At 59.1% G+C, this 56514-nt stretch carries 59 protein-coding genes and 1 other RNA gene (2 of these 60 cut by a window edge); 15 read left to right on the top strand and 45 right to left on the bottom strand.

Going from position 1 to position 56514, the window contains the following annotated elements; translation table 11 throughout:
- The 3 genes from AAGW23_RS16055 to AAGW23_RS16045 form a co-directional block, all read left to right on the top strand.
- On the top strand, positions 1-967 hold the 3' portion of the coding sequence (locus AAGW23_RS16055) for a hybrid sensor histidine kinase/response regulator (RefSeq protein ID WP_342407352.1). The gene continues 1832 nt to the left of window position 1, outside the view; 967 of the gene's 2799 nt are visible here — the last part of the coding sequence; its start codon lies beyond the left edge, outside the window; the stop codon is at positions 965-967.
- A 453-nt stretch (positions 968-1420) separates the two neighbouring features.
- Entirely contained in the window at positions 1421-2371 is a 951-nt protein-coding gene (locus tag AAGW23_RS16050) for a YbhN family protein (protein WP_342407351.1), read from the top strand.
- Positions 2372-2459: 88 nt separating this feature from the next.
- Positions 2460-3206 carry a VC0807 family protein gene (locus tag AAGW23_RS16045; protein ID WP_342407350.1) on the top strand — a complete coding sequence of 249 codons (747 nt, stop codon included), beginning with the start codon at positions 2460-2462 and terminating at the stop codon, positions 3204-3206.
- 9 nt (positions 3207-3215) lie between these two features.
- Here the strand turns inward: AAGW23_RS16045 and AAGW23_RS16040 are convergent, their stop codons facing one another.
- On the bottom strand, positions 3216-4115 hold the full coding sequence (locus AAGW23_RS16040) for an AEC family transporter (protein WP_342407349.1): 900 nt from the start codon (positions 4113-4115) through the stop codon (positions 3216-3218).
- A 130-nt stretch (positions 4116-4245) separates the two neighbouring features.
- Entirely contained in the window at positions 4246-5172 is a 927-nt protein-coding gene (gene rfbD, locus AAGW23_RS16035) for a dTDP-4-dehydrorhamnose reductase (protein ID WP_342407348.1), read from the bottom strand.
- Positions 5173-5549: 377 nt separating this feature from the next.
- On the opposite strand from rfbD, the gene AAGW23_RS16030 reads away from it, so the two are divergent.
- The 3 genes from AAGW23_RS16030 (at position 5550) to AAGW23_RS16020 (ending at position 6731) form a co-directional block, all read left to right on the top strand.
- The gene (locus tag AAGW23_RS16030; protein ID WP_342407347.1) at positions 5550-5948 is read left to right on the top strand and encodes a Rho termination factor N-terminal domain-containing protein; all 399 of its coding nucleotides are present in this window, start codon (positions 5550-5552) and stop codon (positions 5946-5948) included.
- Between the two features lie 11 nt (positions 5949-5959).
- Entirely contained in the window at positions 5960-6091 is a 132-nt protein-coding gene (locus AAGW23_RS16025; protein ID WP_342407346.1) for a hypothetical protein, read from the top strand.
- Between the two features lie 106 nt (positions 6092-6197).
- Complete coding sequence (locus tag AAGW23_RS16020; protein ID WP_342407345.1) at positions 6198-6731, top strand: ferritin-like domain-containing protein; 534 nt, start codon at positions 6198-6200, stop codon at positions 6729-6731.
- A gap of 81 nt (positions 6732-6812) precedes the next feature.
- Here AAGW23_RS16020 and lpxC read toward each other — a convergent pair whose 3' ends face one another.
- The 18 genes from lpxC to rsmI form a co-directional block, all read right to left on the bottom strand.
- Positions 6813-7724, bottom strand: a complete 912-nt coding sequence (gene lpxC, locus AAGW23_RS16015) for a UDP-3-O-acyl-N-acetylglucosamine deacetylase (protein ID WP_102836824.1) — start codon at positions 7722-7724, stop codon at positions 6813-6815.
- A 111-nt stretch (positions 7725-7835) separates the two neighbouring features.
- On the bottom strand, positions 7836-9023 hold the full coding sequence (ftsZ, locus tag AAGW23_RS16010; protein ID WP_342407344.1) for a cell division protein FtsZ: 1188 nt from the start codon (positions 9021-9023) through the stop codon (positions 7836-7838).
- Between the two features lie 47 nt (positions 9024-9070).
- A complete protein-coding gene (gene ftsA / locus AAGW23_RS16005) occupies positions 9071-10318 on the bottom strand; it encodes a cell division protein FtsA (protein ID WP_148925065.1) in 1248 nt (415 codons plus the stop codon).
- 12 nt (positions 10319-10330) lie between these two features.
- Positions 10331-11188: a cell division protein FtsQ/DivIB gene (locus AAGW23_RS16000; RefSeq protein ID WP_342407343.1), complete on the bottom strand. Its 858-nt coding sequence runs from the start codon at positions 11186-11188 to the stop codon at positions 10331-10333.
- A 3-nt stretch (positions 11189-11191) separates the two neighbouring features.
- A complete protein-coding gene (locus AAGW23_RS15995; protein WP_342407342.1) occupies positions 11192-12136 on the bottom strand; it encodes a D-alanine--D-alanine ligase in 945 nt (314 codons plus the stop codon).
- A complete protein-coding gene (gene murC / locus AAGW23_RS15990; RefSeq protein ID WP_342407341.1) occupies positions 12133-13593 on the bottom strand; it encodes a UDP-N-acetylmuramate--L-alanine ligase in 1461 nt (486 codons plus the stop codon). Before murC ends, AAGW23_RS15995 begins: the two co-directional genes overlap by 4 nt.
- Positions 13586-14656, bottom strand: coding sequence for an undecaprenyldiphospho-muramoylpentapeptide beta-N-acetylglucosaminyltransferase (gene murG / locus AAGW23_RS15985; protein ID WP_342407340.1), 1071 nt, complete (start codon positions 14654-14656; stop codon positions 13586-13588). The genes murC and murG overlap by 8 nt, the downstream gene beginning before the upstream one ends.
- Positions 14646-15878, bottom strand: coding sequence for a putative lipid II flippase FtsW (ftsW, locus tag AAGW23_RS15980; RefSeq protein ID WP_342407339.1), 1233 nt, complete (start codon positions 15876-15878; stop codon positions 14646-14648). The genes murG and ftsW overlap by 11 nt, the downstream gene beginning before the upstream one ends.
- Complete coding sequence (gene murD, locus AAGW23_RS15975; RefSeq protein WP_342407338.1) at positions 15878-17221, bottom strand: UDP-N-acetylmuramoyl-L-alanine--D-glutamate ligase; 1344 nt, start codon at positions 17219-17221, stop codon at positions 15878-15880. Before murD ends, ftsW begins: the two co-directional genes overlap by 1 nt.
- A gap of 6 nt (positions 17222-17227) precedes the next feature.
- Entirely contained in the window at positions 17228-18310 is a 1083-nt protein-coding gene (gene mraY / locus AAGW23_RS15970; RefSeq protein ID WP_200636489.1) for a phospho-N-acetylmuramoyl-pentapeptide-transferase, read from the bottom strand.
- Positions 18310-19686, bottom strand: a complete 1377-nt coding sequence (locus AAGW23_RS15965) for a UDP-N-acetylmuramoyl-tripeptide--D-alanyl-D-alanine ligase (RefSeq protein WP_342407337.1) — start codon at positions 19684-19686, stop codon at positions 18310-18312. Before AAGW23_RS15965 ends, mraY begins: the two co-directional genes overlap by 1 nt.
- A complete protein-coding gene (locus tag AAGW23_RS15960) occupies positions 19679-21142 on the bottom strand; it encodes a UDP-N-acetylmuramoyl-L-alanyl-D-glutamate--2,6-diaminopimelate ligase (protein ID WP_342407336.1) in 1464 nt (487 codons plus the stop codon). Before AAGW23_RS15960 ends, AAGW23_RS15965 begins: the two co-directional genes overlap by 8 nt.
- Positions 21142-22872 (bottom strand): penicillin-binding protein 2, encoded by a 1731-nt coding sequence (locus AAGW23_RS15955; RefSeq protein ID WP_342407335.1) that lies wholly within the window; start codon positions 22870-22872, stop codon positions 21142-21144. The genes AAGW23_RS15960 and AAGW23_RS15955 overlap by 1 nt, the downstream gene beginning before the upstream one ends.
- Positions 22869-23138 (bottom strand): cell division protein FtsL, encoded by a 270-nt coding sequence (ftsL, locus tag AAGW23_RS15950; protein WP_200637112.1) that lies wholly within the window; start codon positions 23136-23138, stop codon positions 22869-22871. The genes AAGW23_RS15955 and ftsL overlap by 4 nt, the downstream gene beginning before the upstream one ends.
- Positions 23139-23155: 17 nt before the next feature.
- On the bottom strand, positions 23156-24103 hold the full coding sequence (gene rsmH, locus AAGW23_RS15945) for a 16S rRNA (cytosine(1402)-N(4))-methyltransferase RsmH (RefSeq protein WP_342407334.1): 948 nt from the start codon (positions 24101-24103) through the stop codon (positions 23156-23158).
- A complete protein-coding gene (mraZ, locus tag AAGW23_RS15940) occupies positions 24100-24555 on the bottom strand; it encodes a division/cell wall cluster transcriptional repressor MraZ (RefSeq protein ID WP_200636495.1) in 456 nt (151 codons plus the stop codon). The genes rsmH and mraZ overlap by 4 nt, the downstream gene beginning before the upstream one ends.
- Positions 24556-24846: 291 nt before the next feature.
- An RNA gene (gene rnpB, locus AAGW23_RS15935) (RNase P RNA component class A) lies at positions 24847-25205 on the bottom strand.
- Between the two features lie 95 nt (positions 25206-25300).
- A complete protein-coding gene (rsmI, locus tag AAGW23_RS15930) occupies positions 25301-26206 on the bottom strand; it encodes a 16S rRNA (cytidine(1402)-2'-O)-methyltransferase (protein WP_342407333.1) in 906 nt (301 codons plus the stop codon).
- 91 nt (positions 26207-26297) lie between these two features.
- Between rsmI and AAGW23_RS15925 the strand changes: the two genes are divergently transcribed.
- The 4 genes from AAGW23_RS15925 to AAGW23_RS15910 all read left to right on the top strand — a co-directional run bounded on the left by AAGW23_RS15925 (position 26298) and on the right by AAGW23_RS15910 (position 29705).
- Positions 26298-28064, top strand: a complete 1767-nt coding sequence (locus tag AAGW23_RS15925; RefSeq protein ID WP_342407332.1) for a penicillin-binding protein activator — start codon at positions 26298-26300, stop codon at positions 28062-28064.
- Positions 28061-28429 carry a YraN family protein gene (locus AAGW23_RS15920; RefSeq protein WP_342407331.1) on the top strand — a complete coding sequence of 123 codons (369 nt, stop codon included), beginning with the start codon at positions 28061-28063 and terminating at the stop codon, positions 28427-28429. Before AAGW23_RS15925 ends, AAGW23_RS15920 begins: the two co-directional genes overlap by 4 nt.
- Before the next feature lie 107 nt (positions 28430-28536).
- Positions 28537-29130, top strand: coding sequence for a phosphoheptose isomerase (locus AAGW23_RS15915; RefSeq protein ID WP_148925081.1), 594 nt, complete (start codon positions 28537-28539; stop codon positions 29128-29130).
- Positions 29127-29705, top strand: a complete 579-nt coding sequence (locus AAGW23_RS15910; protein ID WP_342407330.1) for a BON domain-containing protein — start codon at positions 29127-29129, stop codon at positions 29703-29705. Before AAGW23_RS15915 ends, AAGW23_RS15910 begins: the two co-directional genes overlap by 4 nt.
- A 116-nt stretch (positions 29706-29821) precedes the next feature.
- Here the strand turns inward: AAGW23_RS15910 and AAGW23_RS15905 are convergent, their stop codons facing one another.
- The 7 genes from AAGW23_RS15905 to rplM all read right to left on the bottom strand — a co-directional run bounded on the left by AAGW23_RS15905 (position 29822) and on the right by rplM (position 34650).
- On the bottom strand, positions 29822-30235 hold the full coding sequence (locus tag AAGW23_RS15905; protein ID WP_342407329.1) for a ClpXP protease specificity-enhancing factor: 414 nt from the start codon (positions 30233-30235) through the stop codon (positions 29822-29824).
- A 12-nt stretch (positions 30236-30247) separates the two neighbouring features.
- Positions 30248-30865 (bottom strand): glutathione S-transferase N-terminal domain-containing protein, encoded by a 618-nt coding sequence (locus AAGW23_RS15900; RefSeq protein ID WP_342407328.1) that lies wholly within the window; start codon positions 30863-30865, stop codon positions 30248-30250.
- 84 nt (positions 30866-30949) lie between these two features.
- Entirely contained in the window at positions 30950-31759 is an 810-nt protein-coding gene (locus AAGW23_RS15895) for a cytochrome c1 (RefSeq protein WP_148925085.1), read from the bottom strand.
- Positions 31759-32970 (bottom strand): cytochrome b, encoded by a 1212-nt coding sequence (locus tag AAGW23_RS15890; RefSeq protein WP_148925086.1) that lies wholly within the window; start codon positions 32968-32970, stop codon positions 31759-31761. Before AAGW23_RS15890 ends, AAGW23_RS15895 begins: the two co-directional genes overlap by 1 nt.
- On the bottom strand, positions 32970-33563 hold the full coding sequence (gene petA / locus AAGW23_RS15885) for a ubiquinol-cytochrome c reductase iron-sulfur subunit (RefSeq protein WP_148925087.1): 594 nt from the start codon (positions 33561-33563) through the stop codon (positions 32970-32972). Before petA ends, AAGW23_RS15890 begins: the two co-directional genes overlap by 1 nt.
- Positions 33564-33814: 251 nt before the next feature.
- Positions 33815-34207 carry a 30S ribosomal protein S9 gene (gene rpsI, locus AAGW23_RS15880; protein WP_021209313.1) on the bottom strand — a complete coding sequence of 131 codons (393 nt, stop codon included), beginning with the start codon at positions 34205-34207 and terminating at the stop codon, positions 33815-33817.
- Positions 34208-34221: 14 nt separating this feature from the next.
- The gene (gene rplM / locus AAGW23_RS15875; RefSeq protein ID WP_019342644.1) at positions 34222-34650 is read right to left on the bottom strand and encodes a 50S ribosomal protein L13; all 429 of its coding nucleotides are present in this window, start codon (positions 34648-34650) and stop codon (positions 34222-34224) included.
- A 398-nt stretch (positions 34651-35048) separates the two neighbouring features.
- On the opposite strand from rplM, the gene AAGW23_RS15870 reads away from it, so the two are divergent.
- Together AAGW23_RS15870 and AAGW23_RS15865 are read left to right on the top strand one after the other, a co-directional pair.
- Complete coding sequence (locus AAGW23_RS15870) at positions 35049-36086, top strand: NADP(H)-dependent aldo-keto reductase (RefSeq protein ID WP_342407327.1); 1038 nt, start codon at positions 35049-35051, stop codon at positions 36084-36086.
- 90 nt (positions 36087-36176) lie between these two features.
- The gene (locus tag AAGW23_RS15865; RefSeq protein WP_159967253.1) at positions 36177-36869 is read left to right on the top strand and encodes an energy-coupling factor ABC transporter permease; all 693 of its coding nucleotides are present in this window, start codon (positions 36177-36179) and stop codon (positions 36867-36869) included.
- 40 nt (positions 36870-36909) lie between these two features.
- Here the strand turns inward: AAGW23_RS15865 and yacG are convergent, their stop codons facing one another.
- The 5 genes from yacG to pilB all read right to left on the bottom strand — a co-directional run bounded on the left by yacG (position 36910) and on the right by pilB (position 41859).
- Positions 36910-37107 carry a DNA gyrase inhibitor YacG gene (gene yacG, locus AAGW23_RS15860; RefSeq protein WP_148925090.1) on the bottom strand — a complete coding sequence of 66 codons (198 nt, stop codon included), beginning with the start codon at positions 37105-37107 and terminating at the stop codon, positions 36910-36912.
- Complete coding sequence (gene coaE, locus AAGW23_RS15855) at positions 37104-37712, bottom strand: dephospho-CoA kinase (protein WP_342407326.1); 609 nt, start codon at positions 37710-37712, stop codon at positions 37104-37106. Before coaE ends, yacG begins: the two co-directional genes overlap by 4 nt.
- 355 nt (positions 37713-38067) lie before the next feature.
- Entirely contained in the window at positions 38068-38934 is an 867-nt protein-coding gene (locus tag AAGW23_RS15850) for an A24 family peptidase (protein ID WP_342407325.1), read from the bottom strand.
- 2 nt (positions 38935-38936) lie between these two features.
- Complete coding sequence (locus AAGW23_RS15845; protein ID WP_342407324.1) at positions 38937-40154, bottom strand: type II secretion system F family protein; 1218 nt, start codon at positions 40152-40154, stop codon at positions 38937-38939.
- A 1-nt stretch (position 40155) separates the two neighbouring features.
- Positions 40156-41859 (bottom strand): type IV-A pilus assembly ATPase PilB, encoded by a 1704-nt coding sequence (gene pilB / locus AAGW23_RS15840; RefSeq protein WP_342407323.1) that lies wholly within the window; start codon positions 41857-41859, stop codon positions 40156-40158.
- 226 nt (positions 41860-42085) lie between these two features.
- Between pilB and AAGW23_RS15835 the strand changes: the two genes are divergently transcribed.
- Positions 42086-42526 carry a pilin gene (locus AAGW23_RS15835; protein WP_342407322.1) on the top strand — a complete coding sequence of 147 codons (441 nt, stop codon included), beginning with the start codon at positions 42086-42088 and terminating at the stop codon, positions 42524-42526.
- A gap of 549 nt (positions 42527-43075) precedes the next feature.
- The gene (locus AAGW23_RS15830; RefSeq protein ID WP_342407321.1) at positions 43076-43513 is read left to right on the top strand and encodes a YtoQ family protein; all 438 of its coding nucleotides are present in this window, start codon (positions 43076-43078) and stop codon (positions 43511-43513) included.
- A gap of 154 nt (positions 43514-43667) precedes the next feature.
- Here AAGW23_RS15830 and cysN read toward each other — a convergent pair whose 3' ends face one another.
- The 3 genes from cysN to AAGW23_RS15815 all read right to left on the bottom strand — a co-directional run bounded on the left by cysN (position 43668) and on the right by AAGW23_RS15815 (position 47432).
- Positions 43668-45566 carry a sulfate adenylyltransferase subunit CysN gene (gene cysN / locus AAGW23_RS15825; RefSeq protein WP_342407320.1) on the bottom strand — a complete coding sequence of 633 codons (1899 nt, stop codon included), beginning with the start codon at positions 45564-45566 and terminating at the stop codon, positions 43668-43670.
- 12 nt (positions 45567-45578) lie between these two features.
- Positions 45579-46496 carry a sulfate adenylyltransferase subunit CysD gene (gene cysD, locus AAGW23_RS15820; RefSeq protein WP_342407319.1) on the bottom strand — a complete coding sequence of 306 codons (918 nt, stop codon included), beginning with the start codon at positions 46494-46496 and terminating at the stop codon, positions 45579-45581.
- A gap of 177 nt (positions 46497-46673) precedes the next feature.
- On the bottom strand, positions 46674-47432 hold the full coding sequence (locus AAGW23_RS15815) for a Nif3-like dinuclear metal center hexameric protein (protein ID WP_342407318.1): 759 nt from the start codon (positions 47430-47432) through the stop codon (positions 46674-46676).
- A 213-nt stretch (positions 47433-47645) separates the two neighbouring features.
- Between AAGW23_RS15815 and algW the strand changes: the two genes are divergently transcribed.
- Positions 47646-48803: a Do family serine endopeptidase AlgW gene (algW, locus tag AAGW23_RS15810; RefSeq protein WP_342407317.1), complete on the top strand. Its 1158-nt coding sequence runs from the start codon at positions 47646-47648 to the stop codon at positions 48801-48803.
- 264 nt (positions 48804-49067) lie between these two features.
- On the opposite strand, the gene hisC is transcribed toward algW, so the two are convergent.
- From hisC to mlaE, 10 genes are all read right to left on the bottom strand, one after another.
- Positions 49068-50123 carry a histidinol-phosphate transaminase gene (gene hisC, locus AAGW23_RS15805; protein WP_148925105.1) on the bottom strand — a complete coding sequence of 352 codons (1056 nt, stop codon included), beginning with the start codon at positions 50121-50123 and terminating at the stop codon, positions 49068-49070.
- A 127-nt stretch (positions 50124-50250) separates the two neighbouring features.
- Positions 50251-51561: a histidinol dehydrogenase gene (gene hisD / locus AAGW23_RS15800; RefSeq protein WP_159967242.1), complete on the bottom strand. Its 1311-nt coding sequence runs from the start codon at positions 51559-51561 to the stop codon at positions 50251-50253.
- 131 nt (positions 51562-51692) lie between these two features.
- Positions 51693-52322, bottom strand: a complete 630-nt coding sequence (hisG, locus tag AAGW23_RS15795) for an ATP phosphoribosyltransferase (protein WP_159967241.1) — start codon at positions 52320-52322, stop codon at positions 51693-51695.
- Positions 52323-52433: 111 nt separating this feature from the next.
- Positions 52434-53699: a UDP-N-acetylglucosamine 1-carboxyvinyltransferase gene (gene murA, locus AAGW23_RS15790; protein WP_342407316.1), complete on the bottom strand. Its 1266-nt coding sequence runs from the start codon at positions 53697-53699 to the stop codon at positions 52434-52436.
- A 102-nt stretch (positions 53700-53801) separates the two neighbouring features.
- Complete coding sequence (locus AAGW23_RS15785; RefSeq protein WP_073298764.1) at positions 53802-54041, bottom strand: BolA family protein; 240 nt, start codon at positions 54039-54041, stop codon at positions 53802-53804.
- Positions 54042-54140: 99 nt separating this feature from the next.
- Positions 54141-54623 (bottom strand): phosphate-starvation-inducible protein PsiE, encoded by a 483-nt coding sequence (locus AAGW23_RS15780; protein ID WP_342407315.1) that lies wholly within the window; start codon positions 54621-54623, stop codon positions 54141-54143.
- Positions 54623-54949 (bottom strand): STAS domain-containing protein, encoded by a 327-nt coding sequence (locus AAGW23_RS15775; RefSeq protein ID WP_342407314.1) that lies wholly within the window; start codon positions 54947-54949, stop codon positions 54623-54625. Before AAGW23_RS15775 ends, AAGW23_RS15780 begins: the two co-directional genes overlap by 1 nt.
- Complete coding sequence (locus tag AAGW23_RS15770) at positions 54942-55592, bottom strand: ABC transporter substrate-binding protein (RefSeq protein WP_342407313.1); 651 nt, start codon at positions 55590-55592, stop codon at positions 54942-54944. Before AAGW23_RS15770 ends, AAGW23_RS15775 begins: the two co-directional genes overlap by 8 nt.
- 11 nt (positions 55593-55603) lie before the next feature.
- Entirely contained in the window at positions 55604-56062 is a 459-nt protein-coding gene (gene mlaD, locus AAGW23_RS15765) for an outer membrane lipid asymmetry maintenance protein MlaD (protein ID WP_342407312.1), read from the bottom strand.
- Positions 56062-56514, bottom strand: partial view of a lipid asymmetry maintenance ABC transporter permease subunit MlaE gene (mlaE, locus tag AAGW23_RS15760; RefSeq protein WP_342407311.1) — the 3' portion only. Its footprint extends 345 nt past the window's final position; only the last 453 of its 798 coding nucleotides appear in the window; the start codon falls outside the window, past its right edge — the gene reads right to left on this strand; the stop codon is at positions 56062-56064. Before mlaE ends, mlaD begins: the two co-directional genes overlap by 1 nt.

Raw genomic sequence — 56514 nt, 5'->3', positions numbered from 1 at the left:
GATACACCTGATGGATGGAGAGTTCGGCATTCAGACCGGGGGCATCGCCGGCAACACGCTATGGATGAGCCTGCCACTGGCGGCTGAAATTGACGAGCCCGCCAGCGATCTCGACAACCAGCTTAAAGGCGCCCGGCTGCTGGTAGTGGATGACAACGATACTTGCCGCAAAGTCCTAGGCCAGCAGTGCAGCAGCTGGGGCATGGAAGTCAGTGCGGTTGCCTCAGGCAAAGAGGCGCTAGCGCTACTGCGGACCAAGGCGCACTTACGCGACTATTTCGACGTGGTTTTGCTGGATCAGGACATGCCCGGCATGACGGGCATGCAACTGGCGAGCAGAATCAAGGAAGACTTCAGCCTCAATCACGACATCCTGCTGATCATGCTCACGGGCATGAGCAGTGCACCAAGCAAGATCATTGCACGCAACGCCGGCATCAAACGCATCCTGGCCAAGCCCGTCGCCGGCTATACGCTGAAAACCACCTTGGCGGACGAGCTTGCCCGACGCACCAGCGCGATCGTGCAGTCTTCAGCAACTCAAGCCAACGAGCCTCTATCCGTGCCAGAAGATTTCCGCATCCTGGTCGCCGAGGACAACAGCATATCCACCAAAGTGATCCGCGGCATGCTCAGCAAGCTCAACCTCAAACCGGATACCGCCAGCAATGGCGCGGAAGCGCTCGCGCTGATCAAGATGCACCCATACGACTTGGTGTTGATGGACTGTGAGATGCCGGTGATGGACGGCTTTGAGGCCACTACGCAGCTACGCACGTGGGAAACGCTTGAGGCCCGCCCAAGAACGCCGGTGGTGGCGCTGACCGCGCATATACTCAGTGAGCACCGTGAGCGAGCCCGCGACGCCGGAATGGATGGGCACATGTCCAAACCTGTCGAAATGTCTCAGCTGCGCGAGCTGATAGAGCACTGGGCCCGGAGCCGAGCAACCGCTGTGGATCGGTAAGTTCTGGTCTTACCCGCCCCCTGGCGACTACTGATGATCAGCAGGCTTGCGGAATAAGCCGGCATCCGGGACGAATGGATGCCAGAGTCCTGCTCAAAGTGCTGCTGCCAGAGCGTAGCTCAAGCAGTGGAAGAGCATTCACACGGTAATCACTAGCCAGGCAATCGCCAGTGAGTGCCTGTGCGACGAGCTAGGAAATGGGCAGCGATCGGCAGGTCACCAAAAGCGAAATTTCTGGCTGGTCGTTGTGACGACGTACACCTGCTCCGAGTTTTCCATGCGTGGTCTCCAAGCGTAATAGCGGTGCCGTGGCTGGCGCTATTTAGTCAGACAATGAACAAAACGTCCGGCCCGCTGCCGATAAAAGACCGCCCGAATTATTCAGCGACGCAGCATGACCCATTGTCCGAATCTTCGCTTCGAGGCATAAGCCGTCGCCAAGGAGCCCACGTAATGATGAAGAGGAGCGATATCGCCTGGACGCTTGTAGGTATTACGGCGGTAGTCCTGTCCGGCTATCTGCTCTATCAGGAGATCCGTAATCTATCGCTGGCGGAACTGACCGACAGTCTCGACGCCATCAACCAGCGCAGCTGGGTGCTGGCCGGGGTGGCGACGCTAGGCGCTTATGTGGCACTGGCATGGTACGACCGGATCGCCATAGCGCACCTCGGTAAACGCATCTCATGGTGGTTCATTGCACTCTGTTCATTCACGACCTATGCCCTTGCTCATAATGTTGGTGCGTCGGTGTTCTCCGGTGCGGTAGTGCGGTATCGCGCATATCGCAGCAAGGGACTGACACCGCAGGAGATAGGCGTACTGATCGTATTCTGTTCACTGACCTTTTTACTTGGGACGTTACTGGCTAGCGGTTTCGTGTTGATATTCAAACCGGAACTGCTCAACAGGCTCGTGGATGTCGATCCATGGCTATCGATTGCGATAGGCACTTCGCTGCTATGTATTATCGGACTTTATGTGATCGGTGCCTGGCGACACTTCCCGCCGATGCATGTAGGCAAATGGCACATCACCTATCCGCGCCTGCCTATCGTCGGGCGGCAGCTCATTGCCGCGCCTCTCGAGCTCGCGTGCGCTGCGGCGATCATCTACTTTGCTCTGCCGGATGAAGGCAATCCCGGCTACGTGGTCGTAATCGGCGTATTTCTGGCCTCTTTCTCGCTGGCGTTGCTTTCGCATGCACCCGGTGGACTCGGGGTGCTCGAGGTGACCTTCCTCGCTGCAATGCCAGAGCTACCTACGGCTGATGTGCTGGCCGCGCTGATCGTGTTCAGAGGTTTCTACCTGTTGCTGCCGCTTGCCTTGGCTATATTGGTAGTCGCTTTGTTCGAAGCGGGACAGTGGTCGCAACGACGACGCCTTGGTTCGAGGGGCCTCTGAACGAGTCACGAAAGGACACCATTGCCCTATGGCTATGCGCGCTTCGCCGCGCGATCATTCGCCCTCTTACGAGCCGAAATCTAATCAAATGAACAATACCCACACCAACCGACCTAGTTCCGATCAGCCGGCTGCACATAAACCACGCCCGTTGATGGACTTGGCTGTCAGCATCGTCATCCCATCATTGATCCTGATGAAACTCAGCGGGGAAGAACGACTGGGCGCAGATGGCGCCCTGCTGCTGGCACTGGCCTTTCCGCTCGGTTGGGGGCTGTTCGAGCTGGCGAAATACCGCAAGTTCAATTGGATTGCGCTGCTGGGCCTGATAAGCGTGCTGCTTACCGGGGGAATCGGCCTGCTGCAGCTCGATCCACAATGGCTGGCGATCAAGGAAGCTGCGATTCCCGGCATCATTGGGGTTGCCGTGCTGGCGTCTACTCGCACCCGCTTTCCATTGATCCGTACCTTGCTGTACAACCCCAAGGTACTGAATGTTGATAAGGTTCACGAGCAGCTTGAGCGCAACGGGCAAACCGCTCACTTCGAGACGCGACTGCTGCGTGCGACTTACTTTCTCAGCGGCACGTTCTTTTTTTCGTCATTAATGAATTACGTGCTGGCCAAATGGATTGTCAGCAGTCCCGCCGGTAGCGAAGCATTCAATGCTGAACTGGGGCGCATGACCTTACTTAGCTACCCCATGATCGCGATCCCGAGCATGGTGATGATGATGGCAATCTTCTATTACCTATGGAAAACCATTCACGGCCTGACCGGGCTGCGGCTGGAAGACATCATCGCAAATCACGCGCATACGGATAAGCGGACATGACCTACGCAGTCAGCTTGACAGCAGCAGCATCCACAGCGGCAAGCTGATCACGGCCAGCAGCGTCGAGAGGAAGACCGTCGAGCTGACCAGGCGGGTGTCTTCAGGATTGACCACGAAAGCCAGCACGTTGACACCACTTGGGCAGGCGGCCAGTAGTACCAGCACGCTCAGGGCCTCATGACTGAGGCCTGGTAACCATCCGCCGACATACCAGACCAGCGACGGAAACAGCCCCAATTTCACCAGCGCCAGGCCGAACGCCGGTGCGCTGGGTCGCAGCCGATAACGCGACAGACTGATGCCCAATACCATCAACGCACATGGCAATGCGGCCTGGGCGAGCCAGTCGGCAACACGCCAGATCGGCACTGGCAGTTCCCAACCGGATGCATTCAACAGGGCGCCGAGCAACAGACCGACAATCAAAGGGTTGGCCAGATTCTTCAGCAATGCCGGCGCACTGACCTGTTGCCCTGAGCCGAAGGCGTTATAGAAGCTCTGTAGGGAAAACAGGATCAGGCTGTGAAACACAAGAATGGCAAATACGTACACCAGACTCTCCAGCCCCAGCAAAGTTGTCACCAGCGGGATGCCGACCAGCACATTGTTTGAATAAGCGGCCGTCAAGCCGAGGGGGGAAGCTCGTCCGAGCAATCGGTGGGCAAACAGAGAAACCAGTGCGAAAACGGTAACCACCGGCCCAAAGTAGGCCAGCAACAGCGTCGGTGACATCCCATCACTCAGCTGGGCCCGAGCAATACCGGTGAACAGGACCGCCGGCATGAACAGCTTGAAGGTGATGTTGGCGAGTCCGGCTGCCGCTTCCCCCGCCAACCATTTCCGCCAGCCCAGCACGTAGCCAAGTATGATCAAGCCGAAGATTGGCAATATCGCCTGAAACACCACCACGCGGCTTCTCCAGCAAACGTTGCGGCTTCATGCCGCCTCGCAAAAGGCCGCACAGAATACCTGAGAGACGCGTCAGATCACCACATCACGCCTAGCTGCACTACCAGCGCCGGTATTGCGGATCGAGTGCTCACGCCTGGGTATGCTGTGCGGCGTCAGCTGCGACTATAGCCGCAGCCCTGGCCAGCGAGTCGAGCACAATGGAAAGCTCGTCATGCCAGTCCCGGGTGTCGATCCCGAAAGTAGTCTCGAACTTGGAGCAATCGAGCACCGACCAAGCCGGACGGCGCGCGGGAGTGGGGTACTGAGCGGTGGTAATGGGCGATACCTTGGGGCGGGCAGCAAGCATGCCTTTGGCTTCTGCCTGACGAAAGACTTCAACGGCGAAATCGAACCAGGTGCAAGGAGATCGCCCACTGTAGTGATAGAGCCCCCATTTCAGTTCGCCGTGCTGGGCATAACGCTGCGCCAGTTCCAGCAACACATCCGCAATGCTACCCGCCTGAGTGGGGCAACCGACCTGATCGGCGACCACCGATAGCGCGTCACGCTGACAGCCAAGGCGTAGCATGGTCTTAACGAAGTTGTGACCATGCGCCCCATAGACCCAGCTGGTGCGCAAAATGAGATGCTCGTCCAGCACAGTCTGGATGGCCGCTTCGCCCGCCAGCTTGCTAGCACCATAGACCCCCGTAGGTTCGACTTCATCGTTCTCGTTATAAGGCGCTCGGGCATCACCGGAGAACACGTAATCAGTGGAAATATGCAACAGCGGGATAGAGGCCTGACGAGCCGCTTGCGCCAGCCGCTCCGCACCGTCACGGTTGACGCGGTAAGCCTGTTCCCGGTGCGTCTCGGCGTTGTCAACATGCGTGTACGCGGCCGCGTTGATGATAAGCCCGGGATTGAGCCTGCCGACCACATTGGCCACCTGTTCTGCATCGGTGATGTCAAGATAGTCGCGAGTCATCCCGAGCGCTTCGAGACCGTACCCTCCGGCACGGTTTATCAACTCGTGACCAACCTGGCCACCGGCTCCGCATACTAGGATTCGCATCTGGCTAGCGCCTCGTTCAAGGCCTGCCGTAAAGACGGCTGGCATGGATTTGTAACAGAATCGCTAAGCGCGTCACTCTACAACTACCGAGGTAGCGCAGCCCGCGCTTGGTTCAGGCCAAATTAAATGTGTTTTGTTCCGCCCGATTGAGGCGTAGCAGAAATTATTGTCCTCGCGCTGGCATTACATGCCAGCTCGGGCGCGAAAGGATAATTCACCTCTGAGCTCGTCGGACTGCTTGCAGCAGGTGGTAATGCTAACACGAGTGAAACTCGAGGCCTGCCATGCGGACCAATCAGGATAGGCGTCGCGGCTAATTCGCCAAGATGCCATATCCAACAGGGGCCACATCGTCACATCATCAAGGGGACGCCGTCATGCCCAGAGGCGAGAAATCCAAATACACCGATAAACAACAACGGAAAGCCGAACATATCGAAGACAGTTACGAGGAGCGGGGAGTACCAGCTAAAGAAGCGGAAGCCCGAGCATGGGCCACCGTAAACAAGCAGTCCGGCGGCGGTGAACGCAAAGGTGGCTCGGGGCAGGACAAAAGCGAGACCGCCAAGCGAGCCGATCGCAAGGACTCAGCACATCGGGCAGCCGAGTCGCGCTCCGGCAAATCACAAAACAAGGGCTCGGCACGTAGCGACCGATCTCGCAGTACGTCCCTTAGCGACCTTACCCGCGACGAACTGATGGACAAAGCGCGAGAGCGTGACGTGCAGGGCCGCTCCAAGATGCGCAAGGATGATCTGATAAAGGCGCTCAGTTGATGGAGCTTAAAATGCAGGAACCCGACCCTCGGGACGACGGCACACCGAGCCCGGTACCGGAGCCTGAACGCCAGGACCCCGGCGAACCAATCCCTATCGAGGAGCCGGCCAAGCCGGAGTGCCCCAACGACGGGCGCGGTTAAACTTTCTGTGCCCTCGCCTATCACAACTTGTGGCCCCGCGAGACGCCGACAGGCGCGACGGCCAAACGGCGGTGCTTACCGCACGCCCCAGACCCAGGAGACCGTGATGAGTTATGTGCAATTGAGCGACAAACATACTTTGCGTGAGCGCGCGCGCCAGCATGTCGAAAACGGCGCGGTGACAGAAAGCTATTCGGCCGATCGCGATACGGTGATCAATCTGCTCAATGAGGCGCTGGCGACCGAACTGGTCTGCTATCTACGCTACAAGCGCCACTACTACATGGCCACTGGCCTCAAATCGAGCGTTGCCGCCGACGAGTTTCTCGAGCATGCCAACGAAGAACAGGAACATGCTGACCGCTTGGCAGAACGTATCGTGCAGCTTGGTGGCGCCCCGGATTTCAATCCCGACAGCCTCACCGAGCGCGCTCACGCGCAATATGCAGAGGGTAACGGACTGCGCGACATGGTATTCGAGAATCTAGTGGCCGAACGGATAGCAATCGACAGTTATCGAGAAATCGTCCAGTACATCGGCGACAAAGACCCGACAACACGGCGCATTTTCGAGGATATTCTCGCCCAGGAAGAAGAGCACGCCGACGATCTGGCTGGTCTGCTGGACGGCATGAACTGACAAGCCGACTCAGCCAGTAGCACTGCCGTTCAAAAAAAAGGCCACCCGAAGGTGGCCTCAAAAAAGGAAAGAGAGTAAAGCTCAGCCGGCTGCTGCCGGGCGCATGTAGGAGATCGGTGCGGTCTGGGACTCTTCGAATGTAACCATTTCCCACGCATCCTTTTGATCCATCAGGGTACGTAGCAGACGGTTGTTCAAAGCATGTCCGGATTTAAAGCCGCGGAATTCGCCGATCAGGCTGGTGCCCAGCAAGTAAAGATCACCGATTGCATCGAGAATCTTGTGCTTCACGAACTCGTCCTCGTAGCGCAGGCCGTCTTCGTTGAGCACATGGTCTTCATCGACCACGATGGCGTTTTCGACACTTCCACCCAGGGCCAGGTTGTGCGAGCGGAGGAACTCGATGTCACGCATAAAACCAAAGGTTCGAGCACGACTGACTTCCTTGACGAAGGAAGTACTGGAGAAATCCACGCTGGCGGTCTGGGTACGGCCGCGGAACACCGGATGGTCGAAATCGATCTCGAAACTCACCTTGAAGCCTTCGAATGGCAGGAAAGTGGCGCGCTTGTCGCCGTCCTCCACCGAAACCTCGCGGATGATGCGGATGAACTTCTTGGGGGCGTCCTGCTCCTGCAGTCCGGCTGATTGAATCAGGAATACGAAGGGGCCAGCACTACCGTCCATGATCGGCACTTCCGAAGCGGAAAGCTCGACGTAAGCGTTGTCGATGCCTAGTCCAGCCATCGCTGAGAGCAGGTGCTCAACCGTATCGACTTTGACATCACCGCTGACCAGCGTAGTCGACATGGTCGTCTCGCCAACGTTCTCGGCCCGTGCGGCAATCTGCACAGGTGGGTTGAGATCGGTGCGACAGAACACGATTCCTGTGTCCACGGGAGCCGGCTTCAGGGTCAGGTAAACCTTTTCCCCCGAATGCAGGCCGACGCCTGTGGCGCGAATGATGTTCTTCAAGGTGCGTTGTCTGATCATGGCTCGTTTTCGCTAGTGCGCTGTTGCGAATGGTTTCCAACAAAGGTGGCGATCATAGCAGAACCCCACTTTGCTGAATACCAATCACCCCGATAGTCCTGATAAATCCAATCAATCAGCCTGACGGCGCAGGAACGCCGGGATATCCAAATAATCCAGATCTTCCTGAGGATTCATCTTCGCTGCAGTAGCCGCTGCGTGAGCCTGATTACGCATCACGGTCGGACGATCCAGGTCGCGATAGTTCACGGCCGCCTGGTCCTGACGCGCTGCTGGAGCGGGCTGCGACGCCACGGCTGCGGTCTGCAGAGTATTGTCTACGACCTTGACCGGCTTCTCGTTGCGCGGTCCGAGACCAGTCGCTACAACCGTTACGTGTAGCTCATCGAGCATGTCAGGGTCGATCACAGCACCCACCTTAACCGTCGCCTCGTCGGACGCGAACGCCTCGATGATCTCGCCCACCGCAGCGTACTCGCCCAGGGAAAGGTCCAGACCAGCGGTAATATTGACCAGAATGCCACGCGCACCTTGCAGGTTGACGTCTTCCAGCAGTGGGTTGCGGATCGCCGCCTCGGTGGCCTCGCGAGCGCGGTTCGGGCCAGTAGCACAACCGGTCCCCATCATGGCCATGCCCATCTCGCCCATGACTGTCTTGACGTCTGCGAAGTCGACGTTCATCAGGCCCGGACGCTGCATGATGTCAGAGATACCACGCACAGCGCCGGTCAGCACATCATCAGCCTTGGCGAACGCAGAAAGCAGGCTCGCGTCCTTGCCGAGGATGGTCAGCAGCTTTTCGTTGGGGATGGTGATCAGCGAATCGACGCACTCGGACAGCTGACGGATACCTTCGTCGGCGACCTGCATACGGCGGCGCCCTTCGAAAGGGAACGGACGGGTCACCACGGCAACGGTGAGAATGCCCATTTCCTTGGCCACCGAAGCAATGACAGGTGCTGCACCAGTGCCGGTACCACCGCCCATGCCGGTAGTGATGAATACCATGTCGGCGCCTTGCAGCACCTCGGCGATACGCTCACGGTCATCCATCGCAGCCTGACGGCCGATATCGGGATTGGTGCCTGCACCCAAGCCCTTGGTAATGGCGGATCCCAACTGTAGTACGGTCCGCGCTTCGATTTTTTTCAGCGCCTGGGCATCGGTGTTGGCGCAGATGAATTCCACGCCTTCAACGCTGTTGCGCACCATGTGATTGACAGCGTTGCCGCCGCCTCCGCCTACGCCAATGACCTTGATCACTGCACTTTGCGGGGTATGATCTACGAGTTCGAACATTTCCCTCTCTCCTTCCAGCTTTCTAGTTTTAGGTACAGCCGCACTGCTCAGAAATTGCCCTGAATCCAGCTCTTGAGCCGGTCCACGACAGACGTCTTGGGTTCTTCGGCAAAGTTGCCGAGACCGGACATGGAGGTGCCCTCGGTCTGCTTACGCATCCCGTAGAGCAAAAGGCCCACGCCCGTTGAATAGATGGGATTGCGGACCACGTCCGCGAGTCCGTTGACGCTATGCGGTACGCCAAGGCGCACCGGCATGTGGAAGATCTCCTCGGCGAGCTCGACGGCACCTTCCATCTTCGCTGTACCGCCGGTGAGAACGATCCCTGCCGGAACCAGATCCTCGTAGCCGCTGCGACGCAGCTCGGCCTGAATCAATGTAAAGAGCTCGTCATAACGCGGCTCCACGACTTCGGCCAATGCCTGACGCGAGAGTTCCCGCGGCGGCCGATCTCCGACGCTCGGTACCTTTATGGTCTCGCCGGGCCCGGCCAACTTGGCCAGCGCACAGGCGTAACGGATCTTGATCTCCTCCGCGTACTGAGTCGGGGTACGCAGCGCCATGGCGATGTCGTTGGTGACTTGGTCACCAGCGATCGGAATGACGGCGGTATGCCGTATGGCGCCTTCGGTGAAGATGCAAATGTCGGTCGTCCCACCACCGATATCCACCAGGCAGACGCCCAACTCTTTCTCGTCATCAGTCAGCACGGCATGGGCCGAGGCCAGCTGTTCGAGGATGATGTCGTCAACCTCAAGACCGCAACGGCGCACGCACTTTTCTATGTTCTGCGCGGCATTGACCGCACAAGTTACGACGTGAACCTTGGCTTCCAGGCGCACCCCGGACATACCCAGCGGCTCGCGAACGCCTTCTTGGTTATCAATCACATAGTCCTGCGGCAAGGTGTGCAGCACACGCTGATCTGCCGGAATAGCCACGGCCTGGGCGGCGTCAAGCACACGTTCGAGGTCGGCAGTGCTGACCTCACGGTCACGGATGGCGACAATTCCGTGCGAGTTCAGGCTGCGGATATGGTTGCCGGCCAGGCCGACGAATGCCGAGTGGATACGGCAGCCCGCCATCAGCTGTGCCTCTTCAACGGCACGCTGGATCGACTGAACGGTGGATTCGATATTGACCACTACGCCTTTTTTCAAACCACGCGACGGATGCGTGCCGATCCCGACAATCTCCAACTCGCCATCCGGCGTCACTTCGCCGACCAGCGCTACCACCTTCGAGGTGCCGATATCGAGACCGACGATCATCTTGCCGCTTTGCACGCTAGACATGTGTTTCATTCCTCAATTCTTCGCAACGACGGCTTCATCCGTCGTGGTCGGGCTCGGCTCCCGCCACGCAACGGCGAGGCCATTGGCGTAGCGAAGGTCGATCCGCGCAATTTTGTCGCTCTCCTGCGCCAGCTCTTGCTGGTAGATGGCAGTGAAGCGCCGCATTTTTTCGATTATCTGATCCCTTCCCAGCAGCAGCTCGACGCCCTGTCCGGTCGTCACAAACCAGCTGCCCCGTGCCCGCAGTTCCAGGCGAGCGATGGAAAAACCGAGTGGCCGCAGCATCTGGCTGAGCATCTGGTATTGCTGCATCACCCGTTGCTGGGCCCGCTTCGGACCGTATAACTGCGGCAAGTGTTCATACCGAGTCAGGTTGTCGGGCGCGAAGGCCTGACCGTTATTGTTCAGCAGCGATTCGTCGCCCCAGCGGGCAATGGGCAGCTGCTCGTCAAGACGCACCATGACCTCATCCGGCCAGATCCGGCGCGCTTCGACATGGGCTATCCACGGCATCTGTTCAAGGTCGTGACGCAAGGCGTCGAGATCAACCTTGAAGAAGCTGGCTTCGACGAATGGCGCCATGCGTGCTTGTACCGCCTGCTGATCGACATAGGTCAGTTCACCCCGAACGCTCACCTTGGCAATAGGCCGATCGGCATAGGGCGCAAGCTGGTCACCCAGCTGGTACAGACCCACGGCAAGCCCCACGAGTAGTACCGGCCACAGGGCACGCTTGAGCGAACCCAGGCTCGGCCGCGGCAAGCGCGCCGAAAGCGGCTCGCGCTGCACCAGGCGGCTCGCGCCCCGCTGTGCCGGCTTGCGCGAGGCGCGGCCGGTAGCGGGTAGAGAGTGACGCAGCGTGGTGATCATCGATCAGTTCCCCGTCGCCATGCTGGCATCCAGAATTGCGAGGACCAACTGCTGGAAATCCAGACCAGCTGCCCGCGCGGCCATCGGCACCAGGCTGTGGTCAGTCATGCCTGGAACAGTGTTCACCTCCAACAGCCAGAAAGCGCCGCTGTTGTCCTGCATGACATCGACACGCGCCCAGCCCTGGATGCCTACCGCCTCACAGGCGCGGGCGGACAGCTCCTTCAATTCCTGTTCTTTTGCAGCATCCAGACCGCAGGGAATCCGGTACTGGGTGTCGTTGGCGACATATTTGGCGTCGTAGTCGTAGAACGTGTGTGGCGTGCCCAGACCAATCGGTGGAAGCACCTCGCCGCGCAGTGTGGCGATCGTGAACTCCGGCCCCTGGATCCACTGCTCGACCAGCACCTGCGAGTCGTAGAGACTCGCGGCGCGCCAGGCGGCAATCAGCTCATCGACACCAGTGACTTTGGCCATCCCGATGCTGGAGCCCTCATGCGCTGGCTTGACGATCAGCGGAAAATCCAAACTATCAGCTGCGGCCCGGCAATCGGCCTCGCTCGCCAGCACGGCATGCCGCGGGGTCGGTAGGCCAAGGCTCTGCCAAACCTGCTTGGTACGCAGTTTGTCCATGGCCAGAGCCGATGCAAGGATGCCGCTACCGGTATAAGGGATACCGGCACACTCGAGCAGACCTTGCATGCTGCCGTCTTCACCGCCACGCCCATGCAGCACAATAAAGGCAAGATCGATACGTTCGCTACTCAGCCGAGCCAACAGGTTGTCGTCGACATCCACACCGAACGCGTCGACGCCAGCTGATTCCAGGGCCGCTAGCACTGCCGCTCCAGATTTCAGTGACACCTCGCGCTCGGCGCTCTTGCCACCGTAGAGCACGGCGACCCGGCCGAACGCCTGGGGTTCACGGGTCGATTGCAAGGCCGTCATTCGCTCTTCCTCGTGGCGCTTGCAGCGCCAGCAAACAGGGGACTGTTGATAAGTTGTGGGGCCAACCCACCGATATCGCCGGCGCCTTGGCAAAGCAGGATGTCACCCGGTCGTAGCAGGGGTTTGACCAGCGGAGCCAACTCGACGCCGCGCTCGATATAGATCGGGTCAAGCTGTCCGCGCTGACGGATGCTGTGCGCCAAATGACGGCTATCGGCGCCTGGGATAGGCTCTTCGCCGGCTGGATACACTTCCATCAGGAGCAGCACATTCGCATCGTTCAGCACCTGTACGAAGTCGTCGTACAGATCACGTGTACGGCTGAACCGATGGGGTTGATAGACCATGACCAAGCGGCGCTCAGGCCACCCCCCTCGGACAGCCTGAATCACGGCGGCCACTTCACGCGGGTGATGGCCGTAGTCGTCAACGAGCATCACGCTGCCGTCTTCAACAGGTAGCTCCCCGTAAACCTGAAAGCGCCGGCCCACCCCGCCAAACTGAGACAAGCCTTGAACGATCGCCTCGTCGTCGATGCCCTCGTCAGTGGCGATGGCGATAGTTGCCAGGGCATTGAGGACGTTATGATTGCCTGGCATGTTGACCGACACATCGAGCGCATCGAAGCCATCTCGCAGCACCGTGAAATAGGTGCGCATCCCTTCCTGGCGAACATTGATGGCCCTGACATCGGCTTCTTCATGCATACCGTAGGTGGTGATCGGGCGACCCACCTGTGGAATGATTTCACGCACGACCGGATCGTCGACACAGAGCACCGCCAGCCCGTAGAACGGCAGGTTGTGCAAGAACTCGACAAAGGTCTTCTTCAGCTTGCCGAAGTCACCGCCGTAGGTGCTCATGTGATCGGCGTCGATGTTGGTGACGACTGCGACCATCGGCTGCAGGTGCAGGAAGCTGGCGTCGCTTTCATCGGCCTCGGCAATCAGATACCGGCTGGAACCCAGCTGAGCATTGGTGCCGGCCGCGGTCAGGCGGCCGCCGATAACAAAGGTTGGATCTAGCCCACCGGCAGCGAACACCGAAGCCAGCAAGCTGGTAGTGGTGGTCTTGCCATGGGTGCCTGCCACGGCGATGCCATGACGGTAGCGCATCAGTTCGGCAAGCATCTCGGCGCGAGGCACCACCGGTATCCGCTGCTCGAGGGCAAAGGCGACTTCCGGGTTCGAGGCATTTACTGCGCTGGAAACCACCAGCACATCGGCTCCGGCGACGTTTCCGGCCTGATGGCCGATATAAATCTGTGCGCCGAAGTTTTCCAGGCGCTCGGTGCTCGCCGAGGTTTTGAGATCCGAGCCGGACACGTCGTAACCTAGGTTCAACAGGACCTCGGCGATGCCACACATGCCAACGCCACCCACTCCGACGAAGTGAATCCGGCGGATGCGACGCATGCGCCTTACTTCTGCCTTGACCGCCGCTGGGGATTTAGCCATGGGCCACCTCCAGACAGATATCGACGACGGTTCGGGTAGCGTCCGGCCGAGCCAGACGACGTGCCGTGGCTCCCATGGCCTTGAGTTTTTCCGGCTGCATCATTACCTCGGTCAGCTGCGCGGCCAGCGCTGCAGCATCGGTCGTTGCTTGAGGGAGAAGAACGGCCGCGCCTTCCTTCGCCAGATATTCGGCATTACGGGTCTGGTGGTCATCGATTGCGTGAGGTAGCGGCACCAGAAACGAAGGTAAGCCGGCAGCTGCCAGCTCGCACACTGTCAAGGCGCCGGAGCGGCAGATCACCAGATCGGCCCATGCATAGGCCCGAGCCATGTCCTTGATGAAAGGTGCAACCTCAGCGTCGACACCCGCCGCCACATAACGCTCTCGCGTAATCTCGGCGTGCTGCTTGCCGGCCTGATGAAACACCTCGGGGCGTAGATCGCCAGGCAGTTGACCAAGCGCTTCCGGCAACAGCTTGTTCAGCGGTTCAGCACCCAGACTGCCGCCCAGTACCAGCAGCCGCGGGCGGCGGCCAAGCAAAGTCTGTCTCGGCGTCTCGAGAAACAGCTCATGACGCACCGGATTGCCGGTGGTTCGCCGCTTGTCGCTTGCGGCGAAGGTATTCGGAAACGCCTCGCAGACGCGCTTCGCGAAGGGCACCAGGCTGCGATTAGCCGTTCCAGCGACAGCGTTCTGCTCGTGAATGATCAAAGGCGTTCCGGCCAGCTTCGCCGCGAGACCGCCAGGCCCCGTAACATAGCCACCAAGCCCAAGCACGCAGACCGGTTGGAGGGTACGGATCACCCGGCGGGCCTGCCCCAGCGAGCGCAACAGCTGGAACGGCGCCTTCAGCAAGGAAGCCAGCCCTTTCCCGCGCAGCCCGCTTACCTGAATCAGGTGCAGCGGCAACCCAGCCGCAGGAACCACTTCATTTTCGATGCCTCGCGGCGTACCCAGCCAGTGCACGCTATAACCGCGACTCTGGAACTCGTGCGCGCAGGCAAGCGCCGGGAATACATGCCCCCCGGTTCCGCCGGCCATGATCAAGACGTTACCGGCCATGCACGACCCCCTTGCTTTGGGGTACAGGCGTTTCGGCAAAATCGTCCTCGCTGAACTCGGCATCTTCGCTGCCCAGCACCGTGCGGCTTTCCCACTCGATGCGCAGCAGCAAGGCCATACTGGCGCAGGTGACCACCAGCGAACTGCCGCCATAACTCAGGAACGGCAAGGTCAGGCCCTTGGTTGGTAACAGTCCGATGTTCACACCAACATTGATCAGGAACTGACCGAGCCAGAGGGACGCAACGCCCCAGGCTATATATGCAGCGAAGAACTGCCGTGCTCGCTCGGCCGCCAGCCCGATGTACAGCGCGCGGACACCGACGAATGCGAATAGAAGGATGGTCAGCAGCGCACCCACCATGCCCAGCTCTTCGGCGAGCACGGAAAAGACGAAATCGGTGTGCGCTTCAGGCAGGTAGAACTGCTTCTGGACGCTGTTGCCAAGCCCGACACCCAGCCATTCACCACGCCCAAAAGCGATCAGGGCCTGAGTCAACTGATAGCCGGCGCCGTACTGATCAGCCCAGGGATCGGTGAAGGTAATCAACCGCTGCAGTCGGTACTCCTGCGTCTGTACCAGCACGAAGACCGCGCCGACAGCGAGCAGAACCAGCAAGCTGAATCGAACCAGGCCGACGCCGCCCAAGAACAGCATGGCAACCGCCGCGCCCATCATCACCACGGTCGCCCCGAAGTCCGGCTCGAGCAGGAGCAGCATGGCCATTGGAAGCAATACAAGAAACGGCTTGAGGAAGCCCCATAGGCTTTCACGCACCTCCTGCTGGCGGCGCACCAGATAACCGGCGAGATAGACCACAACGAACAGCTTGGCCAGTTCCGACGGCTGTACGTTGAAGGCACCAAAGCCGATCCAGCGCATCGAGCCGTTCACCTCTCGCCCAATGCCGGGAATCAGCACCAGAATCAACAGCACGAACGCAGCAATCAATAGCATCCAGTCCAGCCGCTGCCATACGGACAGCGGCACCAAAAGAACCAGCCCCGCGGCGCCAATACCGAGCAGGACGTAAATCAGATGGCGGATCATGTAGTACATCGAATTATCGGCATTGACGGCCGCGACTTCCGAAGAAGCCGAGGTGATCATCACCAATCCGAGGCCTAGCAGCGCCAGACAGCCGGCGAGCATAGGGAAATCGAGGTCGAGGCCGCGTCGACTGAACAGAGGTGACGGTGCGCTGCGCAGGAAAGCGATCATCAGCTCAGCGCCCCCACCGCAGCGGCGAACTGGCGTCCGCGATCTTCGAAGTTCTCGAACATGTCCAGGCTGGCACAGGCCGGCGACAGCAGTACCGCATCGCCGGGCTGGGCCAGTTTGGCTGCCAGCTGAACAGCGTCCTGGAGCGTCTGAACGCGGTGGATCGGCGCAGCGCCTTCAAGCGCCGCCGCGAGGCGCTCGGCATCGCGGCCAAGCAAGACAACCGCACGACACTGATGCGAGACCGGGCTGTGCAAGGCTGAGAAATCCGCACCCTTGCCATCGCCGCCGGCGATGAGCACCAATTCACCCGTGATATCGCTACCCAGGCCATCGATTGCTGCGAGGGCAGCTCCGACGTTGGTTGCCTTCGAATCGTCGTAGTAGGTCACGCCTTTGCGCTCCCCAACCCACTGGCAGCGATGGGCGAGTCCGCCAAAGTTGCGCAAGGTGGCGAGCATCGGCTCGAACGGAAGACCAACGGCATGCCCGAGCGCCAGAGCGGCCAGAGCATTGGACTGGTTGTGAGCCCCGCGCATCTTCAGCTGATTGGCCGGCATCAGCGCGTCGAATTGGAAAGCAAGGTACTTCTCCCCGCTTTCTTCGAACAGCCCGAAGCCCTTGAAATCTGGCTTGCCGAGGCCGAAGGACCACGTTGGAAGGTCATCGGCAACCAGCGGGCGGCTAAGGCGATCGTCACGATTGATCACGACCTGCCGAGCACCCCGAAAAATGCGGTGTTTAGCCTGATGGTAGGCAGGCAGCCCATCGTACCGATCCATGTGATCTTCACTGATGTTCAGGCAGGTGGCGACCTCCGCATTCAGCTGATCGGTCGTCTCCAACTGGAAGCTCGACAGCTCGAGGACGTAGAGCTCGACATCGTCGTTGAGCAGATCCAGGGCCGGCGTTCCAAGGTTTCCGCCGACCGCCACTTTACGCCCGGCCGCAGCAGCCATTTCACCGACCAGACTGGTCACAGTGCTTTTCGCGTTCGACCCGGTGATAGCCACGATTGGCGCCTTGGCTTCGCGCGCGAACAGCTCGATATCACCGGACAGCTTCACTCCGTTAGCAGCGGCCGCCTGCAATGCTGGCATGCTGATCGGCAAGCCTGGGCTTATCAACAGCTCGCTGGCGCGGCTGAGGAGCTGGGGATCGAGCTCTCCACAATGGACCTCGACATTCGGGTACTGCGCTTTCAGAGTCGCTAACTCCGGTGGGTTCGCACGCGTGTCGGCGACGGCAAACGGCACTCCGCGGCTTGCCAAATGGCGAACCAGCGACATGCCGCTCTTGCCGAGACCTACGACGATGCGGAACTGATCGGAAGCGATGAGCACTCGTTGTTACCTCAACTTCAATGTGGCAAGACCGACCAACACAAGGATCACCGTGATGATCCAGAAGCGCACGATCACGCGGGGCTCTGGCCAGCCTTTGAGTTCGAAGTGGTGATGAATCGGAGCCATGCGGAACACCCGCTTGCCGGTCAGCTTGAATGAAGCGACCTGGATCATCACCGACAGGGTTTCCATCACGAAAATCCCCCCCATGATGAACAGCACGACCTCCTGGCGGACGATCACGGCAATGGTGCCAAGGGCCGCGCCAAGGGCCAGCGCGCCCACATCACCCATGAAGACCTGTGCGGGATAGGTGTTGAACCAGAGAAAGCCGAGCCCGGCACCAATCAGCGCACCGCAGAACACGATTAACTCACCGGCTCCGGGGATATATGGAATCAGCAGGTAATCGGCAAAATTCACGTTGCCCGACAGGTAGCAGAAGATGCCCAGACCACCGCCTACCATCACCGTCGGCATGATTGCCAGACCGTCCAGCCCATCGGTGAGGTTCACAGCATTGCTGGAGCCGACGATGACAAAATAGGTCAGCACGATGAAACCAATCCCCAGCGGAATTTCGATGTTCTTCAGCAGCGGGAGGATCAACGTGGTTTCGACTGGTGTCTGCGCGGTCAGGTAAAGAAAGACCGCAGCACCGAGGCCGAAGACAGACTGCCAGAAATATTTCCAACGGCTTGGCAGGCCGCGGGAGTTCTTTTCGATCACCTTGCGGTAGTCGTCCACCCAACCGATTGCACCGAATAGCAGGGTCACGGCCAGCACCACCCACACATAGCGATTGGACAGATCGGCCCATAGCAATGTGCTGATGGCTATTGCGCTGAGGATCAGGGCGCCACCCATGGTCGGCGTGCCGGATTTCGACAGATGCGTTTGCGGCCCGTCAGTACGTACCGCCTGACCGATCTGTCGCAGCTGCAGCGTACGGATCAACCAGGGTCCCAGCCACAGCGACAACACCAGCGCGGTCAGTACGCCGAGAATCCCACGCAGCGACAGATACTGAAAGACTGCGAAGCCCGTGTGGAACTGTTGCAGGTACTCGGCGAGTAGCAGCAGCATCAATGTTTCTCCATGCCGGAAACGGAAAGCGCTACGACGACCTTATCCATCGCTGCGCTCCGTGATCCCTTGATCAAAATGGTGGTCGCATTACCCTGCTCCAGACGCAGCGACTCGATCAGGCTCTGCTGATCGGCGAAATGGCGCGCGCCATGACCGAAGGCCTCAACGGCATGCTTCATGAGCGGCCCGACCGCGAACAATGTGTCTACTTTGCCTCGGGCGTAACTGCCGACTTCGCGGTGGCCCTGCTCGGCCCAGGAACCCAGTTCCCCCATGTCGCCCAGCACCAGCACCGTACGACCAGCAAAGCCGGCCAGCACATCGATGGCGGCACAGATCGACGCAGGGTTGGCGTTGTATGTGTCGTCTATCAGGCGAACGCCGTTGCTCAGCATCTGCGCAACGCCTCGGCCCTTCACGGGCTGGAGACTTTCAAGCCCGGCGACAATGTGCTCTGCGGCAACGCCCAGCGCCCCGGCGGCCGCGGCGGCGGCCAGTGCATTGGCCACGCTATGGCGGCCAAGCAGATTCAGTTGAACACGCACGGACCCGGCCGGGCCGGTCAGGACGAAATTGGGACAGCCGCGGAGATCATAAGCAATCGAGGCGGGGTGGAAGTCGGCCAGCGGGCTCGTGACGGCAAAGCTCACCACGCGCTTGCCTGCCACTCGGCGCTCCCACACCGAATAGGCGCGGTCGTCACGATTGAGCACGGCGACACCTTTGGCTCCGAGCCCATCGAGAATCTCCCCCTTGGCCTCGACAATTTTTTCCGGCCCACCGAATTCACCAACATGAGCCGTGCCCGCGTTGGTAATCAAGCTGACATCTGGCCGAGTCAGGCTGACGGTATAGGCGATTTCGCCAACGCGTGAAGCGCCCAGTTCAATCACCGCAGCCTTATGCTGAGAACCTAATTCCAGCAGCGTGAGCGGTGCGCCCAGATCGTTGTTGAGATTGCCGCGCGTGGCGAGAACCGCATCGTCGCCGTAGGCAGCGCGCAGGATGCTGGCAAGCAGTTCCTTGACGCTTGTCTTGCCACTGGAGCCGGTAATGGCCGCGACCGAACCGTTGAACGCGTTGCGGTTCAAAGCGCCCAGCTGGCCTAGAGCGATACGGCTATCGGCAACAACAAGCTGAGGCAAGGAAACCTCTGGTACATGGCGCTCGACCAAAGCGGCAACGGCACCTTTGGCCGCAACTTCCGCAAGGTAGGTATGGCCGTCGAAGCGAGGCCCGGTGAGCGCAATGAAAAGCTGCCCAGTCTCGATTGCTCGGCTGTCGGTGCTGACAGAGCTAAAGGTTGCATCGGCATTGACCAGCTTGGCTGACAACGGCTCGACCAGATCGCTAAGGCGTTTGGCTTCAAGCATGGGACCCCCTCCAGGCAGCCAGGGCCATCGAGGCCTGTTCGAGATCGGAGAATGGCAGGCGATCGCCCTTTATTTCCTGGTAGTCCTCATGCCCCTTGCCGGCCAGCAACACCACATCGTCAATGCTTGCGCTCTCAATACAGCCAGAGATGGCTGCGGCGCGCCCTGGCACAAACAGCGCTTGTTCGGGTGCGCTGAAACCTGCACGAATCTCATCGAGGATCTGCTGCGGATCTTCATGGCGCGGGTTGTCATCGGTGACTGTGACGCGGTCTGCCAAACGTTCGGCGACCTGAGCCATCAGCGAGCGTTTGCCGCGGTCTCGATCACCACCGCAGCCGAACAGGCACAGCAACTTACCTCGGGCATGCGGGCGTAGAGCGGCAAGAACCTTTTCAAGCGCATCCGGCGTATGGGCGTAATCGACCACCACCAACGGGCTATCACCACCACCTAGCCGCTGCATGCGGCCGGCTGGGCCATCAATTTCCTGCAGCACTGCTAAAACTTCATCGAGCGCGTAATGCATGCCCAGCAAGGCGCCTACTGCCGCGAGCACATTGCTGACATTGAACCGGCCCAGCAGCGGACTACGCAGCGAGCGCTCCCCTTGCGGGGTCACCAGCCGCGCATGGATTCCGCTGTCGTCCAGCCGCGCCTCTGGGCAGTAAAGGTAAGCCGAAGCATCCTCCAGGCTATAAGTGATCAAGCGCGACTCCGGGTGCTCTTGCGCGAGCGATCGGCCCAGCGTGTCGTCCAGATTGATCACCCGACAGCCAAGCCCCGGCATATTGAATAGCCGTGCCTTGACCTCGCCGTAGGCTTCCATGGAACCGTGATAGTCGAGGTGGTCTCGGGACAGGTTTGTGAACACCGCCACATCGAACGCGAGCGCGGCAACCCGGCCCTGCGCCAGGCCATGCGAGGACACCTCCATCGCAACAGCTCGCGCGCCCTGCTTACGCAGGCTCGCCAGATTGGCCTGTACGCCGATGGCATCAGGTGTGGTGTGCTGACCAAGGACCAACTCGCCGTGAAAGCCGGTCCCGAGGGTGCCGATGATCCCGCAGCGCTCACCCAAACGATCCAGAGCCTTGGCGATCAGATAAGTCACGCTGGTCTTGCCATTGGTTCCGGTCACGCCGACCAGGTGCAAACCGCGGCTCGGCTCGCCATAGAACCGACCGGCAATAGCTGACAGTTGCCCCGCCAGGTTGCGGACCGGCACCAGCTCGGCGCTTGCTGCGGTCATTTTCGCAGCTCCTTCGGCTTCATAGGCGATAGCGGCTGCGCCGTGGGCAATCGCATCTGCAATGTGCACGCGGCCATCTTGCTGGTAACCGGGCACAGCGAGAAACAAATCGCCTGGTCGGACCTTGCGGCTGTCCAGCGTCAGCTCCCGAATGAGGGTATCGCTGGCAGCTTGAGGCAGTAACTGATTCAACGGCATCGGCATCAGATACGCCCTCCCTTGGTCTTGTCAGCGTCGGCGGTCTTGACGTCCTCCGGAGGAAGATTGTCAGGAGCAACATTCATTAGGCGCAGCGCGCCGGACATCACGCGACTGAACACTGGGGCCGATACCAGGCCGCCGTAATAGCCGCTCTTGCTGGGCTCGTCGATGACCACCGCAATGGCGATGCGTGGATCTCGCATAGGCCCGAAACCGGCGAACATCGACCGATAGGCATTTTCTTGATAGCCGCGGCTGTTAGCCGAGGCCTTGCGCGCGGTACCACTCTTGCCCGCCACGTGATAGCCCGGCACTTGGGCGCGGAATACGCCCCGCGGGGCCTCAATCACTTCCTGAAGCATGCCCTGAAGGGTTTTGGCCACTTCCGGCGACACCACCTCCACGCTTTCCGGCTTGTGGTCCACCCTGGTCAATGACATCGGCACCAAGCGCCCGTCATTGGCCAGTGCGCCATAGGCATGAGCCAATTGCACAGCGGTCACCGACAGGCCATAGCCATACGAAAGCGTGGCAGTTTCGGCCTGGCGCCACTCGCGGTGGGTAGGAAGATTGCCGACTCGCTCACCTGGGAAGCCCAAGCCGGTGTCCTGGCCGAAACCGATCTTGCGCATGACCTCATGAATCGCAGCGCCGCCGATATCGAAGGCGACCTTGCTCATTCCGACGTTGGAAGAGTTGATGAGAATGCCCGTCAGGCTAAGCTCACGCCCTTCGGTTCTGGAGACGTCTCGGATCGTGTAGCGACCGATGCGCAGCGATCCCGGCCACACCTCGACCAGATCGCTGGGCTTCCAACGTCCTGTTTCGAGAGCCGCGCTCATAGAGATAGGTTTCATCGTCGAACCCGGCTCGAACAGGTCCGTCATGGCCCGGTTACGCATCGCCGCTGGCTGCAGATTTCGGCGATTGTTCGGGTTATAGGTTGGCTGATTGACCATGGCCAGCACTTCGCCCGTTTTCACGTCGAGCACGACCAAGCTGCCAGCCTTGGCGCCAAACTCCAACAGCGCGTTACGCAGCTCGCGATGCGCCAGATACTGCAGACGCAGGTCAAGGGACAGTGCAAGCGCCTTGCCGGCCTTGGCGTTCTTGACCACCTGAACATCCTTGATCAAACGGCCGCGACGGTCCTTTAACACCTGCCGCTTACCCGGGACACCGGCCAACCATTCGTTGTAGGCGAGTTCCATACCTTCACGACCGTGGTCGTCGATATCGGTAAAGCCGACCACGTGAGCGGCCACCTCACCGGCGGGGTAGAAACGGCGAAATTCCTCTTGCGCGTAAACGCCCGGTATATCCAGATCCAGAACCCGCTGCCCCTGCTCAGGGGTCAGACCGCGCACCAGGTACATGAACTCTCGCTCGGCCTGCGCCTTGAGGCGCTGCTGCAATCCGGCGGGGTCCTGCCCCAGCGCCTCAGCCAGTTCGGGCCAGCGAGCCTGTGCGCTCTGCATTTCGCGCGGGTTCGCCCAAAGCGTAGTGACTGGGGTACTCACAGCCAGGGGCTCGCCGTGACGATCGGTCATGAGTCCACGATGCGCGGGGATTGGAATGTGGCGCACGCTGCGCGCATCTCCCTGGCCCTTCAGAAACCCCTGATCCAGTACCTGCAGATCAACGATGCGCCATGCAATGGCGCCAACCATCAATGCCAGCAGAGCCAGCACGATGCGAAAACGCCACGGATAGAGCGCGCCCTGAAGCTTCATGGCGCCACCAGCCTGACAGCTGCCGCTTCAGGGATGTGCATCTTCAACTGCTCGGAAGCCAAGGTCTCGATCCGGCTGTGAGCAGTCCAGGTGCTCTGCTCAAGAATAAGACGACCCCATTCAGCCTGCGCCTTGTCGCGCACACTTAGCTCACCGTAAAGCTCATTGAGTAACTGCCGGTTCCAGTGCGCGCTATAGGCGACGCCAATTGCCGACAACAGCACGGCAATAAAAAGCACCAGCATCAGCAGGCTGCCGTTGGGCATGGCGCGCCGCTGCTGAGTCACCGCAACTTCTCCGCCACACGCATCACGGCGCTGCGCGAACGCGGGTTCGCCTTGACCTCTTCGGTGGACGCGTATTGCGGTTTGCCCAGCAGCTTCAGCCGAGGCACGAATTTTTCAGGAATGATCGGCAGGTCACGCGGGAGCGTATCGGCCTCGCCTTTCGCATGCCGACGCATGAACTGTTTGACGATGCGGTCTTCCAGCGAGTGAAAGCTGATCACCACCAGCCGGCCACCCACATCAAGCCCCTCGAGAGCGGCCTCGAGCCCTGCTTCCAAGTCGCCAAGTTCGTTGTTGATAAAAATGCGCAACCCCTGGAAGGCCCGTGTGGCGGGGTTCTTGCCTTTCTCCCAAGCGGGATTGGCCACCGTAATGACTTGTGCAAGATCAGCCGTACGCTCAAAAGGCTGCACCGCACGACGTTGCACTACGGCACGAGCCATGCGCTTGGCAAAGCGCTCTTCGCCGTATTCCCGGAATACTCTGGAGATATCGTCTTCGTGGGCGGTTGCGATCCACTCAGCAGCACTGACCCCTCGACTGGGGTCCATGCGCATATCGAGAGGACCATCGTTCAGAAAGCTGAAGCCGCGCTCGGGGTCGTCCAGCTGCGGTGAAGATACGCCAAGATCCAACAGCACACCGCTCAACGTACCCGTCCAGCCGCGCTGCGCAAGCTCCGCGCCAAGCTCTGCGAAACTTCTCTGTACAACGACAAAGCGGCCATCCTCGGCCGCCAGTGCTTGCCCCGTAGCGATTGCTAGCGGGTCTTTGTCGAATCCTAGCAAACAGCCATCAGGCCCAAGCTGCCGTAGCAGCAGGCGGCTATGTCCGCCGCGACCGAAGGTCCCATCCAGATAACGACCGTCTGGACGCACGCCAAGGGCCGCGACGGCCTCGTCGAGCAAAACGGTGACATGGTTATAGTTGCTGGTAGGGCTCACAGGATTAGATCACGCAGTTCTTCCGGCAAAGCACCGGGTTGTTTGATGGCCGCCAGGTCCGCATCTGCTTGTGCGTTCCAGTCGTCCTCGTTCCACAAGCTGAACTTGTTCAGCTGACCGACCAGCATGGCCCGCTTATCCAGCCCGGCGTATTCACGCAAACGCGGCGGCACCAGAACGCGACCATTGCCGTCCATTTCCAGATCGACCGCATTCCCGATCAGCAAACGCTGCAGTCGGCGACTTTCTTCTCTTAAAGAAGGCAACTCACGAAGCTTGGCTTCGATCAGCTCCCACTCAGGCAATGGGTAAATCCCCAGGCATCGATCCACAGCATCGATGGTGATGATCAGCTGGCCGTCGCAACGCAAAACGAGCTCGTCACGGTACCGGCTTGGCATCGCTAGCCGGCCTTTGGCATCGAGACTGATGGCGTTTGCTCCGCGAAACACGGCTGCGCTTCCCCTGATTTAGCTATCCATGCCCATAAATACCCACTTCATTCCACTTTCTACCACTTGTGCGCACTATAGAAATGCAGCAGCCCCACCGTCAAGGTACGCCGGACGGGAAAAACCCTTATGTGACGGGAATTTAGCAAGCGAAACGGAGATAAACGGTAAACCGCAAGGGATAGCGAATAGAGATATTCAGCAAACGCAAAAGCCTGCACTTCGAAGTTAAAGTACTTTATGAAGAGCAAGAATTTTTTGGTCTAAACAGGAGGGATGTTTCGAGAGAATTCGGAGAGTCGATCTGTAAGCCGGGTTCTGTCGAGGACAGTCATTCCTCTACGACAGCCATCACTGACTGCCTCTAGCAACCTACCCGGATCCAGCGCGGGCCACGCCAATGGATCCCTATTTGGTCTTGCTCCAAGTGGGGTTTACCTAGCCACGGACTGTTGCCAGCCGTGCGGTGCGCTCTTACCGCACCTTTTCACCCTTACCGGCACCGAAGCGCTTAGGCGGTTATTTTCTGTGGCACTTTCCGTAGGCTCGCGCCTCCCAGGCGTTACCTGGCACTTCGCCCTATGGAGCCCGGACTTTCCTCCCTCCCTTCTTGCGGAACAAAAAGAGACAGCGACTGTCCGATCGACTCTCCGGCGGTCAGAGTACTTGCATACAGCGAGAGCTGCAAGCTGCGGCTAGCCGGCGACCGAAGCGGCAGAACCACTCCGCCAATCATCCGACAGCTTTACTGGCTCGCATCCTTTTCTTGTAATGCGAGTTGATACAGCAGGTTTTTCCTGACCCCCGTGATCTCCGAGGCAAGCGCCGCGGCACGCTTAACCGGCAGTTCGGCCAATAGCAGACTCAACACCCGCCGGGCATTCGCATCGACTGTTTCATCCTCGTTCGGCGCTTGCCAACCGCCCACCACAAGCACGCACTCGCCGCGCTGCTGATTGGTATCTGATTCAACCCAAGCGCGCAGTTCGCCCAACGGAAGCCCCTTCAGTGTCTCGAAGGTTTTAGTCAACTCGCGCCCCAGCACAGCTAGCCGATCGGGACCGAACACAGCCTCAAGATCAGCCAGCGCCGCAAGGATTCGATGCGGCGCCTCATAGAAAATCAGCGTACGCGGCTCATCCCGCAAGTGCTCCAGACGAGCGAGACGCGCGACCTGCTTAGCAGGCAAAAAGCCCTCGAAGATGAATCGATCAGACGGCAGACCCGCAGCGCACAGTGCCGCGATAAGCGCGCAGGGGCCAGGCAACGGAACGACACGCACCCCTGCTGCACGCGATTGGCGAACAAGGTGGTAGCCAGGGTCGGATATCAGTGGCGTACCCGCATCGGAGATCAGCGCCACATCGTCACCGGCCAGTAGTCGCCTGATGAAGCGTCCACCCTCATCTCGCTCGTTATGCTCATGGCACGCTGCCAACGGTGTAGTAATACCGAAGTGCTGCAGCAGCCGAGACGAATGACGAGTGTCCTCCGCGGCGATCAGCGTTACCTCGGATAGGACGCGCAAAGCGCGCGCACTGATATCTTCGAGGTTGCCGATAGGCGTGGCGACTACGTAGAGCGTACCCACCGCGGAATTCACATCACCTGTCGCAGTCACAGAGCTTACCTCAGTCACTAAAACGCGCATTGTAGCCCGTTTACGGGCGGCGACATCGCGACCCCGCCAATGCTTGGGTACAATCCGCCGACACCCGCCATCGCCTTTCAGGAACGAACACATGACGGCCCGCTTTCGCCCGCTTATCTTTTTATGCATTGCCGCTCTGCTGTCGGCTTGCGCCAGCTCGCCGTCGTCCACTCTCGGTGAACTACCCAGAACACCACAGGCATCAACGCAGCAGTTATTGAAAGAAGCCGAAGCCAGCGACCCCGCCAAGGCAGCATCACTGCGGCTGTCTGCGGCCGACCAGAGCATGCAGCAGGGCAACCAGGCTCAGGCGAAAGAGATCCTCGGCCAGATCGACCTCAATCAATTGATGCCTGCCGAGCAAATGTTTGCGAAAACCCTGCAAGCAGAGCTGGCCTTAGCTGCTGGCGAGCCCAAGGGCGCCCTGCAGGCGCTTCAGCACCCTGCGTTCGATCGCCTCGCAGAACTGCCCATAGACCAGCAGCTACGAACCCAGCTGGCCCAAGCCCAAGCATTCGAAGCGAACGACCAACCTCTCGACGCAGCTCGGGAACGCACCTTCATAGCCCCTCTGTTAAGCGGCGAGGCAGCCGAAGCCAACCACGAAGCTATCTGGGCGCTTGTATCGAGCCTGCCGATCGACCAACTGCAACCGAACACAGACACGGATCTAACCGGCTGGATAAACCTGGCAGCAGCCGTCAAGCAGGCCGGCACCCTCAACCAGCAGCAACGTGCGATCGATGCCTGGCTACAGCAGAACCCCAACCATCCGGCAGCGCGACGACTGCCGGCGCCACTGCAGAAACTCAGAGAGCTGGCTGACAAACCTTTGTCACATGTAGCGTTGCTGCTCCCAATGGATGGCCCATTGGCCAGCGTTGCGCGCGCGCTGCGCGACGGGTTCCTCGCCGCTCACCTCGCCGGGCAGCAAGATCTCAAGATCGAATTATTCGATAGCACCCGAATGTCTTCGCTCGATGAATTTTACCGCCAGGCGTCTGCCGCGGGCGTTGAGCTGGTCATCGGCCCATTGGAAAAGGACATGGTCCGCCAGCTGGCCGACCGCGAGCAGCTACCCATCACCACTCTTGCCCTCAATTACAGCGACGCGAACCAAAAGGTGCCACCGCAACTGTTTCAGTTCGGCCTCGCGGCAGAAGACGAAGCGCGCGAAGTAGCTCGCCGAGCCTGGACAGACGGTCACCGCCGTGCCGTAGCTCTGACGCCTCGTGGCGACTGGGGCAATCGTGTATTCGAGGCCTTCCGCCAGGAATGGCAGGAGCTAGGTGGGACCGTAGTCGCCGCAGAGCCCTTGGCCGAACCCATCGAGCTGGCAAATCAGATAGCGGATCTGCTGCAGATACGCAGCAACGGAACAGGCGATGAAGCGCAGCCATCGCGCCGCCAGGATATCGACTTTCTCTTCCTTGCCGCGACTCCGCAGCAGGCGCAACAAGTCAAGCCCACACTGATCTTCCAGTACGCTGGAGACCTGCCCGTCTACGCTACTTCTCACCTTCACGCAGCCACAGATAACCGCACGCAGTATCTGGACCTTGAGGGCATCCGCTTTACCGAAACCCCCTGGCTGCTTGATTCACAGCTGCCATTGCGACAGGAAATCGAGCGCAAATGGCCGCAAGCCCGAGGCAGTCTCGGCAGACTGTATGCAATGGGCGCTGACGCCTACCAGCTGGCACCGCGCTTAAACCAGCTTCTAGCGCTACCGGATACTCGACTCGAAGGCCTTTCGGGCACACTCAGCCTGACTCCGCAGCACCGGATCGAACGGGAACTGCCTTGGGCCGAATTCCGCGACGGCGAAGTTCATCCGCTCCCGGATACATCCTATTGACAACGAACAGCAAGCAGATCAGTGGGAAACTCGCCGAAGACCTCACGCTACGGCATCTCGAAACGTGCGGGCTGAGCCTGATCTGCCGAAACTGGAGCTGTCGCAGCGGCGAGCTTGATCTGGTCATGCTCGATGGCGATACAGTAGTATTCGTCGAGGTTCGATACAGGCGTCACGCCGCATGGGGCGGCGCGCTCGAGAGCGTGGATCTGCGCAAACAGCAGAAGCTGATCAAGGCAGCCCAGCTTTTCCTGCTGAAGGAGAGTTGCTGGGCAAAACATCCCTGTCGCTTCGACGTTGTCGCCATGGGCTCAGCCGAAGGCGGAGCGCACCCCAGCTGGATTCGAAATGCCTTCGATAGTTAAAGATGCCCTTTTGGGTTCTCACCATCTCGTGAACATCACCTCTACACCGAAGACTCCTTGCGGCACGGCTAAAGCAGCCCGGCCCGTCACCTGAAGGTTTATTTCCGATGGACATGCAATCCCGTATACGACAGCTCTTCCTAGCCAGCATAGAAACCAAACAAAACGCTATGGAAGTGCTCGCACCAAGCATCGAGCAGGCCGGGCAAGTGATGGTCAACACCCTGCTCAGTGAAGGCAAAATTCTGACCTGTGGCAACGGTGGCTCCGCCGGCGATGCGCAGCACTTCTCCTCGGAACTGCTCAACCGCTTTGAGCGAGAGCGCCCTAGCCTGCCAGCAATCGCGCTGACCACTGACAGCTCGACAATAACGTCCATCGCCAACGACTACAGCTACAACGAAGTGTTCTCCAAGCAGATCCGCGCACTGGGCCAGCCCGGTGATGTGCTGCTGGCGATTTCCACCAGCGGCAACTCGGCGAATGTCATACAGGCGATACAGGCCGCGCACGACCGGGAGATGGTGGTCGTAGCGCTTACCGGTCGCGATGGCGGCGGCATGGCCTCGCTACTGCTGCCGGAAGACGTTGAAATACGAGTTCCGGCGAAGGTGACTGCACGCATTCAAGAGGTTCACCTGCTGACCATTCATTGCCTATGCGACCTAATCGACAACCAACTCTTTGGGAGCGAAGAATGACTTCGGTTCATCTGCATACGCTTACGCTCGCACTGTGCCTCGCCGTCACCGGCTGCAGCTCCGTGCTCACCGCCACACGCGACGACCCGATTGACGATAATCGTGGCACTCGCACGATCGGCAGCACCATCGATGACTCGTTAATCGAAACGAAAGCGGCTGTGAATATCGCAAAAGCACATCCCGACCTCGACCAGGCATCCCATATTGTCGTTGCCAGCTACAACGGGGTGGTGCTTTTGGCGGGACAAACGCCACGCGCAGAGCTAAAGCAGCTCGCCGAACAAGCCGCCAGCTCAGTGCAGCGGGTCAAGCGCGTACATAACGAGGTACAGGTATTGAAGCCCTCGTCGGGCCTGGCACGAAGCAATGACTCCTGGCTAACAACCAAGATCAAGGCACAGATGCTGGCAGACGCGAGCGTCCCCGGCTCTCGCATAAAAGTCATCACCGAGAACGGTATCGTTTATCTGCTTGGCCTCGTCACACGCCAGGAAGGCAATCGCGCAACGAGCGTGGTGCAAGGCGTTTCCGGCGTGCAGCGGATCGTCAAGCTGTTCGAATATATCGATTAAAGAGCCGAGGCCCGGAAGCGTAACAGGGGACGCAGCCTTACGCCCACCGACACTCCCAACGCACCAAGGCTGACCTTCCGGTCAACCTTGGCGGCCTAGAGGCCTCGCCGCCGCTCTTATTTGACCACTTTTAAACTAGGACGCCCGCTTGGGGTCGGGCGTGACGAGATGCCAGCTCCTGCTGAGACCTCATCGGAAGGCGTGTCGTCATCCGGCGGAGTTGGCTCGACTTCGAAGACCATTCCCTGACCGTTCTCCCTTGCATAGATCGCCATGATCGCTTCAGACGGGACGTGCAAACTGTGCGGAACGCCGCCAAAGCGGCCCTCGAAACTGATCGCTTGGTTATCCATCTGCAACTGACGCACCGCGCTGGGCGCCACATTCAAGACAATCTGGCCATCACTGGCAAAACCGTCAGGCACTTGAACGCCGGCATAATCGGCGTTGACCAAAAGATGCGGCGTGCAGTCGTTGTCGACGATCCATTCGTACAACGCCCGCACCAGATATGGTCGACTCGATGTCATATACAACCCCTCTTAGCGCATGCCGCGCTCAACGGCGGATAGACTGACCTGGAAGGCCTCGCGTGCAAAATTGATCTCCATGTAGTCAAGCAGCGGCTTCGCCGCCCGCGGCAAATCAATTCCGAGTTTGGGTAAGCGCCACAGGATAGGCAACAGGCAACAGTCCACCAAACTGATTTCATCACTCATGAAGAAAGGCTTTTCAGCGAACACGGGAGACACGCCCGTTAGACTCTCACGCAGCTCTTTCCGCGCTTGCACACGAGCCGCTTCAGCTGTACGGCGATCACCAATTCTATCCACCAGAGTGCACCAGTCCCGCTGCACCCGATGCACTAGCAGCCGGGTATTCGCTCTTGCTACAGGATAGACGGGAAGCAGTGGCGGGTGCGGATATCGCTCTTCGAGATACTCGGTGATCACGCTCGGTTCATAAAGCGCCAAATCACGGTCCACGAGCGTAGGCACGCTGGCGTACGGATTCACCTCGGTCAAGCTGACCGGACAGTGAGCTGAATCAACATCGATTATTTCGACGCTTACACCCTTCTCAGCAAGCACATAACGCACGCGATGTGAATAGTGGTCGGCGGGATCGGAATAGCAGGCCAACCGGTTGGTAGCGGCCATAGGGTCCCTCCTTAAAAACATACGTGACAGAAAAAAACGCGCGCCCATAAGGGCGCGCGCGGGGTACAGCTAACAAGCAAAGAATCAGTGGATGTCTTTCCAGTATTCCCGCTTGAGCAAATAAGCAAACACGAAGAAGAACGCTAGGAACAGCAGTACATAGGTACCGATGCGCTGGCTCTCCAACTTGACCGGGTTAGCTGAGTAGGCAAGAAAGGACACCAGATTCTTGATCTTCTCGTCGTACTCGGCCTCAGTCAGCTCACCAGTACCAGGCACAACCGTCATCGCATGGCAGTCTTCGTGAGTGATCGGAGTGCCGGTTAGCGGGTCGAACTGCTTACGGCCGTCTTCGACAATCTGAACCTGCTTGCACGCTACTGACTCGCCTTCAGGCAACTTGCTTGGCAAAACCTGACGACCCTGCAACGGAGCCAACACGTGAGGCATGCCCACATTCGGGAATACCGTGTTGTTGACGCCATACGGGCGCGAAGGATCTTCGTAGAAACTGCGCAGGTAGGTGTACAGCCAGTCGTTACCACGCACTCGCGCCACCAGTGTCAGATCCGGAGGCGCAGCGCCGAACCAGGTCTTGGCCTCATCAGAGCTCATGCCTATCTTCATGTGGTCGCCAATTTTGGCGCCAGTGAAAACTATGTTGTCGAGCATGATCTCTTCGGGGATACCAAGATCTGTTGCAACACGCTCATAGCGCTGATACTTCGCGCTATGGCAGCCCATGCAGTAGTTTGTAAAGGTCTGTAGACCGTCCTGCAGGGCCACCTTGTCGGTCAGGTCAATATCGACCTCATCCAGGTGTACGCCAGTACCTGCGGCGAAACCGAAGGCTGGCACCAGTGCAAGAATCAATGCAGCAAATTGCTTTTTCATCAGCCAGCCACCCTTTGCGGAACTACTTTGGTCTTCTCGAGCTTGGTATAGAACGGCATCAGGATGAAGTAGCCGAAGTAGATAGCAGTACAGATCCGAGATACCAATGTGCGCTCAGGCGTCGGAGAAAGCACACCAAGCACGCCGAGGATGACGAAGGAGATACAGAACAGTATGAGAGCAATCTTGCTCATCCAGCCCTTGTAGCGCATCGACTTGACCGGACTACGGTCGAGCCATGGCAGCACGAACAGGACGGCGATGGCTGCACCCATGGCAATCACGCCAAGCAGCTTGTCCGGAACCGCACGAAGGATCGCGTAGTAAGGCGTGAAGTACCAAACCGGCGCAATGTGTTCAGGCGTCTTGAAAGCGTTCGCCACTTCGAAGTTCGGCTTCTCGAGGAAGTAGCCGCCCATTTCAGGGAAGAAGAACACGATGGCGCAGAACACGAAGAGGAACACCACCACACCCACGATATCTTTAACCGTGTAGTACGGATGGAACGGAATGCCATCGAGCGGCACGCCGGCTTCGTTCTTGGTCTTCTTGATGTCGACGCCCATCGGATTGTTAGAGCCCACCTCATGCAGCGCAAGGATGTGCAGCACGACCAGCCCGAGGATCACGATCGGCAGTGCGATCACATGCAGCGCAAAGAAGCGATTCAGAGTGATGCCGGAGATCAGGTAATCACCGCGAATCCACTGCGTCAGATCATCGCCAATAACAGGAATGGCACCGAACAGCGAGATAATCACCTGGGCGCCCCAGTAGGACATCTGACCCCACGGCAGGAGGTAGCCCATGAAGGCCTCAGCCATCAACGCCAGATAGATCATCATGCCGAAGATCCAGACCAGCTCGCGCGGCTTCTGGTAGGAGCCGTACAGGATCCCTCGGAACATGTGCAGGTAGACCACGACGAAGAATGCCGACGCCCCGGTGGAATGCAGGTAGCGAATGATCCAGCCGTATTCGACGTCCCGCATGATGTATTCGACTGAGGCGAACGCACCCTCTGCAGACGGCTCGAAGCTCATCGTCAACCAAACGCCGGTCAGGATCTGATTCACCAGAACCAACAAGGCGAGAGAGCCGAAGAAATACAGAACGTTGAAGTTCTTCGGCGCGTAGTACTTACTCAGATGGTCTTCCCACATCTTGGTCGCGGGGAAGCGCGCATCGACCCATTCCATGAACTTGCTCATCACGCGCTCTCCTGATCCACGCCGATAATGACCACAGAGTCAGTTTCGTAGCTGTGTGGGGGAACCGGTAGATTCAATGGCGCAGGTTGACCCTTGTACACACGGCCAGCCATATCGTATTTCGAACCATGGCACGGGCAGAAATAGCCACCAAGCCAATCAGCCCCGAGGTCAGCCGCCGCCACTTCCGGGCGGAAGGATGGGGAACAACCGAGGTGCGTGCAAAGTCCGACGACTATCAGCACCTCAGGCTTGATCGACCGAACGACCGGATCAACATAAGCGGGCTGCACGGACGCTTCCGATTTCGGATCAGCGACCGTATCAGTCAGCTTGTCCAGATTAGTCAGCGTCTCCTCGGTACGACGAACAATAAACACCGGCTGACCGCGCCATTCGGCCACCATTTGCTGGCCTGGCTCGATCTTGCTGATATTTACCTTAACCGGTGCACCGGCTGCCTTGGCCTTGGCACTTGGGAACCACGATCCCACGAACGGGACCGCGGCACCCACCGCTCCTGCAGCACCTACTACCGAAGTAGCGGCTACGAGGAAGCGACGCCGGCCAGCATTCACGCCGTCATTGCTCATTCAGTCGTCTCCCATCAGTTTCTTATGGCCTACCGAAAGCAGGCGTCTACTACGTAAAAACAGCCGCGAAAAAATTCGCCAAATGGTAAAGAAAACCCCCTCTCGTGACAAGGTAATAACCGGATACAACCCTGCCTAAGGCCCCGAAAATCGGGACCTTACGCGTGACAAGCTGTCGCAGGAGCGAAAAGCTGCCCATAAAAAAACGCCCAGCTCGAGAGAAGCTGGGCGTTCTTTTTGAGAAGCCTGAATTAGCGCTTCGAGTACTGCGGACGCTTACGCGCCTTACGCAGGCCAACTTTCTTACGTTCAACTTCGCGAGCATCGCGAGTAACGAAGCCAGCTTTACGCAGAGCAGGACGCAGGGTCTCGTCATACTCCATCAGGGCACGAGTGATGCCGTGACGGATCGCACCGGCCTGACCACTCACACCACCACCCAGAACAGTTACGTAGATGTCGAACTTTTCGACAGTCTCGGTCAGTTCCAGCGGCTGACGAACGACCATGCGAGCGGTTTCACGCCCGAAGAAGTTGTCCAGCTCACGGTTGTTGATGGAGATTTTGCCAGTACCCGGACGCAGGAATACGCGTGCGGTTGCAGTCTTACGACGGCCAGTGCCGTAGTTTTGAGTCGCCGACATAATGAACTATTCCGTTAAATCTTCAGTTCTTGGGGCTGCTGAGCGGTATGCGGATGATTAGCACCCTTATACACCTTCAGCTTACGGTACATGTCGCGACCCAGCGGGTTCTTAGGCAGCATGCCCTTGACCGCGGTCTCGATCACACGCTCTGGCGCCTTGGCGATCAGCTTCTCGAAGTTGATCGACTTGATGCCACCCGGGAAACCGGAGTGAGAGTAGTACATCTTGTCGGTGGTTTTCGCACCGGTAACACGCACTTGCTCGGCATTGATAACGACGATGTAATCACCGGTATCGACGTGAGGGGTATATTCCGCCTTGTGCTTGCCACGCAGGCGGCTAGCGATTTCGGTTGCCAGACGACCCAGGGTCTGGCCGGCAGCGTCGACGACGAACCAGTCGCGCTTGACGGTTTCCGGTTTAGCAGTAAAAGTCTTCATTCGTTATAGCCTCAGGGGCCGCCCTGAAAATAAGACGGCGAATCTTACTGAATGGTGCTCGCCCTGGCAAGACCAGGACAGCCGGAAACAGACGCTATCGGGGGCTCGGGTCAGCGCGTCCGCTACGGCAGTGTTCGGTAGGCTTGGCATCCCCTACCTTGTTTTTGCGTCAACGGGCTAGGCATCCCCGGCGACAGGCTGCGGAATTATCCGGATTACCAGCCAAATAGCAAGCAGCTTGTGGCCGTTCTGAGCAAACGGCGTGTCGGGGCGAAATCATTGAGCTGCTGCCAGTAGCCGCCTACGGCGACGGGTAGCCCCGCACCACTGCGAAACAGGAAACTTATCGCCTGCGCTACCATCCCAACCCGAGATCTATTCAACCGCAAGGACACTGCATGGAAAAGCGCCAACTAGGCCGTACCGATCTTGACGTCACGATGCTCTGCCTGGGCACCATGACCTGGGGCGAGCAGAATAATGAAAGTGAAGCTTTCGCCCAAATGGACCGCGCGAAAGCTGCAGGCATCAATTTCGTCGACACCGCCGAAATGTATCCGGTGCCACCTAAGCCTGAGACCTATGCCACCACGGAGCGCTACATAGGCCATTACTTCAAGGCACGCGGTAATCGTGCCGACTGGATCCTGGCCAGCAAGATCGCCGGCCCCGGCAACGGCATCAGCCACATCCGCGATGGCAAGCTGAAAATGAACCGGCAGCACATCGTTGCGGCACTTGACGCCAGCTTGCAGCGCCTGCAGACGGACTGGATCGACCTCTATCAGCTGCATTGGCCAGAGCGCAGCACCAATTTCTTTGGTCAGCTGGGCTACCACCATCAGGACCAAGACTTCACCCCAATCGAAGAAACCCTGGAAGTGCTCGACCAGCAAGTGAAAGCCGGCAAAATCCGCCATATCGGTCTGTCGAACGAAACGCCATGGGGCACCATGAAGTTTCTGCAACTCGCCGAATCCCGAGGTTGGCCCCGCGCCGTTTCGATCCAGAACCCCTACAACCTGCTGAACCGGACCTTTGAAGTCGGCCTCGCCGAAATAGCCATGCGCGAGCAATGCGGACTCCTCGCTTACTCGCCGCTTGCCTTCGGCATGCTCAGCGGCAAATACGAGCAAGGTGCACGACCAGCCGGAGCACGACTGACCCTATTCAGTCGCTTCGCGCGCTACGCCAAGCCGGAGTCGCAGGCGGCATGCTCACGGTATGTGGCGCTTGCAAGGGAGCACGGACTGGACCCTGCACAAATGGCCCTGGCCTATGTAACTCAACAGCCTTTCGTAACCAGCAACATCATCGGTGCAACTTCAATTGAACAACTCGAAAGCAATCTCGCCAGTTCTGAATTGCGCTTGTCAGCCGAAGTACTCGAATCCATAGAAGCCATTCACACCTCGCAACCCAATCCCGCCCCCTGAGGAATCATGGACCAACCTCCCGGCAATGGCGGCACCGCGCAAGCCCAGCCAGCGCCACCAGTCATAACTCTTGGCGCAAGGGGCGCATAGATGATCGCTGCCGAATTGCTTGCCCCGACCAGCCTTGTGCTGGGGTGGCTGCTCTATGCCGCCGGACTGATATGGGCCTGCATGCGTGCACCCTGGGTCGAGCTGTTCAGCGATACGCGGCGCCAGCACCTGCTGTTCGGTGCGGTCCTGGCGATCTTTCTGCTTTGGTTGGTCCGCCGAGACTTCGATTCGGGTTTGTCTTTCCACTTCATTGGACTGACTGCGGTCACGTTACTGCTCGACTGGCCCTTGGCGATTCTCGCTGCCTTTGTCGCCCAGCTTGGATTGACGGTCACAGGCCACCAGCAATTGGTTGCCCTCGGCCTGAATGGCGTGCTGCTGGTATTGATACCGGTGACGGTCACCGAAGCTTGCGCGATCGCCGTGGAGCGCACCCAGCCTCGCAACCTATTCGTCTATATATTCTTTTCAGGTTTTTTTGCGGCCGGCCTCGCGACCCTGATCTGCATCCTGGCAGGGCTCGGGATCTTGCTGATCGACGGCCTCTATCCAATGCCGCCCTGGCTGGACGACTTCGCTGGGTACATCTGGCTGGTGATGTTTCCCGAGGCTTTTATCAACGGTGCGGTCGTCAGTGCGTTAGTGGTGTTCTATCCGGACTGGATGGAAACATTCAACCGCAGTCGCTACCTGCAAGCTCCGTGGAAAGACGACAGCAACGATGATATGTGAGTAAGCCGTAGCGCTAGCCAGCCGCGACGCGAACGCGCCCTCAGTGCTGGCGCGGCGGCATATCGTCAGAGAACAGATCATCCTCGAGCTCATTACCTGGGATCGCGTGCTCTTCCGACGCCCAGGCACCCAAGTCGATCAGTTTGCACCGCTCCGAACAGAAAGGGCGATTCGCACTTTTCACACTCCATTCGACCGGCGCGCCGCATGTGGGGCATTCAACAACCGTAGCACTCATTCCTGACCTCCTCGTAGCGTCAGATAAAAATCATGTAGCCGTTTGACCTCGCTTTCCAGCCAGGCCCGGTCCCGATCATTGACCAGCACATCATCCGCATGACGCAAACGCTCTTCGCGGCTGATCTGTGCGTTGAGAATGGCGCGGATCTGCGCTTCGCTGGATTGGTCACGCTGGATGGCGCGCTCCAACTGCAGCGCCTCTGGCACATCGACCACCAACACGCGCGCAACCTGCTGGTGCTGACCGGACTCCACCAATAGGGGCGATACCATGATCGCGTACGGCGAGGTCGCCCGAGAGAGATGCTCAGCGACTTCCTGGCGTATCAGTGGATGCAATAGTTGCTCAAGCCATTTGCGCTGCTCCGGCTCTCGAAACACCAGCTCGCGCAGTGCCGCCCTATCCAGCCCCCCGTCGGACGCAAGAACACCGTCGCCGAACCGATCGACAATCAGCCCCAGAGCCGGCCGACCTGGCTCGACAACCCAGCGCGCTGCATGGTCGGCATCAACCCAGTGCACCCCGAGGCGGCCGAATGCTTCCACCACTGCGCTCTTGCCGCTGCCGATACCACCCGTCAAACCAAGCACCCAAGGCTTCATCACAAAACGTCCCGAGGATTAAACGACGCGCAGTAGTAACGTTTGAAATGCAAGGATGCAAGCGCAAGGTCAATCCCAGCAGAATCGCTCGACCTCTCCAGAACTGACGAAGCCAGCTTTCACAGAGGGTGGTATGCCCATCAACAAAGCACATCGCAGCCTGTAGAACCTTGAAGGGAAGATGAACACCCGAGCGTAGGGACTCAACATTTCCGGTCACAAGAAGCTGTGCGACAACTGCAAGCAGCAACGAGCTGCTGCTCAGTCAATGGAGCCCGCGATCGCCCCACCACTGCCACGGAGTGGCCAAATAGTGGGGCGGGGAAACGATGATCAACCCCTAATGCCCAGGCCGTTAGAACCTGGCAAGTTGCAGATAGGCTGCAGTGATCTGATCACCCCAGAGCAACGCAACCCAACCCGCAATCGCGAGGTAAGGACCAAAGGGAATGGTCGTGCCGCTGTCAGCCTTTTGCATGCGCAGCATGATGGTTCCCAACACCGCACCCACGACTGACGAGAGAAGAATGGTCAGCGGCAAAACCTGCCATCCACCCCAAGCGCCCAGCATCGCCAGGAGCTTGAAGTCGCCATAGCCCATACCCTCCTTGCCGGTCACGAGCTTGAAAAGCCAGTACACAGACCAGAGACTTAGATAACCGGCAACCGCTCCCCACACCGCATCAGGCAACGGCGCGAACAATCCAAAATAATTGACAATCAAGCCCAGCCAAAGCAAAGGCAACACAATGGAGTCAGGCAGCAGCTGATGATCGACATCGATCATGCTCATCGCCAGCAGGCCCCAGGTTAGCAACAGCATTGCCCCAGCCTGCCACGAGAAGCCGAAATGCCAGGCCACATAGGCGGACAAGAGGCCGCAGAGCAGCTCGACCAACGGGTAGCGACGGCTGATCGGCGCACGACACGACGAGCACTTGCCACGCAGCGCTAACCAGCTAACCAAGGGAATGTTTTCCCAAGGACGTATTTCGTGATCGCACTGCGGGCAGTGAGAGTTAGGCAGAATCAGATTGAAGGTCGTAGTCGGCTCAACGGGCAACTCAAGATATTCACGCGCCTGAGCACGCCAGTCCCGCTGCATCATGATCGGCAGGCGATGGATGACTACGTTGATAAAACTGCCTACCAGCAAGCCCAGCACCAGTGCGCATAAAACAAAGGCCAGCGTGTTGCTGGCCAGAAAAGACACCACATCCATTTTTAGACGACAGCCCCAAGCTGGAAGATAGGCAGGTACATGGCAATGATCAAACCACCCACCAGTACGCCCAATACCGCCATAATCATTGGCTCCATGAGCGCGGTAAGCCCATCCACCATGTTGTCTACTTCGTCTTCGTAGAAGGTCGCGACCTTCGCCAACATCTCATCCAGAGAGCCCGACTCTTCACCGATGGCCGTCATCTGAATCGCCATGCTCGGGAAGGTGCCAGTGGTGCGCATGGAGAAGTTCAGCTGCATACCGCTGGATACATCGCTCTTGACCTTCATCGTCGCGTTGCGAAAAACCACGTTACCAGTGGCACCGGCAACCGAGTCCAGCGCATCTACCAGCGGCACACCCGCCGCGAAGGTAGTCGCTAAGGTCCGCGCAAAACGCGCCACCGCCGACTTGTAGAGAATGTCACCCACGATCGGCATCTTGAGCAGGAATCGGTCAAACCAGTTACGAAACCCCTCGGACTTGCTGTGAGCCGTCTTAAAGGCGTAAGCAGCGCCGAACAGGCCAAGCAATACCAGATGCCACCAGGCTTGCAAGGCCTCTGACAGACCAATGACCATCAGGGTAAACGCCGGCAGTTCGGCGCCGAAGTTGGCGAACACATCTTGAAACTGCGGAACCACCTTGATCAACAGAATCGCCGACACGATGATCGCAACCAGCACCACCGCGATGGGATAATTCATCGCTTTCTTGATCTTGGCCTTTAGCGCCTCGGTCTTTTCCTTATAGGTCGCAACGCGATCCAGCAAGGTTTCCAGGGAGCCTGACTGCTCGCCAGAATCAACCAGGTTGCAATAGAGATCATCGAAATACTGCGGCTTCTTGCGCAGAGCGGTAGCGAAGCTGTTACCCGCCGCAACCTCCTGCTTGAGGTCGTCGACCAGCTTGCGCATGTTCGGATTATCGAACCCCTCGCCAATGATGTCGAATGACTGCAGCAGCGGCACGCCGGCCTTCATCATCGTTGCCATTTGGCGAGTGAACAGCGCGATGTCCATCGGCTTGATCTTTTTGCCAGCACTGAACAGCGACACCGACTTCTTGCGCACCTTCTGCGGGTTAACCCCCTGCTTGCGCAGCTGCGCCTTGACCAGTGCGGGGCTTACACCGCTTAGCTCGCCCTTGATCTTCGCGCCCTGCCTGTTTGTTCCTTCCCAGGTGAAGACACTGGTTTTTACCGCTTTCTGCGCCATGTTAGTCCTTGGTCACCCGGTTGACTTCTTCCAGGCTGGTCACGCCCTGCATGGCTTTTACGAGAGCCGAAGTACGCAGGTCATTGAAGCCGTCTTTACGCATCTGGGTGGAAATGTCGATGGAGTTGCCGTCTTCCATGATAATCCTGGCCAATGCCGGCGTGTTTTTAACCACTTCATAAATACCGACACGACCCTTGTATCCGCCTTTGCAATTTTCACATCCGACCGGGCCGTAAACCTTGAAGGTGCCGATCTTATCGGCAGGGAAACCCTCTTCTAGCAGGGCATCACGCGGCATTTCCACTTCTTTTTTGCAGGTGTTGCAGAGCTTGCGTGCCAGCCGCTGGGCAATGATCAGGTTCACAGAGGTGGCAATGTTAAAGGCCGCAACGCCCATGTTGCGCAAACGCGTCAGCGTTTCGGCGGCACTGTTAGTGTGCAGCGTCGACATCACCATATGGCCCGTCTGAGCCGCTTTGATAGCGATTTCAGCGGTTTCAAGGTCTCGGATTTCGCCCACCATGATGATGTCCGGGTCCTGACGTAGAAACGCGCGCAGCGCCTGGGAGAAGTCCATGCCCTGGCGAGGGTTGACGTTGACCTGGTTGATGCCCTCCAGGTTGATTTCCACCGGGTCTTCAGCGGTGGAGATATTCACATCCACCGTATTGAGGATGTTCAGCCCAGTGTAAAGTGACACCGTCTTGCCTGAACCCGTCGGGCCAGTAACGAGGATCATGCCTTGTGGCTGCTTGAGGGCATTCATGTACAGCGTTTTCTGTTCCTCTTCGTATCCCAGCGCATCAATACCCATCTGCGCGCTGGATGGGTCGAGAATCCGCATCACGATTTTTTCGCCCCACAAGGTCGGCAGCGTGTTCACGCGGAAGTCGATGGCCTTGGTCTTGGACAGCTTCATTTTGATCCGGCCGTCCTGCGGTTTACGACGCTCTGAGATATCCAGGCCGGCCATAACCTTTAGGCGTGCAGAGATGCGTGGCGCTAGCTGAATCGGTGGACGGGCGACCTCGTGCAGAATGCCGTCCGTACGCAGCCGTACGCGGAATGCTTTTTCATACGGTTCAAAGTGCAGGTCGGAGGATCCGCCACGAATCGCATCCAGCAGCATCTTGTTGACGAAGCGAACGACCGGAGCGTCGTCGGCGGCCTCGCCTGCATCATCATTCGCTGAATCATCCGACACGGTTTGAACGTCAACCCCGTCCAAATCCACATCACCGAGATCCTCCAGGCCGGAGGTCGCGCTTTCGAAGAACTTGTCGAGGGCCAAGCCGAGCTTGTCGTCCTCGACCAGAATCGCCTCGGTTGTCAGCCCGGTACTGAACTGGATATCTGATACGGCCTGCTGGTTGGTCGGATCCGACACCGCCAGGTACAGCTTGTGTCCACGCTTTATCAGCGGCAGTACACGGTGCTGGCGCGCCAACTTTTCAGACACAACGTCCTTTAGTTGGCTTTCCTTATCCAGCGCGTTTAGGTCCATGTACGCGACACCAAACTGTTCGGCTGCCAGTTCGGCGACTGCCCGGCCACTGGCAAGCTTGTTCTGCACGACATAGGTCACCAGCGACAGCTTGTTACGCGCCGCCTGCTGTTGCGCTTGCTGAGCAATCTTGTCGTCGAGCAGGCCGGTCAGCACCATCTGCTTGGCCAGCCCGGAAAGGGCAACGTTGTCGGTCATGGGCATGGTTCTTCTGGATTAATGCCCGCCTTATAACGCAGATAGCCAGGCGTGCCAAACGGCGTCATCGCAGGTGACGAAATTTGTCAGAAGGGCGCGAATCCAGGCAGCGTGCATGGCTCACATTGCTGTGCGGAGCCCAGGAAATCGTGGGTTGGAAATGTTGGCACGCCGGCTGCAATAGGGAGAACAGGCTCAACTGCCTGAACATTTCAAGGAGAAACACATGAAAGCTCAGATGCAAAAAGGTTTTACCCTGATTGAATTGATGATCGTCGTAGCGATTATCGGGATTTTGGCTGCGGTGGCATTGCCGGCTTATCAGGATTACACGGCTCGGGCACATGTCTCAGAAGCGCTGAGCCTGGCTAGCGGCCTCAAAATCCAAGTGGCAGACGCAGTTGCCGATACCGGCGCACTAACAGGAGTCGACTCGGGTACAAACGGCATTCCTGCCGCAACTGACGTAACCGGGAATTACGTTACCCAAGTCGCAGTTGACGAAGGTGTTATCACCGCCACTTTGGGCGGAAATGCATCTGCCTTAGTTACTACAGCAGGCGCAAATACTCTGGTGCTGACGCCTACAGTTAATAACGGCTCGATTTCCTGGGTATGTACCAACAGCACCGTTGGCGATCAGTTTCTACCTGCAACTTGCCGCTGATCACGGTAACACGGTAAGGCGGATCAACTTGTAGGATGGATTAGCTAAGCGTAATCCGTCGCTCATCAAAAAGCCGCCCCCGCCATTGCAAAGTGAACGCCTCGCCTTCGTGCGGGGCGTTTTGCTGTTTGTGGGCGGTTACCTCCGCCCCTCGGCGATGGATGCCCATCGTTACGGCGGATCACTCTCCATAGGATGGAATCGCCAAAGACGCTTCCGTCGGTTACCGCGAATGGGCACGCGCATCAGCCCACACCGCATTCGCAGCCGCCCTCTCGAACGCCGGATTACGCCTTCGGCTAATCCAACCTACGCTGGCGGAACCCCGGATCACCACCTCACAGGGGCTCTTTCCGAAGAGGGAATCGCCGAAGGCTCTCCCGTCGTCTTGCTTGGGTAGCACGCGCTTCAGCCAAACCCCGCACCATACCAACCACCCGAACGTCGGATTCGATACTCCGATTGGCTCTCAGCCATTTTGCTGGGCTAGCATCGGCTCTCTTTGCTAACGCGACAAATCGTGCGCGACACCGACTCATTGGAGGATTCATGAGCTTTACCGTTTACCTGTCCGGCGAAATTCATACCGATTGGCGCGACGAGATCAAGCGTGGCGCCTCCGCAGCCGGATTGGATGTGCTATTTACTTCAGCCGTAACCGATCATGAAGCCAGCGATGCCGCCGGCGATTGCCTCGGCGCCGAGCCGAATGCGTTCTGGCGCGACCACAAGTCGTCCAAGGTCAATGCAATCCGTACCAAGACATTGATCCAGCAAGCGGACCTCGTGGTGGTGCGTTTCGGCGACAAGTACAAGCAGTGGAACGCGGCGTTTGATGCCGGTTACTGCGCGGCGCTGGGCAAGCCTTATGTCACGCTGCATGACGAGGTCATCGTGCACCCACTGAAGGAAGTCGATGCGGCAGCCATGGCTTGGGCTACCACCACCGAACAGGTCGTGGAGATTTTGAAATACGTGGTGCAGTAAAGCCGCGGATGGGTCGCAACTCCCGCAGATCGAACCCGCGACTCACTGTCCAGCAATGCGGTTGCCTCACAAAAAGAAACCCCGCCACATGGACGGGGTTGATCATCAGCCTGAACGCCCTGGCTGCCCAGGGCATAACATCTCATTTCATTAATCAGATAGCGCCGCGCTTGCGCAGCAGATCGATCACCTGCTTGGCGCTCTCTTCGACCGTAAGCGACTCCGTGTCGATCACTAGATCAGCATTTACCGGCACGTCGTAGGGGAAGGATTCGCCCGGGATGTTGTCGCCACCTGCCGCATACAACCCCTGCGGATCGCGCTGCTGGCAGGTCTGCGGAGAAGCCTGAACATACACGGTGATAGCCCGGTCGCTGCCGATCAGCGCCTTGGCCTGCTCACGCCCTTCTGCATCCGGAGCGACAAACGCAGCCAGGGTCAGCAGGCCGGCCTCGTTGAACTGGCGCGCCACGTGGGCGGCACGGCGCCAATTCTCGGTGCGGCCGGCGCGGTCCTGCGGAAGACCTTTGTTCAGGTCGTGCCGTAGGTTCTGCCCGTCCAGCACATACACGGCGCGGCCCATGTCGAACAGCTTGCGTTCGACCGCATAGGCCAGGGTGCTCTTGCCTGCACCAGACAAGCCGGTGAACAGCACGGTTGCCGGCTGCTGACCGAAACGGCTGGCACGCTCTTCGGTGGAGACATGAGCCAGCGCACCGTGGTGCCCGAACGAGCCGTGGGCGACCGGGTCGGCAATGATCATGCCCGCACCGACAGTACCGTTGGTGAGGCGGTCAATGATGATGAACGAGCCGGTAGCGGGGTTCCTCGCATAGCCGTCCAGCGCAATCGGCGCGTCGAGGCTGACCTTGACCCGCCCGATCTCGTTCAGCTGCAGGCTACTGGCCGGGCCATGCTCCAGCGTGTTCACATCCACCCGATGGGTGATGCTGGCAATCGAACCTGGCACGTAGCTGGTGGCACGCTTGATGTCGTATTTCTTGCCGGGCAGCATGGGCTCTTCAGCCATCCACACCAGCATGGCGTCGAAGCTGTCCGTGATGCGCGGTTGGTTGTCGGCGTGCACGAGCATATCGCCGCGCGACACATCGATCTCGTCTTCAAGCGTCAGCGTGATGGCTTCGCCCGGAGTCGCCTGCTCCAGCTCGCCGTCAAATGTGACGATGGATTTGACGGTGCTGCGCTTGCCGGACGGCAATACCACCACCTCGTCACCCTTGCGCACGATGCCGCTGGCCAGTGTGCCGGCGAAACCACGGAAGTTGAGGTTGGGACGATTGACGTACTGCACCGGGAAGCGCAGGTCCTCGAAGTTGCGGTCGCCCGCGATCTCGACGCTTTCGAGAATTTCCATCAGCGACTGCCCTTCATACCAGGGCGCGCGCTCGGAACGGTTGACCACGTTGTCGCCCTTGAGCGCGGACATTGGCACGAAGTGCAGCGACGACGGCTTGAGCTCGATACGCTCGGCAAAGGCCAGGTAGTCGGCCTTGATGCGCTCGAACACCGACTGATCGAAGTCCATCAGGTCCATTTTGTTGATGGCCACGACGATGTGCTTGATGCCCAGCAGCGAGGTGATGAAGCTGTGCCGCTTGGTCTGGGTCTGCACGCCGTAGCGGGCGTCGACTAGGATGATCGCCAGGTCGCAGGTGGAGGCGCCGGTTGCCATGTTGCGCGTGTACTGCTCATGGCCGGGAGTGTCGGCGATGATGAACTTGCGCTTGGCGGTGGAGAAATAGCGGTAGGCGACATCGATGGTGATGCCCTGCTCGCGCTCAGCCTGCAGGCCATCGACCAGCAAGGCCAGGTCGACATCATCGCCCGTAGTGCCGGATTTCTTCGAGTCGCGGGTAATGGCTTCGAGGTGATCTTCGTAGATCATCTTCGAGTCGTGCAGCAGGCGCCCGATCAGGGTGCTCTTGCCGTCGTCGACGTTGCCGCAAGTCAGGAAGCGCAGCAGCTCTTTGCGCTCGTGCTGGGCCAGGTACGCGAGGATGTCCTCGCTGATCAAATCAGACTGATGAGACATGGTGCGGAATCCTTAGAAGTAGCCCTGACGTTTCTTTTCTTCCATCGAACCTGCGCCATCGTGGTCGATGACACGGCCCTGACGTTCGGAAGTACGCGTCAGGAGCATTTCCTGGATGATTTCCGGAAGGCTTGACGCTGTGGACTCCACCGCACCGGTCAGCGGGTAGCAGCCGAGGGTACGGAAGCGAACCATGCGCTTCTCGATGCGCGCCTTTTCCTCATCGGTGAGGTGATCGAGGATGCGCTCGTCATCGATCATGATCAGGGTGCCGTTTTTCTCGATGACTTCGCGCTCGGCGGCGAAGTACAGCGGCACGATCGGAATCTGTTCCAGATAGATGTATTGCCAGATGTCCAGCTCGGTCCAGTTCGACAGGGGGAAGACGCGGATGGACTCGCCCTTCTTTACGTTGCCGTTGTAGACGTTCCAGAGTTCCGGGCGCTGATTCTTTGGGTCCCAACGATGCTTGCTGTCGCGGAAGGAGTAGACGCGCTCTTTCGCACGCGACTTCTCTTCGTCGCGGCGGGCGCCGCCGAAAGCGGCGTCGAAACCATGTTTGTCCAGCGCCTGCTTGAGGCCCTCGGTCTTCATGATGTCGGTGTGCTTGGCGCTGCCGTGAGTGAACGGATTGATGTCTTGCGCCACGCCGTCCGGGTTGATGTGCGTGATCAGGTCCAGATCCATTTCATTGACCATCTGCTCGCGGAAGCGGTACATCTCCTGGAATTTCCAGCGCGTATCCACGTGCATCACCGGAAACGGCAGACGCCCGGGGAAGAAGGCCTTACGCGCCAGATGCAGCATCACGGCCGAATCCTTGCCGATGGAATAGAGCATCACCGGGTTGTCGAACTCGGCGGCCACCTCACGGATGATGTGGATGCTTTCCGCCTCCAGCTGTTTCAGATGCGTCAGTTTGTCGACCATGGCTACTCACGAATTTTGCAGGTGGGACGGCCGGCACGGCCGGAACGAGGGCGCACTTTAACACGGCATTAGATTCTAATCAGGACGCCACTTAGATCTAAATGCTCTAGGTTTATGCCGGGCAAAACCCTGCCTCAGTTGCACTTCAACCAGCGCCTAAACCTTCCATAGCGCCGATCACGCGGGGTTTGGGCAATCGATGAACAGATGCTCGATGGCAAACCGCTTCGCCAGATACTCACCCAACGACTGCACGCCGTAACGCTCAGTGGCGTGATGGCCGGCGGCAAAAAAACTCAGCTCATTTTCGCGCGCGATGTGCGCCGTCGGCTCTGAAATTTCTCCCGTCAGGTACGCATCGACGCCTGCTGCTACCGCTTGGTCGATATAGCCCTGTGCGCCACCGGTGCACCAGGCGACCCGCCTGATCAAGCCAGGGCCTTCGACCATCACCGGCTCACGTCCGAGCGCGCTTTGAATCCGCCGCATGAACTCGACAGGCGCGAGGGGTGTATCAAGGGAACCGACAAGCCCGACCGAACGAGGATTATCCGGCTCCAGCGCACCCTCGACAGTCAACCCAAGCAGGCGAGCCAGCTGCACGTTATTGCCGACCTCCGGATGAACGTCGAGCGGCAGATGGTAGGCCAGCAGGCTGATGTCATTGCAGAGCAGCGTTTTAAGCCGGCGTTGCTTCATACCCACTAGACGTGGGTCTTCGTTCTTCCAGAAATAGCCATGGTGCACCAGCACCACATCGGCGTTAGCCTCGACCGCGGCATCGAGCAGCGCCTGACTGGCTGTCACGCCACTGACGATTCGCCGAACCTGGGGACGCCCCTCTACCTGCAGGCCGTTGGGACAATAGTCGGGAATCTTTGCGGCGTTCAGGAATCGGTCGGTTTCATCGACCAGGGTGGTCAGCGCGACGGCCATGCAGTCGTTCTCCTATGGGATCAGTGAATCGAAGTGGGTTCATCGGCGAATAGCAGACGGGACAAACAGCAGATATGTTGCGGATTAAGCATTCCACAGGTCGCGTTGCAGTTTTGCCGCCGGCAAGGCTGCATTTCACGGCCAGCTTCGTATAATGCCGCCACCTTAAGAGGCGCTCTTGCCTTCCGCAACCTGTCCGGACTTCCCATCGCGATGATCAATGCCCTGCGTTTTTTTGGCTGGCCGTTGCTGGTAGGCCTGCTAGTGGCCCTGCTGATCATTCAGCGTTACCCACATCTGGTTGGGCTTGGCGCCGAGCCGGAATACAGCCTGCAGCAAGCACCGCTGATCGGCATCCCCCAGCAAGGCCCCTACTCCTACGCCAATGCGGTTAGCAGCGCTGCGCCCGCAGTGGCCAATCTCTACACCACCAAGGTGATCGATAGCGCCAGCCAGCCGCCGATGCTCAAGGACGATCCGCTGTTTCGGCGCTTCTACGGGAACAACCTGCCGCGTCAACGTCGCATGGAATCGAGCCTGGGCTCGGCGGTGATCATGAGCCCGGAGGGCTACCTGCTCACCAACAATCACGTGACGGCAAATGCCGAACAGATCGTCGTGGCCCTGCGCGATGGCCGGGAGACGCTTGCCCGAGTGATCGGCAGCGACCCCGAAACTGATCTTGCTGTGCTCAAGATCGACCTGGCAAAGCTGCCTGCGATCACCATTGGTCACTCAGACGGCATCCGGATTGGGGACGTGACGCTGGCAATCGGTAACCCGTTCGGCGTTGGGCAAACCGTGACGATGGGTATCATCAGCGCGACCGGCCGCAACCAGCTTGGCCTCAACACCTACGAGGATTTCATCCAGACGGACGCAGCGATCAACCGCGGTAACTCGGGTGGCGCACTGGTGGACACTGCGGGCCAACTGATTGGTATCAACACTGCGATCATTTCCGAGTCCGGCGGCTCGCAAGGCATAGGCTTTGCCATCCCGGTGAAGCTCGCCATGGACGTGATGAAGTCCATCATCGAGCACGGCCAGGTCATTCGCGGCTGGCTCGGCGTCGAGGTGCAATCGCTCACACCGGAGCTGGCTGAGTCGTTCGGTCAGGCCGGCCGGCCCGGGATCGTGGTGGCCGGCGTGTATCGGGATGGGCCTGCTGAACGCGCCGGCCTGTTGCCCGGCGACCTTATCCTCAGCATCGATGGGCACCAAGCCAGCGACGGTCGCAGCTCGATGAACCAGGTTGCCCGCGTGCGGCCTGGAGACAAGATCGATATCGACATTCTGCGCAACGGCAAGCCACTGACGCTGACGGCCGAAGTGGGCATGCGGCCACTGGTGGAGAAAACTACGCAGTAACCTCCTGTTCGGCCAAAGCGGTCACTGTCGCTAATCGCACTCGACGCTCATCAAGTAGGTTTCTTCGAGCTGCCACAAAGCGAAACCCTTAGCGCCGCCTCAACAAGGTAGAGAGGCCGCCGCAGATGCTCGATACGCTCTTGCAATTACCTTATTGCCCGGTTCTGCACCGAGCACAAGGCTCGGAGACAGCGAGCCGCGCTGCAATCGCCACCGACCAGAGGCAGGCGCTGCAAGCAACACGAGGCTCGCAGCGCGCACGGGTTAGCCGATGCGCTTTAGCGCATCGAGCAATGCCTGATTTTGCTCCGGCGCCCCGACACTGATCCGCAGAAACTGGTCGATTCGCCCCATCTTGAAATGCCGCACGATGACGCCGTGCTCGCGCAGCCCGGCCGCCAGCGCAGCAGCATCGTGCTGCGGATGGCGCGCGAAGATGAAGTTCGCCGCCGAGGGCAGTACCTCAAAGCCCAACGCCTGCATCGCTACCGTGACGGCCTCACGACTCGCAATCACCTGCTGACAGGTCTGCTCGAAATAGGCGCGATCTTCGAATGCTGCCGCTGCGCCGGCAATGGCAATACGGTCTAACGGATAAGAGTTGAAACTGTTCTTGATGCGCTCCAGCGCCTCGATCAGATCCGGATGCCCTACCGCCAGACCGACTCGCAGCCCTGCCAGGGAGCGCGATTTGGAAAGCGTCTGGGTGACCAGCAGGTTCGGGTAGCGGTCCACTAGCGCGATTGCTGACTCACCGCCAAAGTCGATGTAGGCCTCGTCGACCACAACCACCGAATCGGGGTTTGCCTGCAGCAGCTGCTCAATCGCCTCAAGCGCCAGCAAGCAACCCGTCGGCGCGTTGGGATTGGGGAAAATGATGCCCCCGTTGGGCCGGGCGTAATCGGCTACCTCGATCTGAAAACGGTCGTCCAGCGCGATGGTCTCGTAGTCGATGCCATACAGGCCGCAATAGACCGGGTAGAAGCTGTAGGTCACATCGGGGAACAGCAGCGGCTTGCCATGCTGGAACAGCCCGTGGAAAACGTGGGCGAGCACCTCGTCGGAGCCATTGCCGACGAAAACCTGCTCAGGGCGAACGTGGTAGTAATCAGCAACAGCGCGCTTGAGGCGCTCGCCGTTCGGATCGGGATACAACCGCAGGTTGTCATTCAGCTCGGCCTGCATCGCTGCAAGCGCCTTGGGCGAGGGGCCGTAGGGGTTCTCATTGGTGTTGAGCTTGACCAGATTGGTCAGCTTTGGCTGCTCACCTGGCACATAGGGAACCAGCGCCTTGACGAAGGGGCTCCAGAATTTGCTCATCCGCCCTTCTCTCCTCAGAAAATGATCGATTTGCCGCCAGTGGAAGCGACGAACAGCTCCCTACCGGTGGGGCTGGCAAAACAGAACAAGCGAAGCCTCGACCGCTCCGCTTGGTTGCGACGCTCAGTTAGCCCTTGATTCGGTACTCGGCGCTGCGGGCGTGAGCGGTAAGCGACTCGCCGCGCGCCAGCACCGAGGCGACCTTGCCCAACTCGGACGCACCTTCGGCCGAACAGTTGATGATCGACGAGCGCTTCTGGAAATCGTAAACACCCAAGGGTGACGAGAAGCGCGCAGTGCCCGACGTCGGCAGGACGTGATTCGGGCCTGCGCAATAGTCGCCCAGCGCCTCGGCCGTGTAGCGGCCCATGAAGATCGCCCCTGCATGTCGAATCTGCGGCAACCACGCATCGGGATCAGCCACCGACAGCTCGAGGTGCTCCGGCGCAATGCGGTTAGCGACATCGATCGCCTGCTGCATGTCGGCAACCTGAATCAATGCCCCGCGCCCCTGCAGCGAGGCGCGAGCGATCTCGCTACGCTCAAGGCTGGGCAGCAAACGGGAAATGCTTTCAGCAACACGATCAAGAAAAGCTGCATCCGGACTGACCAGTATCGACTGCGCATCCTCGTCGTGCTCGGCCTGGGAAAACAGATCCATAGCGATCCAGTCGGGATCGGTCTGACCGTCGCACACCACCAGGATCTCGGAAGGGCCAGCGATCATATCGATGCCGACTTTGCCGAATACGTGACGCTTGGCCGTCGCGACGTAGATGTTGCCAGGCCCGACGATCTTGTCGACTGGCGGCACGCTTTCGGTCCCGTAGGCCAGCGCCGCGACGGCTTGAGCGCCACCGATGGTGAATACCCGGTCGACGCCAGCAATGCACGCCGCTGCCAAGACCAGTTCGTTGATCTCACCGCGAGGCGTGGGGACCACCATCACGACTTCCGGCACCCCGGCAACCTTTGCCGGAATGGCGTTCATCAAAACTGATGAAGGATAAGATGCTTTGCCACCCGGCACGTAAAGCCCCGCGCGATCGAGCGGCGTCACCTTCTGACCAAGCACGGTGCCGTCAGCTTCGGTGTAGGTCCAGGAGTCCTGTTTTTGCTTTTCATGGTAGATGCGGACACGCTCAGCGGCGGCTTCCAACGCCTGACGCTGAGCCAGGCTGATCCGCGTCAGCGCCAGTTCAAGCCGTTCGCGCGGCAGAATCAGGTCAGCCATGGAGGCGACTTCAAGGCCGTCGAAGCGCTGGGTCAGCTCCACCAACGCGTCATCACCACGCTCGCGTACTGCCCTGATAATGTCCAACACACGCTGATTGACGCCATCATCAGACACGCTTTCCCAGCTCAGCAGATGATCCAGATGTCGCGCGAAATCGGGATCAGCAGCATTGAGTCGGCGGATGTCGATGGGAGCAGTCATAACGGGCCTCATGAAGGGATGAGTACAGCGATGGTCAGGCGCCCTAGATTAACAAGCCGACCGCGCGGGCACCTGAAAATTTAGGCTGTGACGCGCATCGGCTGGCCGGCCGCGAACCGTCCGGCCTTTGATCAATCGTGGTGTGCAATGGCGCTCTGGAGCGCATCGATCAAGGCCTGGATGCGCGCATGCTGCATTTTCATCGAGGCCTTGTTGACCACCAGACGCGAGCTGATCATTGCGATCAGCTCCTGAGGCTCCAATCCATTGGCGCGCAGCGTATTGCCGGTGTCGACAACGTCAATGATCTTGTCTGCCAATCCCACCAGCGGCGCGAGTTCCATAGAGCCGTAAAGCTTGATGATGTCGACCTGCCGCCCTTGCTCGGCGTAATAGCGCTTGGCAACGTTGACGAATTTAGTCGCGACTCGCAGTCGTCCCTTGGGCTCTGCTGCGCCAACCTTTCCAGCCGTCATCAGCTTGCAGTTGGCGATCTGCAGGTCGAGAGGCTCGTATAGCCCTTGCCCGCCATATTCCATCAGCACGTCCTTGCCCGCGACGCCGAGATCAGCTGCGCCGTGCTCGACATAGGTCGGCACATCGGTGGCCCGCACGATCAGCAGACGCACGTCGTCCTGCGTCGTCGGGATGATCAGCTTGCGGCTTTTTTCCGGGTTCTCGGTGGGAACGATACCGGCCGCCGCAAGCAACGGCAGGGTATCGTCGAGGATGCGGCCTTTGGACAGGGCGATGGTGAGCATTAACGGTTTATTCCTTGAAGCCTATTGATGACGACCTTGGCAGCGGCCCGCACAGGTGCAGCAGGTCTCGGCCCTGGCCGCCAGCAGTGAGCCGGCGGCCTATTCCGGCAGCTAGCCCGGGACGCGGCGAATCTTGGCGCCCAACAATTGCAGCTTTTCCTCGATGCACTCGTAACCGCGGTCGATGTGGTAGATGCGGTCGATCAAGGTATCGCCCTCAGCCACCAGGCCCGCGATGACCAGGCTCGCTGACGCGCGTAGGTCGGTCGCCATGACCGGAGCACCTTTAAGCTTGGGTACACCGGTCACAATAGCGGTATTGCCTTCGACGAGAATCTGCGAGCCCATGCGATTCATTTCGTAGACGTGCATGAAGCGGTTCTCGAACACGGTCTCGATAACTGTCCCAGTGCCTTCAGCAACCGCATTCATGGCAATGAACTGCGCCTGCATGTCGGTCGGAAAAGCCGGGTACGGCGCTGTGCGGAGATTTACCGCTTTGGGCCGATTGCCCTTCATGTCGAGCTCGATCCAGTTGCTGCCAGTATCGATGTGAGCACCGGCCTCCTCGAGCTTGTGCAACACCGCCTCAAGCAAGGTTGCATCGGTGTCCTTGAGCTTTACCCGTCCGCCGGTGGCGGCAGCAGCCACGAGATAGGTGCCGGTCTCGATGCGATCGGGCATCACGCTGTACCGGCCGCCCCCCAGACGCTTCACGCCGTCGATGGTGATGGTATCGGTGCCGGCGCCGGAGATCCGTGCACCCATGGCGTTGAGGAAGTTGGCCAGGTCGACCACCTCCGGCTCACGCGCGGCGTTCTCCAGCACGGAACGCCCGTTGGCCAGTGCCGCGGCCATCATGATGTTCTCGGTACCGGTCACGCTGACGATGTCGAAGAAGAAGTGGGCACCGCGCAGGCCACCGGCTGGTGCCTTGGCTTTGATGTAGCCGCCCTCGACGTCGATCTGGGCGCCCATCGCTTCCAGGCCGCGAATGTGCAGGTCCACAGGACGCGAACCAATGGCGCAACCGCCAGGCAGGGCCACTTCGGCTTCACCGAACCGAGCCACCATTGGTCCCAGAACGAGGATCGAAGCACGCATGGTCTTGACCAGCTCGTACGGCGCAACCAGCGTCTGAATGCTACTGGCGTCGACTTCAACGCTGAGTTTCTCGTCAATAACCGGTTGCACGCCCATGCGACCGAACAGCTCGATCATGGTGGTGATGTCGTGCAGGTGTGGCAGGTTGCAGACGGTCACCGGGGTGTCGGCCAGCAAGGTAGCGGCCAGAATCGGGAGAGCCGAGTTCTTCGCGCCGGAGATGCGAATCTCGCCATTGAGGCGGGCACCGCCGGTAATGATCAATTTATCCATGAATGTTCCCGTAACCCGCAGGCTCGAAGCACTGGCGAAGAAGAGCCGTGCGCGATATCAGCAATCGCACGCGGACGGAGAGATGCCTGTAGTGACCGGCAATCAGCTGCGCGCAAGCCAGTCGGCACGACTGAAGAATTTCATCGTAACGGCGTGGATGCTGCCATCGGCAATCCACGGATTCAGATGTGCATAAATTTGCTGCTGACGCTTGACCGGGCTCAGGCCTGCCAATTCGTCGCTGATCACATTCAACTGGAAGTTGCAGCCTTCGCCTTCGACTTCCACCTGAGCGCCTGAAAGTTTTTCTTCCAGGAAATTCTTAACTTCTACGGCCTGCATGTTCAACCTCGATCGGCGCCGGACGCGCACGGCCGGCCATCATACAAAAAAGCCCGGAGACTGCGAACCCCGCAGCCACGCTGGCTGACGAAGCCGCATTCAGTCGAGCGTTTCGGCATCGGCGTCACGCCGCTGCGGATGCCGGCTGACTGGCGTTACAGCGGGAAAACGGGATGACGCGAAGCGCACCACCAGGATAGCCACCGCCAGCAGCAGGATTGCTCCTGAAATATAGACGACCCCCATGTCCGGACGGTGATGGTGCGAGACGTCGGAGATCAGCAGCCGGGTCAATGCTGTGATTGCCACATAGATCAAAAACCGCACCGGCATGTGGTTGGTTTTGAAATAAATACCCACCATCGCACCGAGTTCGAGATAGATGAACAGCAGCAGAATGTCATCAACGCTGATGCTGCCTTTTTCTACCATGCCCAGAAACGCGACCAACCCAGCCCACGCGGTCACAGCTCCAATCGCGAACAGCGACAAGTAGTGGAAGGTCTCGACCAGAAGATTACCCAACGACTCAGCGGCCGAGTGCACCTTGGCCCGCGTCGATTCCGCCCAGCGCAGTAACATCAGACAGCTCCCTCTGTTTCGCTCGCAAACGAAAGAACATCAAGCAAACCGGACACCCGGGCGAGCTCCCGCATATCCCCAGGCAGCCCGGTAACGACGAGCTCATCGCCCTGTTTCTGCGCGTCACGCGTGAAAGCCAGAAGCAACGACAAGCCGACACTACTGGATCGATCAACCGCACTGCAATCAACCGAGATACGGGTGCCCTTGGCCTGACGAATCAGTGACTGGCCTTGCCGTCGCAGAGTCGGGCCGGACTGGTAGTCAAGCACGCCGGCCAGGCGGAGCTCACCGCCAGCACCTCGCTCAACCCGTCCGTCACTCATCGCCCGCCGCCCGCTGGCCCGTCTCAGTGTCCTTGGCACGCGCCACCACCTCAGACCAGCCATCTATGGTCTTGTCTAGGTCGCCATTGTTTTTCTGCATGGCGTCGGCAAACTGGTCACGGAACAGCTTGCCGATGTTGATACCGTTGATGATCACGTTGCGGACCATCCAATTCCCGCCATGATTGACCATGGTGTAGGAGACTGGATAGATCTCGCCCTGGCGACCGGTCACTTCCATGCCGACACTGGTGCGTTCGGGATCCTGCCTGCCACTGGCGGGCAGGACCTTGATCTGCTGATTGTTGTATTCCAGCAACGCATTCCCATAAAACTGCATCAGGCTGCGCTTGAAGTTTTCCTGAAAGCGCGTCATCTGCGCCGGAGTGGCATTGCGCGAGTACTTCACAGTCATGATGCTCCGTGAAATCCCTTCGGCATCCACCACCGGCCCGAGAATGTCATTGAGCGAATCGTAGAACGCATTAGGGTCCTGTCGATACTGCTCCTTGTTTGCCTTGAGATCGGCAAGCAGTTCGTCGGTGGTCCGCTGGATCACCTCATGGGCGCTAGGCGCCGCCTGGACCAGCAGTGGAAAGGCCGCCAGCAGTACCAGCAAACCGCGACGCAGGGCAGTCATCATGGGGTTGCACCTCACTCTTTATTGACCGAATTGAGTAGAAACTTGCCGATCAGCTCTTCCAGCACCAAAGAGGACTGGGTATCGCGGATCGTATCGCCATCGCCGAGCGTTTCCTCTTCACCACCGACGCCGATGCCTACGTATTTCTCGCCGAGCAACCCGGCGGTCAGGATCGAAGCGGTTGAGTCCGTCGGCAGGATATCGACGTCTTTCTGAACCTCCAGCGTGACACGTCCTGTATAGCTTTCGCGGTCCAGATCGATGGCGGTCACCTTACCGATGGTCACGCCGGCCATGGTGACCTTGGATCGGACACTCAGACCGGCGATATTGTCGAAATAGGCATAAAGCTTGTAGGTGTCGGCACTGTCGACATTCAGTCCACTGACCCGCAGCGACAGCAACAGCAAGGCCAGAACGCCCGCCAGCAGGAACAGACCAACACCTATTTCCAGGGTGCGGATACGCATCAAAAATCTCCAAACATCAAGGCGGTCAGAATAAAGTCGAGGCCGAGCACAGCCAGCGAGGCATAGACAACGGTTCGGGTGGTGGCGCGACTGATGCCCTCGGAAGTGGGCTCGCAGTCATAGCCCTGAAACACCGCGATCCAGGTCACCACAACGGCGAACACCAGACTCTTTAGAACGCCGTTGAGCACGTCAGTGGCAAAGACAACACTGTTCTGCATGTTGGCCCAGAACGAACCTTCGTAAACTCCGAGCCAGTCCACCGCAACCATTGCCCCGCCCCAGATGCCAACCACGTTGAAAATCAGGGTGAGCAATGGCAGGGATATGAAGCCGGCCCATAGTCGTGGCGCGACGATGTACTTCAACGGATCGACACCAATCATTTCCAGGCTGGACAACTGCTCGGTGGACTTCATGTTGCCGATTTCGGCTGCCAACGCGGACCCCGC

The organism is Stutzerimonas chloritidismutans (assembly GCF_038562055.1).
Taxonomy (GTDB): domain Bacteria; phylum Pseudomonadota; class Gammaproteobacteria; order Pseudomonadales; family Pseudomonadaceae; genus Stutzerimonas; species Stutzerimonas chloritidismutans_A.
The sequence above is the reverse complement of the archived record's forward strand: the minus strand, read 5'-3'. Positions and strand labels throughout refer to the sequence as shown.

Bases quoted from the DNA above. Each gene is read 5' to 3' on its own strand.
- AAGW23_RS15780 (WP_342407315.1), bottom strand. From the start codon at position 54,623: ATGTTACTGCGCTGGGCGGAATCGACGCGGGCCAAGGTGCACTCGGCC.
- algW (WP_342407317.1), top strand. From the start codon at position 47,646: ATGATCAATGCCCTGCGTTTTTTTGGCTGGCCGTTGCTGGTAGGCCTG.
- AAGW23_RS15770 (WP_342407313.1), bottom strand. From the start codon at position 55,592: ATGATGACTGCCCTGCGTCGCGGTTTGCTGGTACTGCTGGCGGCCTTT.
- AAGW23_RS15965 (WP_342407337.1), bottom strand. From the start codon at position 19,686: ATGCTTGAAGCCAAACGCCTTAGCGATCTGGTCGAGCCGTTGTCAGCC.
- AAGW23_RS15905 (WP_342407329.1), bottom strand. From the start codon at position 30,235: ATGACATCGAGTCGACCATATCTGGTGCGGGCGTTGTACGAATGGATC.
- AAGW23_RS15835 (WP_342407322.1), top strand. From the start codon at position 42,086: ATGAAAGCTCAGATGCAAAAAGGTTTTACCCTGATTGAATTGATGATC.
- murC (WP_342407341.1), bottom strand. From the start codon at position 13,593: ATGGCTAAATCCCCAGCGGCGGTCAAGGCAGAAGTAAGGCGCATGCGT.
- AAGW23_RS15865 (WP_159967253.1), top strand. From the start codon at position 36,177: ATGATCGCTGCCGAATTGCTTGCCCCGACCAGCCTTGTGCTGGGGTGG.
- AAGW23_RS16030 (WP_342407347.1), top strand. From the start codon at position 5,550: ATGCCCAGAGGCGAGAAATCCAAATACACCGATAAACAACAACGGAAA.
- rfbD (WP_342407348.1), bottom strand. From the start codon at position 5,172: ATGCGAATCCTAGTATGCGGAGCCGGTGGCCAGGTTGGTCACGAGTTG.
- rsmI (WP_342407333.1), bottom strand. From the start codon at position 26,206: ATGCGCGTTTTAGTGACTGAGGTAAGCTCTGTGACTGCGACAGGTGAT.
- AAGW23_RS15850 (WP_342407325.1), bottom strand. From the start codon at position 38,934: ATGGATGTGGTGTCTTTTCTGGCCAGCAACACGCTGGCCTTTGTTTTA.
- AAGW23_RS15815 (WP_342407318.1), bottom strand. From the start codon at position 47,432: ATGGCCGTCGCGCTGACCACCCTGGTCGATGAAACCGACCGATTCCTG.
- AAGW23_RS15910 (WP_342407330.1), top strand. From the start codon at position 29,127: ATGACTTCGGTTCATCTGCATACGCTTACGCTCGCACTGTGCCTCGCC.
- AAGW23_RS15900 (WP_342407328.1), bottom strand. From the start codon at position 30,865: ATGGCCGCTACCAACCGGTTGGCCTGCTATTCCGATCCCGCCGACCAC.
- mlaD (WP_342407312.1), bottom strand. From the start codon at position 56,062: ATGCGTATCCGCACCCTGGAAATAGGTGTTGGTCTGTTCCTGCTGGCG.
- AAGW23_RS16050 (WP_342407351.1), top strand. From the start codon at position 1,421: ATGATGAAGAGGAGCGATATCGCCTGGACGCTTGTAGGTATTACGGCG.
- cysN (WP_342407320.1), bottom strand. From the start codon at position 45,566: ATGTCTCATCAGTCTGATTTGATCAGCGAGGACATCCTCGCGTACCTG.
- AAGW23_RS15830 (WP_342407321.1), top strand. From the start codon at position 43,076: ATGAGCTTTACCGTTTACCTGTCCGGCGAAATTCATACCGATTGGCGC.
- AAGW23_RS16000 (WP_342407343.1), bottom strand. From the start codon at position 11,188: ATGATCACCACGCTGCGTCACTCTCTACCCGCTACCGGCCGCGCCTCG.
- murG (WP_342407340.1), bottom strand. From the start codon at position 14,656: ATGGCCGGTAACGTCTTGATCATGGCCGGCGGAACCGGGGGGCATGTA.
- ftsZ (WP_342407344.1), bottom strand. From the start codon at position 9,023: ATGTTCGAACTCGTAGATCATACCCCGCAAAGTGCAGTGATCAAGGTC.
- AAGW23_RS15995 (WP_342407342.1), bottom strand. From the start codon at position 12,136: ATGACGGCCTTGCAATCGACCCGTGAACCCCAGGCGTTCGGCCGGGTC.
- mraY (WP_200636489.1), bottom strand. From the start codon at position 18,310: ATGCTGCTGCTACTCGCCGAGTACCTGCAACAGTTCCACACGGGCTTC.
- coaE (WP_342407326.1), bottom strand. From the start codon at position 37,712: ATGAAGCCTTGGGTGCTTGGTTTGACGGGTGGTATCGGCAGCGGCAAG.
- AAGW23_RS15775 (WP_342407314.1), bottom strand. From the start codon at position 54,949: ATGAGTGACGGACGGGTTGAGCGAGGTGCTGGCGGTGAGCTCCGCCTG.
- AAGW23_RS16025 (WP_342407346.1), top strand. From the start codon at position 5,960: ATGCAGGAACCCGACCCTCGGGACGACGGCACACCGAGCCCGGTACCG.
- rpsI (WP_021209313.1), bottom strand. From the start codon at position 34,207: ATGTCGGCGACTCAAAACTACGGCACTGGCCGTCGTAAGACTGCAACC.
- pilB (WP_342407323.1), bottom strand. From the start codon at position 41,859: ATGACCGACAACGTTGCCCTTTCCGGGCTGGCCAAGCAGATGGTGCTG.
- ftsW (WP_342407339.1), bottom strand. From the start codon at position 15,878: ATGATCGCTTTCCTGCGCAGCGCACCGTCACCTCTGTTCAGTCGACGC.
- yacG (WP_148925090.1), bottom strand. From the start codon at position 37,107: ATGAGTGCTACGGTTGTTGAATGCCCCACATGCGGCGCGCCGGTCGAA.
- lpxC (WP_102836824.1), bottom strand. From the start codon at position 7,724: ATGATCAGACAACGCACCTTGAAGAACATCATTCGCGCCACAGGCGTC.
- AAGW23_RS15870 (WP_342407327.1), top strand. From the start codon at position 35,049: ATGGAAAAGCGCCAACTAGGCCGTACCGATCTTGACGTCACGATGCTC.
- AAGW23_RS15890 (WP_148925086.1), bottom strand. From the start codon at position 32,970: ATGAGCAAGTTCATGGAATGGGTCGATGCGCGCTTCCCCGCGACCAAG.
- AAGW23_RS15895 (WP_148925085.1), bottom strand. From the start codon at position 31,759: ATGAAAAAGCAATTTGCTGCATTGATTCTTGCACTGGTGCCAGCCTTC.
- murA (WP_342407316.1), bottom strand. From the start codon at position 53,699: ATGGATAAATTGATCATTACCGGCGGTGCCCGCCTCAATGGCGAGATT.
- AAGW23_RS16020 (WP_342407345.1), top strand. From the start codon at position 6,198: ATGAGTTATGTGCAATTGAGCGACAAACATACTTTGCGTGAGCGCGCG.
- hisC (WP_148925105.1), bottom strand. From the start codon at position 50,123: ATGAGCAAATTCTGGAGCCCCTTCGTCAAGGCGCTGGTTCCCTATGTG.
- AAGW23_RS15960 (WP_342407336.1), bottom strand. From the start codon at position 21,142: ATGCCGATGCCGTTGAATCAGTTACTGCCTCAAGCTGCCAGCGATACC.
- AAGW23_RS15915 (WP_148925081.1), top strand. From the start codon at position 28,537: ATGGACATGCAATCCCGTATACGACAGCTCTTCCTAGCCAGCATAGAA.
- hisG (WP_159967241.1), bottom strand. From the start codon at position 52,322: ATGCTCACCATCGCCCTGTCCAAAGGCCGCATCCTCGACGATACCCTG.
- AAGW23_RS16045 (WP_342407350.1), top strand. From the start codon at position 2,460: ATGAACAATACCCACACCAACCGACCTAGTTCCGATCAGCCGGCTGCA.
- ftsL (WP_200637112.1), bottom strand. From the start codon at position 23,138: ATGCCCAACGGCAGCCTGCTGATGCTGGTGCTTTTTATTGCCGTGCTG.
- rplM (WP_019342644.1), bottom strand. From the start codon at position 34,650: ATGAAGACTTTTACTGCTAAACCGGAAACCGTCAAGCGCGACTGGTTC.
- petA (WP_148925087.1), bottom strand. From the start codon at position 33,563: ATGAGCAATGACGGCGTGAATGCTGGCCGGCGTCGCTTCCTCGTAGCC.
- AAGW23_RS15955 (WP_342407335.1), bottom strand. From the start codon at position 22,872: ATGAAGCTTCAGGGCGCGCTCTATCCGTGGCGTTTTCGCATCGTGCTG.
- AAGW23_RS15785 (WP_073298764.1), bottom strand. From the start codon at position 54,041: ATGCAGGCCGTAGAAGTTAAGAATTTCCTGGAAGAAAAACTTTCAGGC.
- hisD (WP_159967242.1), bottom strand. From the start codon at position 51,561: ATGACTGCTCCCATCGACATCCGCCGACTCAATGCTGCTGATCCCGAT.
- AAGW23_RS15925 (WP_342407332.1), top strand. From the start codon at position 26,298: ATGACGGCCCGCTTTCGCCCGCTTATCTTTTTATGCATTGCCGCTCTG.
- AAGW23_RS15845 (WP_342407324.1), bottom strand. From the start codon at position 40,154: ATGGCGCAGAAAGCGGTAAAAACCAGTGTCTTCACCTGGGAAGGAACA.
- ftsA (WP_148925065.1), bottom strand. From the start codon at position 10,318: ATGTCTAGCGTGCAAAGCGGCAAGATGATCGTCGGTCTCGATATCGGC.
- cysD (WP_342407319.1), bottom strand. From the start codon at position 46,496: ATGGTCGACAAACTGACGCATCTGAAACAGCTGGAGGCGGAAAGCATC.